Annotated in this window: 45 protein-coding genes, 29 tRNA genes, 3 rRNA genes and 1 other annotated feature (2 of these 78 only partly in view); of the genes, 7 read left to right on the top strand and 70 right to left on the bottom strand. The window is 37.3% G+C overall.

Going from position 1 to position 57,671, the window contains the following annotated elements:
- The 3 genes in view from ymfI to yfmF are tightly spaced (at most 1 nt apart) and all read right to left on the bottom strand, a layout consistent with a single transcriptional unit that may run on beyond the window.
- A protein-coding gene (ymfI, locus tag E4Z98_RS01640; protein WP_135254930.1) for an elongation factor P 5-aminopentanone reductase crosses the window boundary here: on the bottom strand, positions 1 to 209 show its start. The gene continues 520 nt to the left of window position 1, outside the view; only the first 209 of its 729 coding nucleotides appear in the window; it begins with the start codon at positions 207 to 209; its stop codon lies beyond the left edge, outside the window.
- Position 210: 1 nt separating this feature from the next.
- Entirely contained in the window at positions 211 to 1,512 is a 1,302-nt protein-coding gene (gene yfmH / locus E4Z98_RS01635) for an EF-P 5-aminopentanol modification-associated protein YfmH (protein WP_135254929.1), read from the bottom strand.
- On the bottom strand, positions 1,512 to 2,777 hold the full coding sequence (yfmF, locus tag E4Z98_RS01630; protein WP_135254928.1) for an EF-P 5-aminopentanol modification-associated protein YfmF: 1,266 nt from the start codon (positions 2,775 to 2,777) through the stop codon (positions 1,512 to 1,514). Before yfmF ends, yfmH begins: the two co-directional genes overlap by 1 nt.
- A gap of 209 nt (positions 2,778 to 2,986) precedes the next feature.
- Between yfmF and mscL the strand changes: the two genes are divergently transcribed.
- A complete protein-coding gene (mscL, locus tag E4Z98_RS01625; RefSeq protein ID WP_135254927.1) occupies positions 2,987 to 3,430 on the top strand; it encodes a large conductance mechanosensitive channel protein MscL in 444 nt (147 codons plus the stop codon).
- 38 nt (positions 3,431 to 3,468) lie between these two features.
- On the opposite strand, the gene E4Z98_RS01620 is transcribed toward mscL, so the two are convergent.
- The 7 genes from E4Z98_RS01620 to rny form a co-directional block, all read right to left on the bottom strand.
- Positions 3,469 to 3,975, bottom strand: coding sequence for a serine integrase family protein (locus E4Z98_RS01620; protein ID WP_135254926.1), 507 nt, complete (start codon positions 3,973 to 3,975; stop codon positions 3,469 to 3,471).
- 134 nt (positions 3,976 to 4,109) lie between these two features.
- A complete protein-coding gene (locus E4Z98_RS01615; RefSeq protein WP_135254925.1) occupies positions 4,110 to 5,081 on the bottom strand; it encodes a ribose-phosphate diphosphokinase in 972 nt (323 codons plus the stop codon).
- 105 nt (positions 5,082 to 5,186) lie between these two features.
- Positions 5,187 to 6,560 carry a bifunctional UDP-N-acetylglucosamine diphosphorylase/glucosamine-1-phosphate N-acetyltransferase GlmU gene (gene glmU / locus E4Z98_RS01610; protein WP_135254924.1) on the bottom strand — a complete coding sequence of 458 codons (1,374 nt, stop codon included), beginning with the start codon at positions 6,558 to 6,560 and terminating at the stop codon, positions 5,187 to 5,189.
- Between the two features lie 24 nt (positions 6,561 to 6,584).
- Positions 6,585 to 7,403 carry a pur operon repressor gene (gene purR, locus E4Z98_RS01605; protein ID WP_135254923.1) on the bottom strand — a complete coding sequence of 273 codons (819 nt, stop codon included), beginning with the start codon at positions 7,401 to 7,403 and terminating at the stop codon, positions 6,585 to 6,587.
- A gap of 143 nt (positions 7,404 to 7,546) precedes the next feature.
- The gene (locus tag E4Z98_RS01600; protein ID WP_135254922.1) at positions 7,547 to 8,365 is read right to left on the bottom strand and encodes a metal ABC transporter permease; all 819 of its coding nucleotides are present in this window, start codon (positions 8,363 to 8,365) and stop codon (positions 7,547 to 7,549) included.
- Entirely contained in the window at positions 8,338 to 9,018 is a 681-nt protein-coding gene (locus tag E4Z98_RS01595) for a metal ABC transporter ATP-binding protein (RefSeq protein WP_135254921.1), read from the bottom strand. Before E4Z98_RS01595 ends, E4Z98_RS01600 begins: the two co-directional genes overlap by 28 nt.
- 141 nt (positions 9,019 to 9,159) lie before the next feature.
- The gene (gene rny, locus E4Z98_RS01590) at positions 9,160 to 10,725 is read right to left on the bottom strand and encodes a ribonuclease Y (RefSeq protein WP_135254920.1); all 1,566 of its coding nucleotides are present in this window, start codon (positions 10,723 to 10,725) and stop codon (positions 9,160 to 9,162) included.
- 278 nt (positions 10,726 to 11,003) lie between these two features.
- On the opposite strand from rny, the gene E4Z98_RS01585 reads away from it, so the two are divergent.
- The gene (locus E4Z98_RS01585; protein ID WP_135254990.1) at positions 11,004 to 12,140 is read left to right on the top strand and encodes an ArgE/DapE family deacylase; all 1,137 of its coding nucleotides are present in this window, start codon (positions 11,004 to 11,006) and stop codon (positions 12,138 to 12,140) included.
- Between the two features lie 67 nt (positions 12,141 to 12,207).
- On the opposite strand, the gene E4Z98_RS01580 is transcribed toward E4Z98_RS01585, so the two are convergent.
- The 5 genes from E4Z98_RS01580 to radC form a co-directional block, all read right to left on the bottom strand.
- A complete protein-coding gene (locus tag E4Z98_RS01580) occupies positions 12,208 to 13,251 on the bottom strand; it encodes a PTS sugar transporter subunit IIC (RefSeq protein ID WP_135254919.1) in 1,044 nt (347 codons plus the stop codon).
- Between the two features lie 45 nt (positions 13,252 to 13,296).
- Entirely contained in the window at positions 13,297 to 14,235 is a 939-nt protein-coding gene (locus E4Z98_RS01575; RefSeq protein WP_135254918.1) for a 2-dehydropantoate 2-reductase, read from the bottom strand.
- Between the two features lie 502 nt (positions 14,236 to 14,737).
- Complete coding sequence (gene tnpA / locus E4Z98_RS01570; RefSeq protein ID WP_135961157.1) at positions 14,738 to 15,211, bottom strand: IS200/IS605 family transposase; 474 nt, start codon at positions 15,209 to 15,211, stop codon at positions 14,738 to 14,740.
- A gap of 183 nt (positions 15,212 to 15,394) precedes the next feature.
- Entirely contained in the window at positions 15,395 to 15,595 is a 201-nt protein-coding gene (locus E4Z98_RS01565) for a cold-shock protein (protein ID WP_135254426.1), read from the bottom strand.
- 128 nt (positions 15,596 to 15,723) lie between these two features.
- The gene (radC, locus tag E4Z98_RS01560; RefSeq protein ID WP_135254428.1) at positions 15,724 to 16,377 is read right to left on the bottom strand and encodes a RadC family protein; all 654 of its coding nucleotides are present in this window, start codon (positions 16,375 to 16,377) and stop codon (positions 15,724 to 15,726) included.
- A gap of 176 nt (positions 16,378 to 16,553) precedes the next feature.
- Here radC and E4Z98_RS01555 point away from each other — a divergent pair, with 176 nt between their 5' ends.
- Both E4Z98_RS01555 and E4Z98_RS01550 read left to right on the top strand, forming a co-directional pair.
- On the top strand, positions 16,554 to 16,913 hold the full coding sequence (locus E4Z98_RS01555; RefSeq protein ID WP_135254427.1) for a YxeA family protein: 360 nt from the start codon (positions 16,554 to 16,556) through the stop codon (positions 16,911 to 16,913).
- A gap of 145 nt (positions 16,914 to 17,058) precedes the next feature.
- The gene (locus E4Z98_RS01550; protein ID WP_135961156.1) at positions 17,059 to 18,363 is read left to right on the top strand and encodes an ISL3 family transposase; all 1,305 of its coding nucleotides are present in this window, start codon (positions 17,059 to 17,061) and stop codon (positions 18,361 to 18,363) included.
- 129 nt (positions 18,364 to 18,492) lie between these two features.
- On the opposite strand, the gene E4Z98_RS01545 is transcribed toward E4Z98_RS01550, so the two are convergent.
- The 17 genes from E4Z98_RS01545 to E4Z98_RS01465 all read right to left on the bottom strand — a co-directional run bounded on the left by E4Z98_RS01545 (position 18,493) and on the right by E4Z98_RS01465 (position 38,672).
- Positions 18,493 to 19,152, bottom strand: a complete 660-nt coding sequence (locus E4Z98_RS01545; RefSeq protein WP_135254181.1) for an HAD family hydrolase — start codon at positions 19,150 to 19,152, stop codon at positions 18,493 to 18,495.
- Positions 19,149 to 20,432: a bifunctional folylpolyglutamate synthase/dihydrofolate synthase gene (locus tag E4Z98_RS01540; protein WP_135254182.1), complete on the bottom strand. Its 1,284-nt coding sequence runs from the start codon at positions 20,430 to 20,432 to the stop codon at positions 19,149 to 19,151. The genes E4Z98_RS01545 and E4Z98_RS01540 overlap by 4 nt, the downstream gene beginning before the upstream one ends.
- 20 nt (positions 20,433 to 20,452) lie before the next feature.
- Positions 20,453 to 23,098 (bottom strand): valine--tRNA ligase, encoded by a 2,646-nt coding sequence (locus tag E4Z98_RS01535; RefSeq protein ID WP_135254183.1) that lies wholly within the window; start codon positions 23,096 to 23,098, stop codon positions 20,453 to 20,455.
- Between the two features lie 81 nt (positions 23,099 to 23,179).
- Positions 23,180 to 23,399: a binding site (T-box leader), on the bottom strand.
- Between the two features lie 33 nt (positions 23,400 to 23,432).
- Positions 23,433 to 23,927, bottom strand: coding sequence for a thiol peroxidase (gene tpx, locus E4Z98_RS01530; RefSeq protein ID WP_135254184.1), 495 nt, complete (start codon positions 23,925 to 23,927; stop codon positions 23,433 to 23,435).
- A gap of 70 nt (positions 23,928 to 23,997) precedes the next feature.
- On the bottom strand, positions 23,998 to 25,362 hold the full coding sequence (locus tag E4Z98_RS01525) for an FAD-binding oxidoreductase (RefSeq protein WP_167790893.1): 1,365 nt from the start codon (positions 25,360 to 25,362) through the stop codon (positions 23,998 to 24,000).
- A gap of 150 nt (positions 25,363 to 25,512) precedes the next feature.
- Positions 25,513 to 26,532, bottom strand: coding sequence for a DUF916 domain-containing protein (locus E4Z98_RS01520; protein ID WP_135254186.1), 1,020 nt, complete (start codon positions 26,530 to 26,532; stop codon positions 25,513 to 25,515).
- 14 nt (positions 26,533 to 26,546) lie between these two features.
- Positions 26,547 to 27,053: a hypothetical protein gene (locus E4Z98_RS01515; RefSeq protein ID WP_135254187.1), complete on the bottom strand. Its 507-nt coding sequence runs from the start codon at positions 27,051 to 27,053 to the stop codon at positions 26,547 to 26,549.
- Positions 27,043 to 27,330, bottom strand: a complete 288-nt coding sequence (locus E4Z98_RS01510) for an LPXTG cell wall anchor domain-containing protein (RefSeq protein WP_135254188.1) — start codon at positions 27,328 to 27,330, stop codon at positions 27,043 to 27,045. The genes E4Z98_RS01515 and E4Z98_RS01510 overlap by 11 nt, the downstream gene beginning before the upstream one ends.
- Positions 27,331 to 27,362: 32 nt before the next feature.
- Entirely contained in the window at positions 27,363 to 29,684 is a 2,322-nt protein-coding gene (locus E4Z98_RS01505; protein WP_135254189.1) for an L-type lectin-domain containing protein, read from the bottom strand.
- Between the two features lie 21 nt (positions 29,685 to 29,705).
- Positions 29,706 to 30,413, bottom strand: a complete 708-nt coding sequence (locus E4Z98_RS01500; RefSeq protein WP_135254190.1) for a WxL domain-containing protein — start codon at positions 30,411 to 30,413, stop codon at positions 29,706 to 29,708.
- 144 nt (positions 30,414 to 30,557) lie between these two features.
- Positions 30,558 to 31,979: a helix-turn-helix domain-containing protein gene (locus E4Z98_RS01495; RefSeq protein ID WP_135254191.1), complete on the bottom strand. Its 1,422-nt coding sequence runs from the start codon at positions 31,977 to 31,979 to the stop codon at positions 30,558 to 30,560.
- 137 nt (positions 31,980 to 32,116) lie between these two features.
- Entirely contained in the window at positions 32,117 to 32,779 is a 663-nt protein-coding gene (locus E4Z98_RS01490) for a redox-sensing transcriptional repressor Rex (protein ID WP_135254192.1), read from the bottom strand.
- Positions 32,780 to 32,899: 120 nt separating this feature from the next.
- Entirely contained in the window at positions 32,900 to 34,120 is a 1,221-nt protein-coding gene (gene thiI / locus E4Z98_RS01485; RefSeq protein WP_280529209.1) for a tRNA uracil 4-sulfurtransferase ThiI, read from the bottom strand.
- A 13-nt stretch (positions 34,121 to 34,133) separates the two neighbouring features.
- A complete protein-coding gene (locus E4Z98_RS01480) occupies positions 34,134 to 35,279 on the bottom strand; it encodes a cysteine desulfurase family protein (RefSeq protein ID WP_135254193.1) in 1,146 nt (381 codons plus the stop codon).
- A gap of 138 nt (positions 35,280 to 35,417) precedes the next feature.
- Entirely contained in the window at positions 35,418 to 37,145 is a 1,728-nt protein-coding gene (locus E4Z98_RS01475) for a septation ring formation regulator EzrA (RefSeq protein ID WP_135254194.1), read from the bottom strand.
- A gap of 157 nt (positions 37,146 to 37,302) precedes the next feature.
- Positions 37,303 to 37,818 (bottom strand): pyrophosphohydrolase domain-containing protein, encoded by a 516-nt coding sequence (locus tag E4Z98_RS01470; protein WP_135254195.1) that lies wholly within the window; start codon positions 37,816 to 37,818, stop codon positions 37,303 to 37,305.
- A gap of 20 nt (positions 37,819 to 37,838) precedes the next feature.
- The gene (locus E4Z98_RS01465) at positions 37,839 to 38,672 is read right to left on the bottom strand and encodes a DUF72 domain-containing protein (protein WP_135254196.1); all 834 of its coding nucleotides are present in this window, start codon (positions 38,670 to 38,672) and stop codon (positions 37,839 to 37,841) included.
- A 119-nt stretch (positions 38,673 to 38,791) separates the two neighbouring features.
- Between E4Z98_RS01465 and E4Z98_RS01460 the strand changes: the two genes are divergently transcribed.
- Positions 38,792 to 39,754: an asparaginase gene (locus E4Z98_RS01460; protein WP_135254197.1), complete on the top strand. Its 963-nt coding sequence runs from the start codon at positions 38,792 to 38,794 to the stop codon at positions 39,752 to 39,754.
- Between the two features lie 86 nt (positions 39,755 to 39,840).
- Positions 39,841 to 40,653: a VOC family protein gene (locus tag E4Z98_RS01455; protein ID WP_167790894.1), complete on the top strand. Its 813-nt coding sequence runs from the start codon at positions 39,841 to 39,843 to the stop codon at positions 40,651 to 40,653.
- A 50-nt stretch (positions 40,654 to 40,703) separates the two neighbouring features.
- Here the strand turns inward: E4Z98_RS01455 and E4Z98_RS01450 are convergent, their stop codons facing one another.
- Together E4Z98_RS01450 and E4Z98_RS01445 are read right to left on the bottom strand one after the other, a co-directional pair.
- The gene (locus E4Z98_RS01450; protein WP_135254199.1) at positions 40,704 to 40,937 is read right to left on the bottom strand and encodes a Veg family protein; all 234 of its coding nucleotides are present in this window, start codon (positions 40,935 to 40,937) and stop codon (positions 40,704 to 40,706) included.
- 93 nt (positions 40,938 to 41,030) lie between these two features.
- Positions 41,031 to 41,600, bottom strand: a complete 570-nt coding sequence (locus E4Z98_RS01445; RefSeq protein WP_167790895.1) for a sigma-70 family RNA polymerase sigma factor — start codon at positions 41,598 to 41,600, stop codon at positions 41,031 to 41,033.
- A 133-nt stretch (positions 41,601 to 41,733) separates the two neighbouring features.
- On the opposite strand from E4Z98_RS01445, the gene E4Z98_RS01440 reads away from it, so the two are divergent.
- Positions 41,734 to 42,117 (top strand): DUF1694 domain-containing protein, encoded by a 384-nt coding sequence (locus E4Z98_RS01440; protein WP_135254201.1) that lies wholly within the window; start codon positions 41,734 to 41,736, stop codon positions 42,115 to 42,117.
- 197 nt (positions 42,118 to 42,314) lie between these two features.
- Here E4Z98_RS01440 and E4Z98_RS01435 read toward each other — a convergent pair.
- The 36 genes from E4Z98_RS01435 to E4Z98_RS01255 form a co-directional block, all read right to left on the bottom strand.
- Positions 42,315 to 42,386 (bottom strand) — tRNA-Glu (locus E4Z98_RS01435).
- Between the two features lie 12 nt (positions 42,387 to 42,398).
- Positions 42,399 to 42,486 (bottom strand) — tRNA-Ser (locus E4Z98_RS01430).
- An 8-nt stretch (positions 42,487 to 42,494) separates the two neighbouring features.
- A tRNA-Ile gene (locus E4Z98_RS01425) sits at positions 42,495 to 42,568 on the bottom strand.
- A gap of 21 nt (positions 42,569 to 42,589) precedes the next feature.
- A tRNA-Gly gene (locus E4Z98_RS01420) sits at positions 42,590 to 42,660 on the bottom strand.
- Positions 42,661 to 42,671: 11 nt separating this feature from the next.
- Positions 42,672 to 42,744: transfer RNA gene (locus tag E4Z98_RS01415), tRNA-Phe, on the bottom strand.
- A gap of 5 nt (positions 42,745 to 42,749) precedes the next feature.
- Positions 42,750 to 42,822, bottom strand: a tRNA-Asp gene (locus E4Z98_RS01410).
- A gap of 3 nt (positions 42,823 to 42,825) precedes the next feature.
- Positions 42,826 to 42,898: transfer RNA gene (locus E4Z98_RS01405), tRNA-Met, on the bottom strand.
- 12 nt (positions 42,899 to 42,910) lie between these two features.
- A tRNA-Ser gene (locus tag E4Z98_RS01400) sits at positions 42,911 to 43,000 on the bottom strand.
- A gap of 9 nt (positions 43,001 to 43,009) precedes the next feature.
- A tRNA-Glu gene (locus E4Z98_RS01395) sits at positions 43,010 to 43,081 on the bottom strand.
- Between the two features lie 16 nt (positions 43,082 to 43,097).
- A tRNA-Ile gene (locus E4Z98_RS01390) sits at positions 43,098 to 43,171 on the bottom strand.
- Between the two features lie 20 nt (positions 43,172 to 43,191).
- Positions 43,192 to 43,262, bottom strand: a tRNA-Gly gene (locus tag E4Z98_RS01385).
- Positions 43,263 to 43,284: 22 nt separating this feature from the next.
- Positions 43,285 to 43,357, bottom strand: a tRNA-Asp gene (locus E4Z98_RS01380).
- 3 nt (positions 43,358 to 43,360) lie between these two features.
- Positions 43,361 to 43,433: transfer RNA gene (locus E4Z98_RS01375), tRNA-Met, on the bottom strand.
- A gap of 11 nt (positions 43,434 to 43,444) precedes the next feature.
- Positions 43,445 to 43,534 (bottom strand) — tRNA-Ser (locus E4Z98_RS01370).
- A gap of 9 nt (positions 43,535 to 43,543) precedes the next feature.
- Positions 43,544 to 43,617: transfer RNA gene (locus E4Z98_RS01365), tRNA-Ile, on the bottom strand.
- Positions 43,618 to 43,640: 23 nt separating this feature from the next.
- Positions 43,641 to 43,714 (bottom strand) — tRNA-Met (locus E4Z98_RS01360).
- A gap of 14 nt (positions 43,715 to 43,728) precedes the next feature.
- A tRNA-Pro gene (locus tag E4Z98_RS01355) sits at positions 43,729 to 43,802 on the bottom strand.
- Positions 43,803 to 43,809: 7 nt separating this feature from the next.
- Positions 43,810 to 43,883, bottom strand: a tRNA-Arg gene (locus E4Z98_RS01350).
- A 26-nt stretch (positions 43,884 to 43,909) separates the two neighbouring features.
- Positions 43,910 to 43,994: transfer RNA gene (locus tag E4Z98_RS01345), tRNA-Leu, on the bottom strand.
- 30 nt (positions 43,995 to 44,024) lie between these two features.
- Positions 44,025 to 44,096: transfer RNA gene (locus tag E4Z98_RS01340), tRNA-Gly, on the bottom strand.
- 19 nt (positions 44,097 to 44,115) lie between these two features.
- Positions 44,116 to 44,188, bottom strand: a tRNA-Thr gene (locus E4Z98_RS01335).
- Between the two features lie 11 nt (positions 44,189 to 44,199).
- A tRNA-Leu gene (locus E4Z98_RS01330) sits at positions 44,200 to 44,281 on the bottom strand.
- Between the two features lie 5 nt (positions 44,282 to 44,286).
- Positions 44,287 to 44,359: transfer RNA gene (locus tag E4Z98_RS01325), tRNA-Lys, on the bottom strand.
- Between the two features lie 15 nt (positions 44,360 to 44,374).
- Positions 44,375 to 44,447: transfer RNA gene (locus tag E4Z98_RS01320), tRNA-Val, on the bottom strand.
- A 9-nt stretch (positions 44,448 to 44,456) separates the two neighbouring features.
- Positions 44,457 to 44,572: ribosomal RNA gene (rrf, locus tag E4Z98_RS01315) — 5S ribosomal RNA — on the bottom strand.
- A gap of 75 nt (positions 44,573 to 44,647) precedes the next feature.
- Positions 44,648 to 47,564, bottom strand: a 23S ribosomal RNA gene (locus E4Z98_RS01310).
- Positions 47,565 to 47,752: 188 nt separating this feature from the next.
- Positions 47,753 to 47,825, bottom strand: a tRNA-Ala gene (locus tag E4Z98_RS01305).
- Positions 47,826 to 47,900: 75 nt separating this feature from the next.
- Positions 47,901 to 49,460: ribosomal RNA gene (locus E4Z98_RS01300) — 16S ribosomal RNA — on the bottom strand.
- The 16S, 23S and 5S rRNA genes sit together here with 25 tRNA genes alongside, the layout of an rRNA operon.
- Positions 49,461 to 49,956: 496 nt before the next feature.
- On the bottom strand, positions 49,957 to 50,385 hold the full coding sequence (locus E4Z98_RS01295; protein WP_135254998.1) for a Fur family transcriptional regulator: 429 nt from the start codon (positions 50,383 to 50,385) through the stop codon (positions 49,957 to 49,959).
- Between the two features lie 123 nt (positions 50,386 to 50,508).
- Entirely contained in the window at positions 50,509 to 51,807 is a 1,299-nt protein-coding gene (gene purB, locus E4Z98_RS01290) for an adenylosuccinate lyase (protein ID WP_135254997.1), read from the bottom strand.
- 27 nt (positions 51,808 to 51,834) lie between these two features.
- Complete coding sequence (locus E4Z98_RS01285; RefSeq protein WP_135254996.1) at positions 51,835 to 56,172, bottom strand: PolC-type DNA polymerase III; 4,338 nt, start codon at positions 56,170 to 56,172, stop codon at positions 51,835 to 51,837.
- A gap of 121 nt (positions 56,173 to 56,293) precedes the next feature.
- Positions 56,294 to 56,833: a biotin transporter BioY gene (locus E4Z98_RS01280; protein WP_135254995.1), complete on the bottom strand. Its 540-nt coding sequence runs from the start codon at positions 56,831 to 56,833 to the stop codon at positions 56,294 to 56,296.
- A gap of 510 nt (positions 56,834 to 57,343) precedes the next feature.
- Positions 57,344 to 57,427, bottom strand: a tRNA-Leu gene (locus E4Z98_RS01270).
- A 19-nt stretch (positions 57,428 to 57,446) separates the two neighbouring features.
- Positions 57,447 to 57,517 (bottom strand) — tRNA-Cys (locus tag E4Z98_RS01265).
- Positions 57,518 to 57,533: 16 nt separating this feature from the next.
- Positions 57,534 to 57,605 (bottom strand) — tRNA-Gln (locus E4Z98_RS01260).
- Between the two features lie 21 nt (positions 57,606 to 57,626).
- A tRNA-His gene (locus E4Z98_RS01255) sits at positions 57,627 to 57,671 on the bottom strand (it continues 28 nt past the right edge of the window).

The raw sequence follows: 57,671 nt of genomic DNA, 5'->3' as shown, positions 1-57,671 counted from the left end.
TCACTGGCATCTTCTTCACTCAAATCTGCCTGTATTAAATAAAAATCTTGTTTTGGATAAGTAGCTTTTAATTGTAATTGAATTTTTTTTATTTTATCTTCGTTACGAAAATAATGTAAATATAAGGACCAACCTTCTGCTGCTAAGGTTGTGGCACAAGCAGCTCCTATATCACCACTTGATCCCAGTATTAACGCATGTTTTGCCATCTTACGACTCCTTATTTTTAGGATAAACGTAAAGTGTGACCATGGTATCTTCTTTAATGAACGATTCTACTACATCATAAATATCTTTTAGTGTAATAGAATTGATCACATTCATCATATCAAACAACGTTGCCTCACCAAAACTATCTTTACTAAATTGGTTGGCAATGTATTCTAATGAATTTAGTGATTGTAAATAATTTCCCATCAGGCGTTTCTTCAATAAAGTTAAACGCTCTTCTGTTAATTCAGGACTATCCTGAGCTGTTAATAATATCTCTTTTAATCTCGTCACTAATGCTTCTGGTTGATCAGTATCTCCACCAAAATCAGCAAAGTAAAACCCTCGATCCATATTGAATTCAAAGCCAAAACTATCGTCGACTAATTCTTCATTGTACATAGTCAAGTAGTTATCAGAGGTTGTCCCTATTAACAATTGGAATAACAACGAAGTCGCTGTTCGTTTACGTAATAACTCATATCCATTAGTAGGTAATTCTTCCATTCCTTTAATTCCTACGTAAGCTTTTGGGCGTGTAACATCTAGATAGATTGTTGATTCTTTAACGATATCCTCAGATGTTTCAACCGGGAATTTGCGTTCAATTGGAGGCATGGCTTCAAATGCTTTACTTGCTTGATTATCTCTAATAAGCGTCATAATAGCTTCTGGATCCATTTTCCCTACTACAAAGAGGTTCATATTACTTGGATGATAAAATGTATGATAACACAAATATAAGTCTTCTGCCGTAATCTCGGCAATACTATCAATGGTCCCAGCAATATCAATATGTAGTGGATGTTTTGGATACATCGCTTGAAGAAGGCCAAAAAACGTACGCCAATTTGGGTCATCATCGTACATTTGAATTTCTTGTCCGATAATACCTTTTTCCTTTTCCACTGTCTCTTCAGTAAAGTAAGGCGCTTGAACAAAATCTAATAAGGTCGTTAAATTTTTCTCTACTTGATCCGTACTTGAGAATAAATAGCTTGTTTTAGTAAAACTTGTAAAAGCATTAGCCGATGCCCCTTGCTTTCCAAATAACTGAAAAACATCTCCATCTTCTTTTTCAAACATCTTATGTTCTAAGAAATGCGCAATCCCATCTGGTACTTTCACAAACTCGTCTTGCCCGATTGGCTTGAACTCTTCATCAATTGATCCATAATCAGTAGTAAATAGGGCATAAGTTTTATGAAATCCCTCTTTTGGTAATAACGTCACTTTCAAACCATTAGGAAGTGTTTCTGTATAAAGGGTTTCATTAATTAATTCATAGACTTTTTTCTCCATTAAGCGACACTCCCTTCCATGAAATAGACTGCTTGTAGTTCAACTTGTTTCGCCATTTGTTGAACGTCCTCTTTAGTCACAGCGTCTAAACGAGTCAACCATTCTTCATCATCAATAGCTGATTGAGGGAATTTTTTAGCTAAATAAAGGGACTCCATACTTGCACTTGGATTATCTTGTGACAAAATAAATTGATTACGTATCATCGCTTTTGTTTGCAACATCTCTTCATCGCTTATTTCACCTTGTCGCATAGCTTCTAATTGTTCACTCACTAACGTTAGGACTTTTTCTTTATTTTGACTATCAATTCCTGTTTGCACCGTCATCATTCCTCTAAAGGTATCGAGTGAACTTGATGCGTAGTATGCCATACTTTCTTTTTCACGAACATTCATAAATAACTTAGAATGGGCAAAGCCGCCAAATATTCCGTTAAACACTTGTAAAGTAAAATAATGCTCATCATGAAAATAACTATCTGTTTGATATGCTAGATTCAATTTACCTTGTTGAACAGGTAACGTCTCTACTTTATCAGTAATCGTCAATTGTCGTTCACGACTATACATCGGATTAACTGAAATTGGCTCACGATCTTCAAATTTGTAAGAAGTTAATAACGATGCAATTTCCTCTTCTTGTACGTCACCTAATACAACAATATCAACTTCGTCTTCTGTTAGTAACTGTTGATAATAGTTATAAAGTTGAGTATTGCCAATCGTTTCTACATCTTCTGCACGTCCAAATCCAGGTGTTTTTTGGGCATCATCTTCTGAAAAATAGAGTGACTGTAAATTAAGTGCTGCTAAGCTCTGTTTGTCATCATAAATTGACTGAATATAAGCTATCAAGTTTTTCTTTTCACGATGAAACGTTTCTTCATCAAACTGACCCTCTTTAGCGTTAGGGTTGAATAAAATATCACGCATAAAAGTAAAACCTTCTGCTAATAACGTATCTTCATTAGGTAAGTATTTAGGATTTACCATTGAAAAGACGGCATTCATGTAATGACGGTTACCCTTTTTACTTGTACCTACCCCCATTTTTGCTCCGTACATATCCGATAATTTCTTACTAATGTCTGTTTGTTGTGGATAATTCAAACTATTTGTTTCTAATAAACTACTTAATAAAGTTCTTAAACTAGCTTTTTCACGTGTTAATTCTGTAGAAAAACGAATCAAGACATGAATAGTTTTATATTTTTTAGTAGGAATTACGTGTAGATTAACATTCTTAGCTAATTCTTTACTCATAAACCATGCCTACCTTTCCGATTAATTATCATACATTCATCTCACAATACTAATGTATTATCTTATTAATCATATCATAAATTAACGCGTTTCTGAATTATTAGCACGGCAAATTAATACATTATTTAAAGATTATTAGGCAAAATTCAAGACTAGTTTAATAATAACGGTTATAATTTATTTGAAATACTTTTTGGGAGGAATTATTTATGATTAAAGAGTTTAAAGATTTTATTACTAAGGGAAATGCGTTTGATTTAGCTATTGGTGTTTTAGTTGGGGGGGCGTTTAATAATATCGTTAAAGCGTTAACGGATAGCGTCTTAACACCACTTGTTTCTTTCTTCATTCGCTTCATTACGGGCAGCAACAGCAACAGCACAAAAATCGAAGGTCTTGCTGTCCCACTTGGTGAAACAGGTTTACGTATTGATTTTGGCGTGTTTATCGGTGCAATTATTCAATTCTTAATTACAATGGTTGTATTATTCTTTATTGTTAAAACAATTAATAAACTACGTGATTTAGGAACAACCGTTCTACCTATCGAAAATGAAACAGAAGAAGAACCTGAACCAACACAAGAAGAATTACTACAAGAAATTGTACAATTACTAAAAAAAGATCATGAGTCAACACCTCATAATGATTAATAAAAAGGGAGACGATAATTATCGCCTCCCTTTTTATTTTATTGTGTAGCTTTTAATAATTTTGAATACTTGTGAACTGTTCCAATCGATACATTACATTGAGCAGCAATTTCACGATAAGTCAATTTTTTCTCGAAATATAAGTGTTTTACTTTTTCAATGACTTCTTCATTCACTCGTGGACGTCCACCAAAATTACCTTTTTCTCTTGCCTTCTTCAATCCACGTTTAGTACGGCTTGCTAAATAATTTTTTTCACGTTCACAAATATCAATTAAATATTCCATAAAATGTTCTTTTTCATTAATAAAGTGTAACGCAATATTTTCTTCAGCTAAACTATCTAACAAACGCTTAAATGCTAAAATATTTAAATCTAGCATATTATAGTCCCAAATATAAATATCTTTTTCATCACCTAGCTTAGACAATAGCTCAATAAAATTTTTCTTTTGATTCAATGGACCTAATACAATTATTTCATAATCCTTAACCAAATCTGAGGATACTTCTTGTTTAAATTCTTCATTTACATATAATTTCATGTTTTTTTCTTCCTTTATTTGAACTTTTATTTAAAAAATATACCAAGTCCAAACGCCCCTCACAACAAAAGGTGACTTAGGGATGCTTAAAACTACTTAAGCATTCCTATAGTCAACTAATATTCAAACATTAATTACATACGTTTTGATTCAAACAATGGACTAACTGGTTTGTTTTCATGGATACGTTTAATCGCATCCCCAATTAATTCACCAACACTTACTTTTTCGATTTTTTCAATCATTTTATCTTCTGGTAAATAGATTGAATCTGTCACAATTACTTTTTCAATAACTGATTGTTCTAATCTTTCTAAAGCTGGTCCTGATAAAACTGGATGTGTACAACAAGCAATAACTTCTGTTGCGCCTTCATCTTTTAATGCTTGAGCAGCTAAAGTAATTGTACCGGCTGTATCAATCATATCATCGATAATGATACATTTTTTACCTTCCACTTTACCAATAATGTTCATTACTTCTGCAACATTGGCTTTTGGTCTTCTTTTATCAATAATCGCAATTGGCGCTTTTAAGAAATCAGCTAATTTACGTGCACGAGTGACACCTCCATGGTCTGGTGATACAACTACGATATCATCGCCTTCGTATCCTTTATCCATAAAATAATCAGCTAATAATGGTGCTGCCATTAAATGATCCACTGGGATATTAAAGAACCCTTGAATTTGAGCAGCGTGTAAATCTAGTGTTAACACACGGTCTGCACCGGCTGCTGTCAACATATCTGCAACTAATTTCGCTGTGATTGGTTCACGAGAACGTGCTTTACGTTCTTGACGAGCATAGCCATAGTAAGGTAGTACAACGTTGATTGTCTTAGCACTTGCACGTTTCAACGCATCCATCATAATCAATAATTCCATTAAATTATCATTTACTGGGAAACTTGTTGATTGAATTAAATAAACATGGTCACCACGAATACTTTCTTCAATATTGATTTGAATTTCTCCATCACTAAATTGTTTCACTGATGATTTACCTAATTCGACACCGATAGCACTTGCGATTTTTTGAGCCAAAGGTTGATTGGAATTCAAAGAAAAGATTTTTAACTTTGGATCAAAGTAATGATTTGTCATGAGGACCTCCGCTTTCTTTTTTAAACTTTATTCATTCTTCTTATTATAGTAGTCATTTTCTATCATAAAATCAAGTGTTTCACAACTATTTTCAACTATTTTTCATTATTTTGAAAAGGGTAATTTATCCGCATAACCAGGTTTGTTGACTTGATGCGCACGAGCGATTGCCATATTTTTACTTGGAACATCTTCAGTAATAGTTGATCCAGCAGCGATATAAGCATTTTTACCCACTTTGACTGGTGCAATCAAGTTAGCGTTACAACCAATAAAGACATCGTCTTCTATGACTGAACGGAATTTATTTTTACCATCGTAATTAACAAATACTGTGCCACAACCAATATTGATGTTTTTTCCTAAATCAGCATCTCCAACATACGTTAGGTGCCCAACTTTTGTTCCTTGATCAATTTTAGCGTTTTTCACTTCTACGAAATTACCGATATGAACATTTTCACCAATTTTTGAATTTGGACGAACATGAGCGTATGGTCCTACATCTGCGCCAGAATAGATAACCGCATTTTTAATCGTTGATGATTGAACCACTACATCATCATGTAATACGCTATCAATAATTTCACTGTTAGCTCCAATGACACATTGAGAACCAATTGTTGTATGTCCTTTTAAGGACACGCCTGCTTCGATTAATGTATCATTACCAATTTCAACATCAACATCAATATAAGTTGCTTCAGGGTTAACAAACGTTACCCCGTTCACCATATGTTGCTCATTGATACGGCGACGCATTGCTGCTGTTGCTACTGCTAAAGCTTTACGATCATTAACACCGATTGATTCAGCAAACTCAGACATTTGGTAAGCGGCTACGATTTCATCTTGAGCTTGTAAAATACCAATGACATCTGGTAGGTAATATTCTTGTTGCTCGTTGTCGTTACCAACTTTTTCTAATGAGTCAAATAACGCTTTATTATCAAAACAGAATGTGCCGGTATTAATTTCTTGAACTAGGCGTTCTTCTTCAGAAGCGTCTTTTTCTTCTACAATTTTCAACACAGCGCCTTGTTCATCACGAATAATACGACCATAAGCAAATGGGTTATCTGCATGTGCAGTTAAGACAGTAGCTTTAGCGCCACTTTTTTCATGTGTTTCAAACAATTCTTGTAATGTCTCAGCACGTAATAAAGGTGTATCACCACAAATAACTAAAGTGGTACCTTCTTTATCTGCTAAAATCTCTTTTGCTTGGATAACAGCATGTCCAGTTCCTAATTGTTCAGATTGTAATGCATATTTGGTACGTTCACCTAAGGTTTCTTTTACCATTTCTGCACCAAATCCAACAATCGTCACCACTTCTTCTGGTGCCAATGTTTCAACTTGTGTTAATACATGATCAACCATTGATTTACCAGCAATCTCATGTAGTACTTTATATTTTTTTGATTTCATACGAGAACCTTGTCCCGCCGCTAAAATAATCGCATAGCGCTTGTTCATTTGTTAATTCCTCCCAAAAGACTATTATTTATCAAAGTAAGTGCCTGGCGTCACACTAATTGTACGCTCGGCAGTATTTACACTATCAACTGATAGCAATGAAATGTAATCTTCCACTACTCTAGGACCTGAATGACGTGTTTCAGCAAAAACTGCTGTACCAGCTAATTCTGCTTCAAATTCTTCAATCAGCCCTTTCATACCATTAACAGTTCCCCCGCCCTTCATGAAATCATCCACGATTAACACGCGAGCCCCACGTTTTAAACTACGCTTTGATAGCTCCATTTTTTCAATACGCTCTGATGAACCTGAAACGTAATTCACACTAACAGTTGAGCCTTCTGTAATTTTAGAATCTCGACGAACAATAACAAATGGCACATTTAAGTTATACGCAACAGCTTGAGCAATAGGCACTCCTTTTGTAGCAACTGTCATCACCGCATCTACTTGTTTATCATAAAATTTTGATGCAATCATCAATCCGACTTTTCTTAAAATATCAGGTGTTCCTAACATATCTGATAAATAGACATAGCCTCCTGGTAGTAATCGATTACTCTCAGACAATTGCTCGCATAATGCTTCAACAATTGTTAATGCATCTGTTTCGGGCATTTTTGGAATAAATCGAACTCCACCTGCTGCGCCTGGTAATGTTTCTAAAATACCAATTCCGCGCTCACTAAATGTTCGCTTGACGATTGTTAGATCTTCACTAATAGAAGATTTTGCTGCACCATATTTTTTTGAAAATGAGGTTAGCGTCACTAACGTATGTGGATGCTCCATTAGATAATACGTCATATCGATCAACCGTTCACTTCTACGAACTTTCATATTTTTACCTCTCCCTTATTTACAAATCAATCGCCCAATCATCAGCCATTAATTTCAATTATCTATCTCATTATACCTTTTTTATATAAAAAAAGGAAAAGAAAGTTCGTCTTTTCCTTGATAAGTATCATTTTTTATTTTCTCTACTTTTTATTAAATTTAGTTGTTAAAAACTTCATCACATTGACTACCATAAAAATAACAATAAACAGCATAGTAATTGTCGCTCCAGCTGGTGTATCCAGTTGATAAGAAGTGACCAAACCACTAAGCATCCCAACTAAACCGACCACTACACTAACGACAATCACTTGTTGAAAACTTCTACCAATTCTCATTGCAATAGCTGCTGGCAACACCATAATAGCTGAAATCAATAAAGCGCCGGCAATTGGAATCATCACAGAAATGGCAATACCTGTTAATACATTAAATAAAACAGACATCAACGTAACAGGCAATCCATCCACATGAGCAGTGTCTTCATCAAACGTCAACACATACATTGGACGTCTAAATAAACTATAGGCTACTATCAATACAACAGCTAAAACCGCTAGTATTACCAACTGTGATTGATTGATTGTCACGATTGAACCAAATAAATATTCATTAATTTTAACACCAGAGCTTCCTTCGCTAAAGCTCATAATAATTAATGCTAAGGCTAAACCACCTGACATTAATATAGCTGTGCTTACCTCAGAATACGTCTGATACATCATTCGCAAGTATTCTAGTAAACAAGCTGCTACTACAACGACCAAAAACGTTGTTAATGTTGGATTAACATTAATCAAGAAACCTAACGCTACACCTGCTAGTGAAACGTGTGATAACGTATCAGCAAGTAATGACTGACGACGAATAACCAAGAATACACCCAACATTGGGGCAATAATCGCCATCAATACTGTTGCCATTAAGGCCATTCTCATGAACGGATATGAAAACATCTCCATCGTGAATCCTCCTTTCGAATTAGTCGGATATGTCGATCAGCGTATTGTTTAATATCCTCGTGATCATGTGTAATCATTAAAATAGCTTTATTATGAACATGCGCATTATGTTGTAATAATTCATAAAAATCACCACGTGACGTTTCATCCATCCCTGTTGTAGGCTCATCTAGTATAAATAAATCTGGATCCGTTGCAAAAACACGTGCTAATGAAATCCGTTGCTTTTGTCCACCTGATAACTCCCCTACTTTTTTGTACCGCATATCCCACATATTAACCGCCATTAACGCACGCTCAACATGTTCATGGTCTTTTTTAGTTAATGGTTTGAACCAACGACCTCTTTGGAACCGACCAGATTGCACCAACTCTAGTACCGTACTTGGAAACCCCGCATTATATGATGCAATTTGTTGTGGAATGTAGCCAATACTTAACGGCTCTCCGTCCACATTCACTTTTGAAATTGTAATTTCTCCAGAAGCTGGCTTTAATAAGCCCAATGTATTTTTTAATAAGGTTGATTTAGCTGCGCCATTTTCACCGGTTAAAATCACAAATTCACCGGAATCAACATGATAAGAAACATTCTCAAGAACAGGTTCCTTACCATAATAGAAGGTTAAATCTTTAACTGTAATATATCTCATCGTGTGCCTCCTTTATCAGCTCGCTTAAAACCGTAATGATTACGTTTTAACCTTAAAATCTTATCATTTTATCGGTTAATCGTCAATCTTTAACACTCAAAAAAAGCAACTTGTAAAAACAAGTTGCTTTTATTATCACTTTTATTTAGCGTAATCGACTGCTCGGGTTTCACGTACAACCGTTACTTTGATATGACCCGGATATTCCAGTTCATCTTCAATACGTTTACGAATTTCACGAACTAATAATGTTGCTTGATCGTCTGAAATTTGATCTGGTTTAACCATGATTCTCACTTCACGACCTGCTTGAACAGCAAAGCTGTAATCAACTCCTTCAAATTCATTAGCGATACCTTCTAAACGTTCTAAACGTTTGATGTAATTCTCTAATGATTCGCTACGAGCACCCGGACGAGCAGCTGATAAAGCATCTGCTGCTGCAACTAATACTGCAATAACTGATGTTGCTTCTGTGTCACCATGATGAGAGGCAATCGCATTAATTACAATTTCAGGCTCTTTGTATTTCTTAGCAAGTTCTACTCCAACTTCAACATGTGAGCCTTCTACTTCACGGTCAATGGCTTTCCCAATATCATGTAAGAAGCCTGCACGTTTAGCCATTTCAACATCTTCACCTAATTCACCAGCTAATACACCCGTTAATTTAGCTACTTCAATTGAATGGTTTAATACATTTTGACCATAACTTGTTCTAAAACGCATACGTCCCATGATTTTAATTAAATCAGGATGCAATGTATGGATACCTACTTCAAATGCTGCATTTTCACCATATTCTCGAATACGTTCATCCATTTCTTTACGCGCTTTATCGACCATTTCTTCGATTCTAGCTGGGTGAATACGTCCATCTTGAATTAATTTTTCAAGTGCCATACGTGCAATTTCACGACGAATTGGATCAAATCCTGATAAAACTACTGCTTCTGGCGTGTCATCAATAATCAAATCAATTCCTGTTAATGTTTCTAAGGTACGAATGTTTCGGCCTTCTCGTCCAATAATACGACCTTTCATCTCATCATTAGGTAACGTTACAACTGACACCGTTGATTCTGATACTTGGTCAGCAGCACATCGTTGCATTGCTAAAGACAGCATATTCTTTGCAATACGATCTGAGTCTTCTTTAACTTTACGCTCATTTTCTTTAACTCTAACAGCTAATTCATGTTCTAATTCTTCTTGTGTTTGCGTCATAATAATATCTTTTGCTTCATTTTTGCTTAATGAGGCAACTTTTTCAAGCTCTAACGCTTTTTGGTTAATTAACTCCTGAACTTCTTGCTCTCGTTCACCTATCAATTGTGTTTTCGAATCTAGTTTCTGTTCTTTTTCTGCCAGTGAATTTTCACGTTGAACTAACGCCTGATCCTTACGATCAATGTTAGCTTCACGTTGTAACAAACGGTTTTCTTGTTCTTTAACTTCGCTTCGGCTTTGTTTCAACTCACTTTCAATTTCTAAACGATACTTTTGATTCTCTTCTTTAGCCTCGATTAACGTTTCTTTCTTCAAAGTTTCAGCTTGACGTTTAGCATTTTCTAAAATACTCTCTGCCGTCACACTGGCATTTTGAATTGCTTTTTGATGATTGTTCTTTGCAATAATCGAACCGATAAGTAGACCAACAATTAACGCGATGATACCGAGAACAATGATTAAAATAAGTGAATTCATTATTCTTTGGCACCTCCGGAAATTTATAGTTGTAACGCAGGTGTACGACCACCTACTAGGTAAGTCTAAAAACTAATAGACTTATACTCTTAATTCTAATATTTATCACAATCAGTGTCAATCAAGAGTAAGTCCTTGACAGCCTTTATTTACAAGTATTTCTAGCAAAAAAGATTATATTTTTTGTAAATTATCTTTTCTAGTACCTTTCACGCACATTTAGTTCGTTAAAGGTATATAATATATTTAGATACTTTAAGAAAGAAGGTTTTTATATGATTAGTAACGACGAAAAGATTAAATGGCTACAGGATATTGTCAAGATTCCCTCAGTAAATGGTAACGAAGAAGCTGTAGCACACTATATTCAGTCGCTACTTGCCTCTCATGGAATCCAATCTGAATTAATCCCTTATGCACCGGGAAGAAGCAGCTTAGTCGCTACTCTTGGTAATGGACAAGGAAAGGTACTGGGACTTACTGGACACATGGATGTTGTTTCTGAAGGAGACCCTGATTTATGGAACTTTCCACCATTTGATGGCATCATAAATGATGGGAAGTTATATGGACGCGGAACCACCGATATGAAGAGTGGGCTTATGGCAATGGTCATTGCCATGATCGAATTAAAAGAACAAAAACACCCATTTAACGGCACAGTAAAACTCCTTGCCACTGTAGGAGAAGAAATAGGTGAATTAGGTTCTGAGCAATTAACTAACCTTGGCTATGCAAATGACTTAGATGGTTTAATTATCGGAGAACCAAGTGGCTATACACTCGTATATGCACATATGGGATCTTTGAACTATTCTGTCACCTCTACAGGAAAAGAAGCGCATAGTTCTATGCCACAACTTGGAAACAATGCTATTAATCATTTATTAACCTTTATGACTAAAGTCAATCAAGAAATGGCTGCTATTACGAAACAATATGTTGACGAAGAACTTGGTCGAACTATTCATAATATTACAGTAATTGAAGGAGGCTCCCAAGTTAATAGTATTCCAGCCTATGCTAAGCTACAAGGTAATATCCGCTCATTACCTGCCTTTGACAATGAGAACATTACTACTTTATTGCGCAATATCATTACAGATTTAAACAAACAATCCGATTTTCATTTAGCTCTTAACATTGATTTCAGTAAAAATCCTGTTAAAGCTAATAAGAACTCGTCCTTAATCAAGGTGATCCAACAACAGTTTAAAGAACCGCTTCCTGTATTAACCCTTGCTGGTACAACTGATGCCGCTGAGTTCACAAAAGCCAATAAAGCATTTGATTTTGTTGTTTTTGGCCCCGGCGTATCAAAAAAAGCCCATCAAGTGGACGAATATGTTGAAATTGATAATTACTTAGACGTGATTGACAAGTACCAAGCTATCATCAAAGATTACCTAAAATAAATAAATAGGCAACGATTGAATAAATCGTTGCCTATTTTAGCATGTAAAGCATCATCAAACCGTTATCTTATCCTTTAAATTCAAATACGTCTTGACGATCATATAGTTTTAATACTTTTTCAAATAGAAATTGACCTAATAAAGCAGCCGCAATTGGAACGACTAACCAACAAATGGCTACTAAAACAATAGATAAGCCATTATCTAAAGAAGCAAGTGGTCCTACCAACCCCACTAAACCAAAACCAGCGGAAGCAGGTGTTCCTGAAATTGAGAATAATGCGACGGGAATAGCTGAAATAATAGCGGTAAACAGACAAGGTAATAAAATAATTGGTTTTCTAAATAAGTTAGGCATCATCATTTTCATTGCACCTAATGCTACGGCAATTGTAACACCTGATTTATTTACTTTCCAAGAATTAACGACTAATACAATAGTGGTTGCCGCAACACCCATAGCAGCGGCACCTGCTGAGACACCACCTAATTGAATCGCCATACCAATCGCTACGGTTGAGATTGGAGAAATAATTAAGAAGGCAAATGAACAAGCAATTAAAATACTCATTAAGATTGGTTGTAACGTCGTAAACGTATTAATTAGGTTACCGATTGCTGTGGTTAACTTTGTTACATAAGGTAGTAACCACACACCAATTATCCCTGCACCACAACCAACTACAATAGGTGTAGCGACAATTGAAACAGAACCAAATTTATTTCCAATTAATAAAATCAACCCTACTGCCAATGCTGCTGTGATCATCGTATTAATAATATCACCTGTACCTGCACCAATATAAGCACCTGCATCTGGATTAAATTTCACAACGCCCGAACCTACAAACGATGCACCACCCGTTACCATCATTTGCATTGGGTTCAAACCAAATTGCATGGCCACCAATGCGCCAATAATTAACGGCGTACCAATTTGGAAAATCACAGCAACTTGTGTCAACGTAACCGCAAACACATTGTCTCCAAAGAATTTTAAAATGGCTGCTAATACAGCGTTTGGAATCAACCCTACGATAATCCCTGTTGCTGTACCAGCTAAAACTTTATTCAAATAAACTTTTGGACTTAATTCTTCATTATTATTCATCACTATTTCCCCCATCTACCAACAATACTATTTTTTAACTAATTATTATTTTGCTCCTAAAATTTGTTCCTTAACATGAACTAGTTGTGTTAAGAAAGTACAATATGGTGTTGCAATATCATATTTCAACCCTTTACGAGCCACTGCACCATTAATATAATCAATTTCCGTCAAACGATTATTTGTAATTAAATCTTGATGCATTGAAGGAAAGTGCTCTCCAATTGTTTCACGGTTATAACATCCTTTAATTTGTGCTAAGACTTCTGGTACATCTAGGACTACACCTTCTACTTTAGCAACAGCTGCAAATTCACTTACAATAGCTTCTACAATAGCATCGGCTTCTTGTGTTTCACCAAAACCAGCCATGTTTACATCTAAAATAGTACACAGACCGTTCATTGTGCCATTCACACAAGCTTTTTTATAAATGGAATAAAGAATATTATCTGCATATTTAGCGTTTAATCCTGCTTCTGTTAAAACTTCAGCGACTTCTTTAGCAATTCCTTCTTGTCCAGGTGCTAAATTTTGTAAATCCACACTACCATTACCAAATAATTTCACTTCACCAGGACCTACCATACCAGCCGTCCACATAGTGTTCCCTAATAAGATGTTATTTAGCGGTACATATTTCTCAATCACTTCTTCATGTCCGATACCATTTAACAAACATAACACTTTAGTTTCATTATGTAATAAAGATTTAATGGATTGCATCATACCATCTAATTGCATCGCTTTAGTGAAAACGATCACTAAATCAGCATCGAAATTCACATCTAAATGATCTTTATGAAAAGCTTTTAACTCAGCAACAACTTCTTCCCCGTTAAAATTAGCTTTTAAACCATTTTCATTGATTGCTTTAATATGGTCTTCCCAGCCGTCGACTAGTATTACTTCATTACCTGATTGGTGTAGCATTAAACCAAAACGGCTTCCCATTGCTCCTGCACCTGCAATAATAATTTTCATTTATATTCCTCCATAACGTTTGTGATTCCTTTAACAATTAATATTGTAATATACTTCACAAAGTTTTTCTTTGTATATTAGATTTTTCTAATCATTTAACCTATATAACGTTTGTTTTATAAAATATCCGTATCAAAAAATACATTTCTTTAAACTTACACTCTTGTTTTCACAATAAGTGTACAACACTCTTCTACTTAGTTACTTTCAACTTAAATGAGAGTTTTCTCATTTTTTTGTTCAACTAATATGCCACAATAATCATTTCACTCAAATAACCACCCCTTTCTTTGAACTATTAAGTAAAATTTTACTATAACAAAACCTTGATGCTATCTCAATAATGATAATCAAATAATCCATGTATACAATCAAAACCTCCAGTGTGAACTGGAGGTTTGCTCTGCGGCTGAAAGCCTCTTTTACCGGCCTGGGCCTAAAAGGCCTACCGATTGGTCTCCCTTTTGCACCACACTTACTCACTGATTCTTAAAGAATCACTTTATTTTCTCTTATTTTTTTGTCCTGTAAACGGATCGTATTCTTCGAATAAGGTTAATTGATCCGCTACATAATCTTCCGTTATTTGATTTCTAATATATTCTTCTATCTGTTTTTTATTTCGACCTACCGTATCTACATAATATCCTCTACACCAAAATTTTCTATTCCCATAACGATATTTCAACTCGGCATGTCTATCGAATATCATTAAACTACTTTTTCCTTTTAAATATCCTATAAATTCCGAGACACTCGTTTTTGGTGGAATACTTACCAACATATGGATATGATCTTTACATGCGTTAGCTTCAATAATTTCTACACCTTTTCTGTCACATAATGCTCTTAATATTTCTCCGATACTTTTTTTATACTTCCCATATATGATTTGGCGTCGATATTTCGGTGCAAATACTATATGATACTTACATTTCCAGGTTCTATGTGATAAACTTTGATTGTCTTTTCTCATAAAAGACACCTCCTAAATGATTTGATGTTGTGGTCGGGAAACCAACTTTATCTTATCATTTTAGGAGTTTTTTTTTGTTACCACGCTGGAAGCTCCCTGAACCACCCGCATAGCAGGTGGTTTTCAAAACATATAAAAAAAAACAGGACAGAAAAAATTCTGTCCTGTAAGTCGTTTTAAATTTTATTGTTTAACAACATTAGTTGCTTGTGGGCCACGATCTGATGACTCAACGTCAAATGTTACTGCTTGACCTTCTTCTAATGATTTGAACCCTTCACCTTGAATAGCTGAAAAATGTACAAATACATCTTCTCCGCCTTCGCGAGTAATAAAACCAAAACCTTTTTCTGCGTTAAACCATTTCACTGTTCCTGTTTCCATAATTCTGTTGTTCCTCCTGTAAATTACATCCTTGTAATTCATATGTATTTTAGCCTAACTAATACTAATCAAGCTATAATTATATATTAAATGAAACCGTTATCAATTGCAAGTAATAAACTCAATAATTAATCAATAATGCCTTCTTCTCTCATACTCAAGTAGCGAATATCACCTATAACCAGATGGTCAAGCAATTCAATTCCCATTATTTTACCACATTCGATGATTCGTTTAGTAAAATCAACATCTTGTTGTGACACATTAGGATTGCCTGATGGATGATTGTGCGCCAGTATAAATCTTGCCGCTGCACATTTTACCGCTACACGATAGATTTCTCTTGGATGGGCAATACTTTGATTAAGTGTCCCTTTAAATATAACTTCTTTTTTTATCATTTGATTTTTTGTATTTAGGTAAATAACTATCAAATGTTCTTGACGCCAATCTTTCATTTCATCAATTAATTCATGACCTAACGCATGACTAGAAACCACTTGCCCTAATTTTATTTGATTAGATTTTGCAATACGATATCCTAATTCTATTGCCGCTTGTATCTCCATCGCTTTGACTTTCCCCACGCCAGAAATCAATTGTAATTCTTCTATACTCGCTTCTTTTAAATCAAATAAGGTCTTAAAATGATTGATTACTTCCTCTGAAAGTTCTAAAACACTTTGTTTTTTTGTCCCTGTTCTCAATAAAATCGCTAATAACTCTTTGATAGTCAGATTTTCAACACCTACCTCTAGGCAACGTTCTCTAGGTAACCCCATTAATTCATTTTCAGTAATTAACACACATCATGCCCCCTTTCATATATATTACGCAAAAAAATGTTTTTTCAGTTTATAGTCCCATAAAAAATCCCACTTTAGTATGATGTCATATCACAGGTGTTGGATGATAATAAAGAAAGCAAGAAAACATAAAGAACAGGGGTGGCACGATAATGAAAAAAGGCATGATGATTTTTGTTGGAGTATTGGTAATAGCAGGCGGTGCAATAGGAGGATATTATAAAAAAAATTATACAGGAGAACCCTATTATGCACTAATCAATAAAGAACCTATCCAAGTAGAAAATGTCTATGATACAGAAGGCGTTCTTCAAGATAAAGAATATCGTTATGAATTAGAGGCAGTTAATGATAAAGGGGAAGAAAAAAACATCCCCTTCAGTTCATTCGGACGTTCATTGACGCAAAATAAATATTTACTACTAGAATATAATGAGCAAAAAGGTGTATTAAGATGGCATGAAGTCATGAAAAAAGATCTCCCTACTGAAGTTGAAAAACAATTACATTAAAACGAAAAAACGGCTCTATAATAAATAGGACTGATGAAGGTTTATTCCTTCTTCAGCCCTATTTTTGTATTTAATCTTAAAAAAACATATCGCCTTTTGTTAAAATTAAGTTACCACACAAAACAAACAAAAGGAGCGATATGCTATGATTAATGATATCAAAAAAATTTATGGAATTGAAGACTCTAATCTAACAATTTCTAGTGTTTCCGAAGGAACCTATCGTAATAAGCCTGCGAAAATTATAAAAGCTAGCTATAAACCTAAAACGATAGCTTGCCCTAATTGTGACTCTTCTCCAAGAGAATGCGACGGCAAGTACGTTATTGTTAAGAATGGTTCTAAAGAAGTAGAGATTCTATTAACACATGAGAACACAGGAATTGTCTCTATGAAGCTATCTAAGCAACGCTATCGTTGTCGCAACTGTAATAAGCACTGGACTGCTCAAATTGATTTAGTTAAACCTTGTCACAATGTTTCAAGGATAATTGAAGGCAAAATTATTGAGTTATTAGGTGAAAGAATATCTCTAAAACTAATTGCTAAATTATGTAGTGTTTCAATAAGTAAAGTGATTCAGGTATTAAAATCGTTAGAAATTTACCTTCCTAGTCCAAAAAACCGTTGGTTGCCTGAGGTTTTAATGGTTGATGAATTCCGTTCGCATACAGCCATAGAAGACTCTATGAGTTTTATTTGTGCTGATGGCAATTCAGGGCGATTAGTAGAAATATTGGAAAGTAGACGATTAAATTATCTCATGCCTCACTTTAATGGTTATCCAGATGAAGAACGTTTTAAAGTAAAATACCTTGTGACAGATATGAATGCAGCTTATTTCCAATTAGTGAAGGATATCTTTCCAAATGCTGAATTAATCATTGATCGTTTTCATATTGTTAAACATTTGAATGAAGCCTTTAATAGTTTCAGAGTACGGGAAATGAAAAAACTCAAGGCATCGGGACATAAAGTAGAAGCAAGTAAACTTAAGAAAAATTGGCGCTTCCTACTTAAAAATAGATTAGACATTAATATCTCTGAATACAAAAGATGGCCGAGCTTTCGGTCAAATAAGTATCCTTATTTGACCGAACAGATGATGATTGATCGGTTATTAGATTTTTCCGAACCTCTAAAATTAGCCTATGGCTACTTCCATGATTTATTAGATTCATTTAGAAGAAAAGAATATGAACGATTCTTTGAATTATTGAATACTTTACCAGAAGAATTAGATGAAGAGTTTAAAGGACAAGTACAAAACCTAATACGTCATCAAGAAGGAATTACCAATGCTTTAATACATCCCTATTCAAATGGGAAGATTGAAGCAAAGAATACACACATCAAAACATTAAAACGAGTTTCTTATGGATTCAAATCTTTCAGCAATATGAGGATTAGAATCTTTTTAACCGAAGGTTTGATAGAAGTTAATCATTAAATAACAAAAAACCATGAAATCAGAGAATATTTTCCCCAATTTCATGGTTGGCTAAAATTACTCATCAGTCCAATTTGACAAAGAGCCGAAAAAACGTTTAGAAAGATCACTCTTTCTAAACGTTTTATTTTATTCAAAATAAGTTATCATCTCCATTAAATGACTCGAAATGACCATCGCTTTTTCTTCCATCTCTTCATTAGGTTGAATCAAATCAGGAATAACTACCACATCTACTCCCGCTGCATAAGCAGCACGTACGCCATTTAAAGAATCTTCCAACATCAAACATTGGCTAGGAGCAAGTTCTAACATTAACACTGCCTTTTCCACAATTTCAGGATCTGGCTTGGCACGTTTCACATCTTCGGCACAGACAATTCCTTTAAAAAAATGGCTAATCCCAGCTTTTTCTGTTAATAAGTTAATAAACTTACGTAAATTACTCGAACCCACCACACATGGAACCTTTTGTTCAGCTAAAAATGTTAACAACTCACGGGCACCTGGTTTTAGAGGAACTTTTCCACTAGCAAATATTTTTTCCACTTGCTCATGTCCTTCTTTAATAAACGCCTCCATCTGTTGATTATCCACCTGTGGAAAATCACGACGATACGTCGCATAGCATTCTTCATCTGATAAGCCGACTACTGACATCAAATAATCATGCGTCATCCCATTAATACCATAATTGGGTGCTATCTTAACATTCACATCCATATAAACCTTTTCTGTATCAAACAATAAACCATCCATATCGAAAATAACACCTTGATATTTTTTCATTCCTCATCCTCCGTTATATACGCTCTTACTTGCGAAATAAAATAAAGTGAACCTGTTACTAATAAGACATCATCTGGTGATAATTCTTTTTTTAATTGTGTAAAGGCTAATTTCCAATCAACATGTCGTTGACTTATTGGAAACTTATCCACATAAGCAGTCATTGGTACCGCTGTTGGATAATCAAATGTCGTCACATGCAACCGCTCCTCAACTACTTCTTCAAGCATCTCTAACATACTCGAAATATCTTTTGTATTAATTGCAGCAAATAAAATCGTCACTTGTTTATTACTAAAATCTTGACGAATATTGTCTACTAGCGTCCGCACCGCTGGCTCATTATGAGCCCCATCGATTACGATTAAAGGATTATTTGACATAATTTCCATTCGTCCTGGCCACGTCACTTGATGAAAGCCCTCTTGTATAGCCTCTTTCTCAACAGATACCTCTAACTTAGAAGCAATGGTTAAATACGTCATTAACGCCACCGCAGCATTATGAAATTGATGGTGTCCCATTAAAGGCTGTTTGAGAACATATTGATGCGTTTTATACGTAAATTCAAAGATATTATTACCTAATTCATTGTAGGTATAATCTTTTCCTAACACATATAAAGGAGAATTTTTTATTTGAGCAGTCCGCTCCATCACTGCTTGCGCTTCTTCAGGTAGCTGACCCACAATAGCCGGGGCAGCTGACTTTATGATTCCTGCTTTTTGAGTGGCGATTGCTTCTAAACTATTCCCCAAAATATCCATATGGTCAAAACCAATCGTCGTAATCGCTGTCGCTAATGGTTCTACAATGACATTGGTTGAGTCGAGTAAACCACCTAAGCCAACTTCGACTAACGCGACATCAACTTCTTGCTCTTTAAAATATAAAAACATCAAGACCGTAATCAATTCAAATTCGGTAATCCCGGCAATTTCCAGTTCTTTGTCCATCTCCTCAACCACAGGCTTCACTTGTTCAACCAACGCTACCAACATTTCATTGCTAATCGGATGTTGATTAATACTCATACGCTCGTTAAAGGCAGTAATAAATGGAGACGTAAAGGTCCCTACTTTCAACCCTTGTGCTTCTAATAGCCCTCTTAAAAAAGCGACTGTCGAACCTTTCCCGTTTGTTCCTCCTATATGAACAATAGGGAGTCCAACATGTGGATTCCCTATTCGTTCTAATAAAGTTTCAACGCGGATAAGTCCCGGACGTGAGCCGAATTTCAAACGATGGTGAATCCACTCTAAAGTTTCTTCATACGTCATGACTTTCCCTACTTTCTACTTTACGCTTTCTTTAATTGATTAATACGCTCTTGAACGCTTGCTTGGCGTTCTTTGTATTCGACTTCTTTTTGACGTTCTGCTTCAACCACTTGTTCTGGCGCACTTGAAACGAAACGTTCATTGTTAAGTTTGCCTTGAACACGTGCGACTTCTTTGTTCCATTTATCTAATTCTTTTTCTAAACGTTTGATTTCGTCTTCGATATTGATTAAATCTGCTAATGGTAAGAAGATTTCTGCTCCTTTAATTACTGCACTCATCGCCAATTCTGGTGCGTTAATTTCAGGTGAAATTTCTAAGCTTTCTGGGTTACAGAAACGTTCAATGTAGCTAGTATTTTCTGTTAAGAACGTTTGGCTCGCGTCATCACTTGTTTTAATTAAAAGCGTAATAGGTTTAGACATTGGGCTACCTACTTCTGCACGAATATTACGTACTGCTCTAATTAATTCTTTCAAGACTTCCATACCTGCCGCCGCTGTTTCATCATTTAATGCTTCATTAACTTTAGGATATGGTGCTGTGACTAATGTTTCGCCTTGGTGTGGCACATGTTCCCAAATTTCTTCAGAAACAAATGGCATAATTGGGTGAATTAATTTTAGAATATTATCTAAAACGTAAGCTAAAATGCTACGAGTCACATGTTTTTGCTCCTCATCGTCACCGTAAAGAACTTCTTTACTCATTTCGATATACCAGTCACAGAAATCATCCCAGATGAAGTTATATAAATGACGACCCGCTTCACCAAATTCAAAACCATCAAACAAACGATTTACTTCTGAAATGGTTTCATTCAAACGGGTTAAAATCCAACGATCCGCTACTGATTTGTTACCATCTAATGATATATCTTCTACTTTTAATCCGTCTAAATTCATGATAACAAAACGACTTGCATTCCAAATTTTATTAATGAAGTTCCAAGAAGCATCCATCTTATCATAACTGAAACGAACATCTTGACCTGGTGATGAACCGGTTGTTAAGAACCAACGTAATGCATCTGCTCCGTATTGTTCGATAACATCCATTGGATCAATCCCGTTACCTAATGATTTACTCATCTTACGACCATCTTCCGCACGAATTAAACCGTGGATTAAAACGTTATTAAACGGACGACGATCAGTAAATTCTAAACTTTGGAAAATCATACGACTTACCCAGAAGAAAATAATATCATAACCAGTTACTAACGTTGATGTTGGGAAGTAACGGTTAAAATCAGGTGCTTCTTCATCTGGCCAACCCATTGTTGAAAATGGCCATAAAGCTGAACTGAACCATGTATCTAATACGTCTTCATCTTGTGTCCAATTTTCTGGATCTTCAGGCGCTGATTCACCTACATACATTTCACCTGTTTCTTTATGGTACCAAGCAGGGATTTGATGTCCCCACCATAATTGACGTGAAATTACCCAGTCATGAACGTTTTCCATCCATTGAATAAAGGTATTATTGAAACGTGGTGGGTAAAATTCAACTTTGTCTTCGCCTTCTTGGTTTTCAATCGCACGCTTAGCCAATTCTTCCATTTTAACGAACCATTGCGTTGATAAACGAGGCTCCACTACAACACCTGTTCGTTCTGAATGTCCTACACTATGTGTCATTTTTTCAATTTTTACTAAACGACCAGCTGCTTCTAAATCTTTCACGATTTGTTTACGAGCAGCAAAACGATCCATTCCTTCATATGCTGGATAAAAACCATTCATTGTACCGTCGTCGTTCATTACGTTAATACGTGGCAAGTCATGACGATTACCAACTTCAAAGTCATTAGGGTCATGGGCTGGTGTAATTTTAACCACACCTGTTCCAAAATCCATCTCTACGTATTCATCAGCGATTACTGGGATTTCTTTGCCTACTAATGGTAAGATCACTTTTTTACCGATTAAATGTTGGTAACGTTCATCTTCTGGGTGAACGGCTACCGCTGTATCCCCTAATAATGTTTCCGGACGTGTTGTCGCAATTTCAACTGTTTCGCCATTACTTCCGGCTACTTCGTATGTCATGTGGTAGAAGGCACCTTCAACGTCTTTATGAATAACTTCGATATCAGATAATGCTGTTTTTGCTTGTGGATCCCAGTTAATAATATATTCACCACGGTAAATTAAGCCTTTGTTATAAAGTTGTACAAATACTTTTTTTACCGCATCTGATAAACCATCATCTAGCGTGAAACGTTCACGTTCGTAATTTAACGATAGCCCTAGTTTTGACCATTGTTCACGGATATGGCTAGCGTATTCATCTTTCCATTCCCATGTTTTTTCTAAGAATTTTTCACGTCCTAAATCATAACGAGAAATTCCTTCTGCACGTAATTTTTCTTCTACTTTTGCTTGTGTGGCAATACCGGCATGGTCCATCCCTGGCAACCATAAGGTATCATAACCTTGCATACGTTTATGACGAATAATAATATCTTGTAACGTTGTATCCCACGCATGACCTAAGTGTAATTTACCTGTTACGTTTGGTGGTGGAATAACGATTGAATAGGGTTTAGCCTCCGCATCTCCACTTGGGCGGAAATAATTCCCTGCTAACCATTTTTCGTAACGACCTGCTTCAACATTTTTTGGTTCAAACTTTGTTGACATGTTTAATTCTTCTGTCATTTCTCAACTTCCTTTCAGCTCTTCTTTATTGTTTATTTCATAATAATTAACAAAAATAAAAAAGCCCTAAAACACCATGTGTTTTAGGGCGAATAATCGTCGCGGTACCACCTAAATTTATTATCTTCTAATAGACAATATCTCTATGGCGCGATAACGTGCGCAAAGCGAAATAACCTACTAAGGTTCAGCTATTTAACTTGCAAGCTACCTTCATAAAGGATCCTTAAAAACCTCTCAGCTAATGGTTTTCTCTCTAAAAAGTCTCTTCTTTATTACTCCTCTTGCGCCTAGTCTTTGTTCTAGTTTACAAGATATTTAAGCTAACGTCAAATTACTTTACTAAAGCTTTTACTGTATCTAAAGCAGCAGTGTAATCTGGCTCATTTACCATTTCTGGCACGATTTCTTGATAGACTAATGTTCCGTCTGTATCAATGACAAAAATTGAACGTGCTAAAACGCCTAAATCAGCCATTTTTATGCCATATAATTCACCAAAAGCTAATGCTTCGTCATGCAACATTTCCATTGAAACACCTTCAGCTGCACACCAATTGGCTAACTCTTCTTTAGTGTTTTTTGCAATTGTTACTAATTGAATGCCTTCAACACTACCTGCTTGTTGATTAAATTGTTTGGTCTGAATACTACAAACACTCGTATCAATATCTGGTACTACGCTAATTAATAGTGGTTTAGCTAATAAATCAGTTAAGCTGACCGCTTTGTCTTCTAAATTATTTAACGTAAAAGTAGGTGCTTGATGACCCACTTCTACACTTGTTCCTGATAATTCATATGGTTCGCCTTTTCTTGTTACGATCATGATGACTCCTCCTTTAATTGCTTCTCCATTCATTATAGCGATTTTTCGAAGAACTCACCAATAATACGTTCTATAATTGAAGCCCAGTATTAAATAGATGATTAGGGTCTACTTGCTCCTTTAAAGCTTTTAGGCGTTCACCTGTTGCGTCTGGCCATGAAAGAGCGGCTACTTCTGGAGAGATTATAGAAGAATACGCACCATACATACCTGTTGCTAATTGAGTAACGGGCTCCATTTCTTTTGTTAAGGCTGCGTCACTTTTTGGTGACATCCATACTGATAAGAATCCATCTTGATGTCTAGCAGCCCAGGCTGTTGCGTCTTGGGCCACTTCATGAACCTGACCATCTAAAGGACGTAATTCCACAACATGAGCCGTTTCAAGTACCTCTTTAATAGCTTTCCCAAGTGATGCATCGACTTTATCCACAATGGCATTAGCAATTTTAATTTTTTGTTGGCCAATGTGAATAGATTGTGGATAAGGGATTAAGCTGGCGTAAGACATCATACTCTCAGAGTGATCGTATATTTTGTCAATTGCTAATGCTTTTTCTAATTCAGGAACCGCACGTTCTGTATCTGTTCCAGCCCATACATTACGAGTATCTACGGCATAGACATGTTGCGGAGTTTTTTGAATCATCAAGAAACTCGTCATTTCTTTAGGGGCTGCTTTCATCCAACGTCCCCAATTTGCAACAAACTGTTCCAAATCTTCTGTCACATAGGTAATGTGTTGATGAATAAGTGACGCATCATGCGTATTAGAATTCATTTTCTGTGCTTTAAAGGTAAAATCAACTGCCACACCTAATTGTGTACCACCACCACGAAGGCCCCAAAATAGTTCTGGCTCACTCGTTTCACTTAACTCATGAATCACTCCGTCTGCTGTTATTAATGTTGCGCCAATCACATGGTCAATGGTTAACCCTTGGCTACGAGTGAAATAACCACTACCACCAGATGTTGCAATACCACCGACTCCCACATCACCAAAGTTACCACTTGTAATAATGAAATCATGTGGTGCTAGTGTACCGGCTACTTGTCCCCATTGTGCACCTGCTTGAATCTTAACAATCCCTTCTTCTTTATCCATAAATTCTATTGCATTCATCTTAGATAGATCTAATATCACACCACCAACATTTGTTGAAGAGCCTGACATACCATGACCACCACTACGAATTGAGAATGGCATCTCTGGATATTCTTTTCTTAATTCACTAACATAATTAATCGTTTCAACAACGTCTTCATTAGTTTGGGCCATTACCACTACTTCTGGACGACCCACCCCCATATAAGAAGAGCGAACATAGTGATACTCACTATCTTCCGGTGTAATAATTTTTGTTTTTAATTGTTCAGGTAATTCTCTTTCAAATACTTCATGTTCAATTGTTTGGTTTGATTGTTTTTCCATTATAACATCACCTTTTTTACTTTCATTTTGTAAGTATAACTCCATTATATATAACCATCGTTTTTAACACAAATAAAACGCCTTAATTAAAAAACCGTCCAGCTTCAAGAGGTGGACGGTTTGGTTCAACAGCAATTACTAGGCTTGTTGTTATTTTCTTTTTTTACTAATAGCTATCACAACAACTATAACGATTAAAATAGCAATAATCCCATATAATACTGCGTTAGTTTCATACCAGGCAGGTGTGTCGATACTTTCTTTCATCACTTCTTGACGCTTTTTGGCATCTATCTTAAAATCTGAAGACAATTGCCAGTCATTTTTCTTATCTTTGGTACTAACAGTCAATTTCAACTGATACTTACCTGGCTTAAACGTTTGAGCATCTACTTGAACAGGCAAGTTATAAATACTTTGAGGAGCCATTGAAAAGGATGAAGCATCTATCGTTTGAATCACTTCTTTTTTATCGTTCAAAATACTTCCGTCTAATTGATAATCAGACATAATTCTCGCTACTTCATTAACTAAAGGTATATTCAGACTAAAATATCCGCCATAATTATCCACTGTCACTGGTTGTAAGCTAAACGCTTGTTCCACTGCTTGATCTGAATTTTTCAACACACAACCGATAATAATAGCAAAGCGATTTTCAATTTGTAAACCGTCTTTTTTGCTTTCATTGTTTGATTCTTTTAACACTTCTTGCGCATAAAAACCGCCTAAAATAACTCCTGAAAACTCTTTATCAGGGACTTGAATCTCAAAACCAACTTTCTTTTTTTCGTTAGCTTTTAATGTCACGATTTGTGCTTGAGAGGTAATATCAGAAAAACTAGCAATCAAATCATCTGTATGAGGTAATGATTTACCACTATAATCAATGGTACCAGATGTCGTAGTACCTGATGTTGTAGGCGTAATCTTAATTTTTTTCTCCTCTTTACTACTGTTACTAACTTCCACCATCACTTGTTGTTTACTACCTGGTTGAACTAGTAAATCAAAGTATCCTAGCGTCTTATCTGTTTGATTTTCTGGAAAAATCGGTGTTACCGTATATTCAAATGCTGGTTGTTCTTCCGCATTGACCGGTGTAACAATAAGACCTCCTATCATACTTATAAAAAAAATACTGACGATGATTGCTAATTGCTTCCTCATATTACGTTCCTCCGTTACTTATTGGTTTCTTCACTAGGGGTATTCGCCAAGACCCATTCCAAACGAGACTGATAATGACCCACTGATACCTCTGGGTCGACTGCTAAATAAATTTTTATAGGGATTGTTTGACTTGGTCGATTATTGTTTGATGTTTGTCTAAAAACTTTTTGACTTGTTGATGTTAATAATCGGTTTGGTTCATTAATTGCCAAGTTTAATCCGTCATACCAGTTAGTGGCTTGTTGACTCACCCATAATTCCCAGCCTGAAAATACTTCACGAGTATCTTCAATCGTGACTTCTGAATTAATTGAATAAGTCGTTCTATGGAGAGGTTGTTCAATTTCACCAAAATCGACTTGGTAATTAATATTATGAATCGCTAACCGTCCTTTAGTTAACGTGACTTGTCCGTTAGATGTGACACTACTCGCTAACTTATTATCAGGACGTCCTACAACAGTCAACATTGGTACGATTAACGATACAAGAAGAAACAGTCCACGATTATTTTTCATGCGTATCACCTAATTTTTGCGACTTATAATGCCACCATCTCATTGCAACCAAAATAACTAAAATAACACCCACGATAGACACGACTTTTGTGGTATTCTCACCCGTTTTTGGAAAACTAGTGAGTGAGTGTTGGATGGTTTCTTTAAGTGTTGCAGGTGGTCTTTGGGTAATTTCTACTACTATTTCGGTGGAAGGATTACTTGTCGCTTCAACCACCGGCAGCTTATATAGATAGTTACTAAGCAATCCTAACACTAATACAATAGCTTTTTTCATCTAATTTTCCTCCTTAATTTTTATCCGACTCATTAAGGAGCTGCCGTCAGTGTCCAAATGAGTGTCGCTTGGTAACTACCTGAAACTAAGCTACTATCCGCATGGAAATAAAAACCATTCTGTCCCTCTTGATTAACAGAAACCTCACGACCAGTACTTGCTTGTTGATGTGTTATAAGGGTAACTGGCGACTCAACACCAATAGTTGATGATTGTCCATCCTGTTGATAGTAGAAAAAATTATCAGACGTTTGATAAATTTGCTCGTCTTTTTTCATAGTAAATGGTTGAGCTAGTGATAAAGAAAGACTCCAGTCTCCATGATTCATTCGATCATCTATTATAGAAATCTCACCCACTGTTGCTTTTACTGGCGCACCGCCAATCGTAATATTAGCGGTTGAGAATTCCGTTGGTAATTGATTAAATTGTAGTTCACCTTCAACTACAAATTCAGCTAACGTTACTTCTTCAGATTTATTCTGATCACCATCTTCAAAATAAAAACTCGCTTGATACTTGCCATGCTCAAAATCTGTCGTATCAATACTTGCCTCTAACTCCGTCCCTACTTTCGCCTCTAGCTCATTAAACTCAGCTAATTTAGTCATCTTGTTATCATTCAAAGACATCCATAATGACCCAGACGTACTATCTTTATCGGTTAAAGAAAATTGAATAGGGATTTTATCTCCCGGATGATAATTCGTTTGTTCTAATTCATGTAGCGTTAGTTGTGGACGATTTTGTTTAAACAATGTTACCGAATCAGTTGCCGATTCTTGCAATCCATTAGTAACTTGATAGGTAAGCGCAAACTCGCCATAAGCTAATTGATTAAATTCAGTTAACCAATTTTTACTCACAAGTCCTTCACCAGCTGCGCTACTGATAGGTTCTGATAAAATCGGAATCGTTTGATCTGCCTGTGTTAGGGTAATCACTTGCTCAATCGTCCCTAAACTTAAGTCTTTCCAGCCAACCTCTACCAGTAATTCTGTTAATGAGTCATCTAATATTTTTTGATTATTCGTTGGTTGATTAATCGTCGCTAAAACGGTTTGCTTTTCAGTACTAAACGTAATACTTTGTGTATCGTAAATCGCATTTCTACCAGTTAATCGGCTCGTGATTACTTGATTGGTACTATCCTGGTTTTTAACGGTTGCCTTGAAGCTTAACTTAGCCGTTTGCTTATCGTTGTTTGAAATGAGACCCAACTTAGGAAATATTCCTTTTTCAGTGGTTAAGTTAGCGCCTTGCCAACTACTGTCAGCTATTTGGGTTTCATCCATCATCGTCGTATTAGGGAGTACGCTTAAAGCGTCTGGTAGTGTCAGATTGGCCACAACATCTTCCCAGTTCTGCTTCCCTGCTAACCATTCAGGGGCTACTTCCACTGTAACTTCTTGACCACCTTTAAGTATGGCGCCATCCGAGATCAGCTGGTGCTTGTTGTCATACAAATTAAGAGGAACTTCAGCTTCAACAAGCCCGGGCACTTGTTCAAAGACTACTTGTTGTTTTGCTGTAGATGAAGGGCCAGTTGCGCCTGTAAATCCCCAATAAGCAGTCGAAACGGTGCCATTTTGAAATACGTTTGAGTTTAATCTTCCCTTATCAATCGTTACTAAATTACCATTATTGACAGTATACGTTAATGCTCCTTCTGTCCATGCGCCATTTTCAGGAACTCTCCAGTTCAATTCCAAACGATTCCATTGGTTTTTGTGCAGATCAATAGAAGTGTTTGTATTAAAATGGGTCAATTTTCTAGATTTTTCAAATAAAAGTTGAACATTCTCATAGGTTAAAGCATCTCCTGGGAAAACTGTCGCAATGTGTGGTGCATTAATCCCTCGATCAAACATTCCCGATTCACCTGTACTATTATTTATATATAAATCAAACTCAATAGCCATAGAATTGGGTATGCCAACTTTTCCATCCGCTTTTGTCTCTCCTAATATTCCCAATGCTCCGCCATTACTGGTAAACCAAGTAGGTGCACTATTATAGGATTGTATAACAAATGCCATCCCGTCCGCATGACTGCCAGCTGCTAATCCGCTTAAATTTTGATTCACATAAGCGACCATGGTGAAATCTGTTGTGAAATCCAACAAGTTTTTTTCTGTACTCCAGACAGAACCTACTCTACTTTTGGTGCCATCTGTAACTGTCACAACCCCATCAACTGCGCTAGCATTATTATCTGTGACACCTGCTAACTCCACTGTGAAAATCTCGTCTAGTGAAACATGAGGAGGTACCTCTGATGCCTTAACGATTACAGAGGGGACACATAAGATAAGAAAAGCTAGAAATACAGCTATAATTCTTTTTCTTTTCATTATCTACTACCTCCTCAATTATTATTTTGTATTTCCTGTATCCGTTGGTAAAGCGGCTAATGACCAAGTAAAGGTACTTGTGTATGTCCCTGCAATATTACCATCTGCAATCGTTAATTTAGCGTCTGCGATTTTACCCAACCATGTACCCGCACCTGTTCCTTGATCTGCTTTTAATAAATCCACTTGTGTTAGACCATCTGTCTGATGAATCACTTTATTCTCTATACTTATTTCTGTAATATCTTTTTCAGAAATATTATTACTGCCTTTTTCAGCAACAATCGGTAAACTTAACTTCGCCCCTTTAAGCGTTACTTCATCACTCTTAAACGGTGTAATGTCTAATCCTAATGACCAACCTGCTTCAGTCCCGCGACGGTCAGATACTTGGACATTTTTCACATATCCTGCTTCAGTTTGAGCTGGTGTTAGTGTATCAACGAAGTCACCAGATAACCCTGTTCCTTGAAAATCAAATTTTGGCACATTATCGATAGTTAATAACCCTGTTTGACCAGTGGGTCCACCTTCTCCTGGATTCTCTGGTTCGGGATTTACAATCTCAGGGTCAACTGCTCCTGCTTCTCCTTCATTTAATGCAGTCAAAGTCGCTGTTCCTATTGACGTAGCAGTTTGACCTCCTTCTGTCACTTCAGCATTTACTGCTAAACCTCCCATTGATACAACACCCACTGATAATAACGATAATAATACAACTTTTTTCATAATTAATTCCCTCCAATTAATAAATGTTTTGTTCACAAAAACATCTTATCATGTAAAACCTCACGACTTTTTTCTTTTCACAAACACATTTTTTTTAATTTTGGGAAAACAAAAAGACTGCTAACGTTATGCAGTCTTCTATCTTTATAAATTAATTTTTCGATAAATCCGTTCTAATTCTTTCACTAGACTAATGATCTCACTATCATTAGGCAGTGGTGACAAGAAAAACGTTGGAATATCGTAATCATCTGGTGTATAACTATCCGTAATTAACACATCTGGGCGTTCGTTCAAATGTTTCACAAAGACAATCGGAATTCTTGAGATAGCATTGATTCGTTGAGAAATATTAGCAATATTGCCATCTCCAAAACGATTATTCACTAACATCTTTAAGTCATGGAAAACTTTATTAATAAACGGGAAAATTAATATATACAATTGCCTAATTGGAAAACTTTCTTCATATTGATAGCCATCGTACGTCAACTTAAACTTATCAAAATCCGGTAACTCTTCTATGTTTAGTCCAAACTGTAATACTTTCCCAAAAAGTTGTTGTCTTCTTAGCATCATATACCCATTCACAACTAAATAAAAATACTCTTCTGGTGTAATTTTTATATTAAATAGCATATGTAATTCAAATATAATTTTATTCAATAATTTAAAGTTTTCGTCTTCCGTGAGTGTTGGCGCAAAGTAAGAACCTTTACTAATAATCGTCTTTATATCATAGGTATTTTCAACACTAATAAAGTAATAAAGAAAACTCAGTTCTTGCTCAATAACCTCGGAAGACAAAGGATATTTCTTAAATAACTCTCGGTAATGCTCTTTAAACATCACATTACTATGTAATCTACTTGTGATGATTAAGTTTTTATCACTATGTGTCAACATACTATGTGTTTTAGCTCGTTTTAATGAAATCACTAACATTAATTCAAAATTATTGATCGTATTATGGTGGACATCAGCAGGAAGCTTGTCAAAATAACGTCTCACACTATTTTTCTTACTATCATCTAATACCATTGAATGATTCACTTTGTATAATAATCCGTAGTAAAAATGTCTAATGACCGCTTCATCTGCTTTAAGCTCAAAATAATTATGTTTAATTTTACGAACTTGGATATCATATTGTGACAAAAAACGCTTCATTTCGTTCCACTTACGATAAATTGTTGACGTACTCATGTTTTTTTTAATGGCCCACCATTCGAGACTGATTTCTTTCTCATGGTACATTGCCATTACCCATTCATAATTCAAACTTGTCATTAAATAATATTTAATAAAACTATAGCTATTAAAACGTATGTTTTTGACTAGTTTACCATCGAGCGAAATGCTTAAACTTTCTGATAACCCTTCTTCTTTCGAAAGCTCTTTCATATCAAACATAATTGTCTCTAATAATTCATAGGTTTTCTTATGTGATTTCCCCAATTCATACGCTAAAAGAGATAGGTCAATTTCATTTTCAGGATACTGTTGGATAATAGTTACTAATTCATATTTTTCTTGATCTTCTTTATCAATAAATTTTTCAATCATCTAGACCACCTCACCTAACTTTATTTTATCATAAACCCTCTTTTTTTATCATTTTATCAAAAAAAAATAGTCGTTTTTGATAAAAACTTAATAATGAGGTAAAAAAATAGACTGCTTTGTCATAGAAACAAAGTAGTCTATTTATCAACCATTATATGCTTGGCGTTAGTAAAGTTTTCATCCAAATATATCAACGTTTGCAACTCAGTCGTTAGGTCTATGTATTGTACTTTTACATAATCTGGTACTTTAATTCGGCCAGGAGCAAAATTCAAAATAGCTGTAACCCCTGCATTAACGACTTTATCCACAACTTCCTGAGAATTCACACTAGGAACTGTTAAAATAGCTGTTGTAATAGCTTCTTTTTTGATTACATGTTCAAGTTTATCCATTGATTGAATCTTCACATCATTGATAGTGGTCCCAATCACCGTTTCATTATTATCAAAAGCACTCACGATATTCAAGTTTTCGTTTTTCTTGAAATTGTATTGAGCCAATGCTCGACCAAGGTTACCTACTCCAACAAGCGCAATTCTTTTTTCAACCTTTGTGTTTAAAATATCACCAAATACTTCCAACAAATACCCTACATCATAGCCATAACCACTTCTACCCAACTCACCAAAATGAGAAAAATCACGACGAATTGTCGCAGATGGTACTTGAATTAATTTACTAAACTCTTTTGATTTAATTCGTCCTACACCGGATTCTTCCAACATTTTGAGGTAACGATAATATAATGGAATCCTTTTAGCTGTTGCGTTTGGTATAACTCCCTCTTTTTTTTCCATTTTCTCACACCCATCCATGTTCATGATTTCACATACAATTCTATCATCATATGAAGAATTTTACAAATGTAATCTAAAAAAAGACACGTTGAGTATACACATCAACGTGTCTTTTCCCTATTATAGTAAGTCTTCAAACTCATTTGAGTGTGCAGATAAAAAACTATCCGTTGAACGAATACCTTGGATAACGATTGCATCAAATGCTCGTTGTACTAAACCATCCACATCCAATCGTTTTTCATACTCTTCTACTTTATCTAGACGAGGTTTTGTTTTTGGTGCTGGTGGGGCAAAAATAGTGCAACAATCTTCAAATGGCATCACAGCTAAATCAAACGTATCAATACGTTCTGCAATTTCAATGATCTCATTTTTATCCATGGTAACGACAGGACGAATAACAGGGGTGTGCGTTACCGCATTAATAGCGGTCATACTTTCTAGTGTTTGTGAAGCGACTTGGCCAAGAGACTCACCATTGATAATGGCTAATCCTTTACGTTCTTCACGAATCTTATCGGTTAATCGCATCATGAAACGACGGGTAATCGTCATCAAATATCCACTAGGCACCTGTGCTTTAATTTCTTCTTGAATTTCAGTGAATGGTACCATAATAAATTGAATATTCCCAACATATGGTGTTAATTTAACAGTTAAATCTTTCGCCTTATTTAACGCTTGTTCACTAGTATAAGGCGGACTATGGAAATGAACAGCTTCAATTTCCACACCACGTTTCATTGCTAAGTAGCCTGCAACTGGCGAGTCAATTCCACCAGATAACATCAGCATACCGCGACCACTTGTTCCAACAGGTAAGCCACCTGCCCCTTTAATCGTTTCAACTGATAAATAAGCAGCATCTCTACGCACTTCAACGCGTAATTCAACATCGGGTTGCTTCATTTTCACGATAATATCTGGTATTGCTTGAATGACGTGGTAGCCAATTTCACGATTCAAAGCAAACGTATCTAATTCAAAATCATGATCTGAGCGACGGGCATTTACTTTAAACGTTTGACCTTCTTGATAAACTTTTTGAACTAAGGCCACCGATTGTGCATAAATTGTTTCTAGTTCTTTTTCAACTTTTATCGCTGGAGAAAAACTTTGGATACCAAATACATATTGTAATTTATCCACAATTTCTTCGCCATTTTCACCATTTAAAATCAAGTGCATTCTATCTCTCATTGCACTTACTTTTACATTTGGATAAGCTTGTAGTGCTGCTCGAACATTTCGTGCTAATTGTTGAATAAATTGTTTACGGTTTTTTCCTTTTGTTGAGAGCTCACCGTAGCGAACCATGATTTCTGAATACTCTAACATTTAATTTCTCCTACTAATTAATCTTTGAAAATTTTTCATTCAAATGTTTCAAAGTGGTTAAAAATTTCTCTACTTCCATCATTGTGGATTGGTCACTAAAACTAACACGTACTGCTGTAATCGCCTTGTCATTAGGCACATTCATCGCACCTAGCGTACTTCCTGCTGTATGAGCTCGACTTGAACACGCACTTGTGGTAGATATAATAATATCTTTTTCTTCAAAGGCATGAACTAATACTTCACCCTTAATCCCTTTAATGCCAAAACAAACAATATGTGGGGCAAATTCATCATTTGCTTCACTAAATAACGTAACTTTATCAAATTGTTGAAGCGATTCGATTAAATAGTCTCTTAAACGAGTTTGATGGTTAATTTTCAATGCTTCATCTTCTAAATGTAAACGAACGGCACGTGACATGGCAACAATGCCTGGTACATTTTCAGTCCCACTACGTTTCCCTTTTTCTTGACCTCCACCATTTAAAAGTGGCGCAAGTTTACGACCAAGTTTCCAATAAATAAAACCAGTTCCTTTAGGTCCGTGGAATTTATGAGAAGAAAACGTTGCAAAGTCCACACGTTCTGTTAACCAACTCTTCACAGGAACTTTCCCTAATCCTTGAACAGCATCCACATGATAGTGAATAGTTGGATAGTCTGCTAACACTTCACTAATTTTATCAATCGGTTGGATGGCGCCGATTTCATTATTCACTAACATAGTTGATACTAAAATAGTATCTGGTCGAATAAGCTCTTTTAATCGAGCAACGTCAATAAATCCCCTTGTATCTACTGGCGCAATATCAATTTCAAAGCCCAATTTTTCTAACTGTTTAGCTGATGATGACACCGCAGAATGTTCAATTGAGGAAACAATCAGATGTTTACCAAACGAGTGCTTCTCAATAGCAGTACCTTTAATTACCCAATTATCACCTTCAGTTCCGCCACTTGTAAAGTAAATTTCTGGCTCTTCTACGCCTAATAACTCTGCAATTTGAAAACGCGCTTGCTGAATTAAACGACTAGCTTGTGTCCCTAAAAAGTGTAAACTTGACGGGTTCCCCATAATACGTTCGCTTGTCTTAACATAGGTATCTAAAACTGTTTTATTAATTGGAGTTGTCGCGCTATTATCAAAATATATCATGAATCTTCACATCACTTTCTACTGGCATATAGTTAAGTCTTACCTATTATAGAACGATTTTTACCGTTTAGCAAACAAAGAACAAGAAAAGCCAGAACTCAAAAGTTCTGGCTTTTTATTTGTTTAAAGAAGAAAAAATTAGATTATTTCTTCTGATTGATTTTTGTAGAAATATGATTCAATGCGTTGGAATGCGCCTGGTTCAACTTGCTCTAAGGCAACACCAATTTCATCTAAAGCTTCTTGGTATTTAAATTCTTGAGAGAATAACATTAAGCTACGTTCCATGGCATCTGCCACATTCTTATGTGAGTGACGATAACGATTAGCATATTGTAACATTTGTTCAGTTAATGCTGCACTATTAATCAATTCATCTGTTTTTGTTTCTAATGCTTCTAAATCAGCCTCTACTAAAGCCACTAACTTATTAATATATGTCATATCAATTCTTAATCGATTTAATTCGGTTGTTAATTCTTCTAAACGGTCAGATGCGACAAAGAAATAATCCAAGTATGTTTGAGGAACACCAGGCAGACGTTGCTTGTCTACACGACGCTTTAATGTTTTTAGCGTGAATTCATAACCATCAATTTTACTTGCTGCTGCTTTTTCATCTTTGCGTAAATCTTTTAGTGATGAACTGATTTCTACTTGTTGGCCTTCAACTTCTTTAAGAATACTAAAGCTATCTTTTAAATTTTTCTCAGCATGACTATAAACAACTTCTTTATTTTTAACAGCTTCGTTTAAATTAGTCATTTCTTGGCCTAGTTCCTCAACTTTTGTTTGGAAACCACGAGCTCTTCCTAATTCATTGTTGTTAAGTGCGTAGCTTTGAGACGTATGATCTAATTCAATCATTAATTGACGATTATTCTTCTCGACATGTGTGACATAGTCGCTTACCGTTGTTAAGTTAGTCTTCACATAGTCACGGCCTTTAATTTCGGTTTCTAATACATCATATAAGTAATCAATTTGTTCCTCAATTACGTTATTCATACTAGCAACTTCTGTTAATTCACCTTTACCTAACACGTCATTTGCTTCTGATAATTTTTCTTTTACTTTTGCAATTTCTTGATCAATATCAATTTCTGGGAATTGGTAGTGATCTTGTTTCATTTGTTTATAACCAGTTTCGATTTCTTTAATTTGCGCTGGATATTCTGTATGAAGCTTCTCAAATAATGGTGGTATTTCTTCGACAATCGTTGCTAATTCTTTGGTGTGCTTTTCTGCTTCTTCTAATACACCACGAGCTTCCATTGGGTCACCTGCAGTATTTAATGACACAAATTGTGTGAATTCATTTTCAATACTAACCACACGTTGCTTAATATTTTCTGTTGCTGGACCAAATTGATTTTCAGCGTTTTTAACACTTTCTTTAATCATTTCATATTTATCTAGTGCTTCTTGAACTGCTTCTGAATTACGCTCTTCACTAGTTTTCAACTCTTTTAAGCCCGCACGAATCATAGATACTTCTTGTTCCATACTATCCATTTTATTAAAGGCCACTTCAAGAGAATCTTTTACTTTTATAAAACGGAAGGTATCATTTAAACTTTCTACCTCAAAAATTTTACTTTCTAATTCTGCGAAAGCAGCGGTTGAAATATCCGCCCATCTCTGATTCCATTCACGAAAAGTATTTTGACTTTGTCCTACTAAGTGCATTCGTTTTACCTCTTGAACTTCTTCAAAAACAGGTAAATCAAATAATGCTACTTTTCTTTCTTCTAGTTCATCCAATTTTTCTTCATTCTTACGTTTCATCAAGACTGCAACTACATACAAAATTGCAATAATGATAATAATCGTCAAGAATACAAAAAGGATCGTCGATGTTTTCATTCATTTTCCTCCGTTTGTCCTTATTTATTATTCATCTATACGCCAACTCAGCATTTGCCAAATCAGCCGCAAACTGCAAGTTAATCCATTTTTCATTGTACCATATTTCTAGCAATCATTCACTAGCTTTTTTGTTCAACAACAACCTCTATATCACCTATTTCTTCTTAAGTTGTTTCAATAGCTCAGCTTTTATTTTTTCTTCAGGCGCAAAATCTTTCTCCCAATTAGAGGGTTTCAATACCTTGCCTGTTACTGCATCGTAATGTGGTTTCCCGTCTGGAAATAATTTCCCCATGTTAGCTTGATGAACAATTTTCGATAATGGACGCGGATCTACACCCATTCTAACAAATGTACCATTCACAAAATAAAGTAAATCTAACATAGCATCTACTTGTCCCACTAAGACATCTGGCACTTCCATTCTTTCTTCTACATGTTTGACCATGATTTTTTCTTTTGCTTGTTTAACACTTTTAGACAACTCCTCAACCAATTGTTCGAAACACTCTTTGTCACCTGCTGCACTTGCATACAAAAACTCAACTATTTCTTCTATTTTAAATCCCATTCGAAAACCTGCTTCTTCATTCGTCAACACATGCGGTCGATTATTTTCTATTTCATCAAATACTTGATGAAATTCTCGGGCTTGTTCAAAGTTATCCAATCTATTATTCCCACCTTCATTTAAAATAATTGTGTCTGTTCAGGATTTAATCCTTCATATTCAATGCTTAATAATTCCTTTAATTGCAAACAATTTTTGGCAGCATGTCCACCTGAATTATTATTAAAAATAACCATCACTTGCTCAGTATTACGTCCCAAGCGATACAACTCTTGGCCAATGCCCACTAGCTCCGAATCAGAATAATCATACAGTGTTCTTTTTTTACGCCAGTCTTCTGATTTATCTAGCCATCCTGCTTGATTTCTTCCATGTAAACGAACTAATACGAAGCGATTATTAGTTACCGCTGGAACCCATGGGACAGAGGCACTTTTTACTTGTGGCTCATCCACTACCACTAAGCTAAAAAAATGTTCTTCCATAAAGCGAATGGTTTGTGGTAATAAACGCTCTTCAAACCAAGAGTCATGACGAAATTCAACAGCTAGTGGCAGCCCGTCAAAAATTTTACGCAGACGCTTCAAGTAGACAATATGTTCACTTGTACAATCAAAAAAAGGAGGAAACTGTAATAACAAGCAGCCTAATTTTCCAGCATTGATCATTGGGGCTAAACTTGTTAAAAATCTATCATATAATTCTTTTTCATTCTCAAAAAAATCTTGCCAGTTTCTATGTTGCGTCATACATTGGTGCGTTTTAACAACAAACTTAAAGCCATCTGGCGTGCTCTTCACCCAACTTTCAACAGTGCTTGCTTCTTTTAATCCATAAAAAAATGTATCAATTTCAACTACAGGTAACTTCGACGCGTAATCATTCAACGTTAATTGACGCTTGGTTGGGTCCAATGCCTGATGTTCGCTCCAACTGGTCATTCCAAGTAACATTTCAACACCTCATTATTTTAAATCTTCTAATAAACAGACCAAAAGAATAGTTCTATGATATCATAAATTTAAAGAAAATAATTTGATTAATTACCAATTAATCAAGGAGGAATAACATCATGAAAAAAATTTTAATATTACATACTGGTGGCACAATCGCGATGTCACAAGATGAATCAGGTGGCGTTTCTACAACATCAACTAACCCGTTAATGAATTTGCACGTTTCTGCTACTGATGAAGTAGAGCTAATTGTTGAAGATATTTTAAACGTCCCTTCTCCTCATATTACACCACAACATATGTTATTAATAAAAAACCGTATAGAAAAAGCTGTCAAAGAACAATTCAATGCCGTAGTAGTTACTCATGGAACAGACACCTTAGAAGAGACCGCTTACTTTTTAGACATTACAGTAGGGGATTTACTGCCTATCGTCTTAACGGGCGCTATGCGTTCAAGTAACGAAATTGGGGCAGATGGCCTATATAATTTTCAATCAGCTATTAAAGTAGCCATGTCTGACGAAGCTATAGGTAAAGGCACACTCGTTGTAATGAACGATGAAATACATACGGCACGTTTTGTGACAAAAACCCATACAACCAACGTGGCAACCTTCAGAACGCCAACTTTTGGACCCATTGGACTAATAGCTAAAGATAGCGTCCGTTTTTATCAAGAATTGATTCGACACGAAACACTACCTGTTAACCAAGTAGACGGACTTATTCCAATTATTAAAGCCTACGCGGGAATGGGCGATACCTTAACCTTATTTACTCAAACGAAAATTGATGGCATCGTAATTGAAGCTCTAGGTGCAGGTAATTTACCTCCAAAAACTATGCCTTCAATTAACAAATTACTAGAAAATAATATTCCTATTGTTCTAGTTTCTCGTTGCTTTAACGGTGTGACCTCTGGCGTTTATGATTACGAAGGTGGCGGACGTCAGTTACAACGTAAAGGTGTTATGTTCTGCGATGGCATTAACAGTCAAAAAGCCCGCTTAAAATTATTAGTCGCTCTTAACGCTTCTCTTAAAGATGATGAACTATATCAATTTATTACTCAATAATTAATATAACGAATTATCAACACTTATTATTTGTAAGCAAAACTCTTTTTATGTATACTTTAATTACATCAAGGAGGAGTTATTTTATGTTTAATGAGTTTAAAATAGAAACAGTTTATCTGAATGTAAAAAATCTAGACAATATGGCAACTTTTTATGAGAAAGCAATCGGTCTTTCTATTATTAGTAAAACAGACAGTCAAATATCTCTTGGTATCCAAGCAGATCAAACAACTTTAATTGTATTAGAACAAATAGACGGTGGTCTGCGTAGTCAAACTGAGGCAGGTCTTTACCATACAGCTTTTTTACTGCCTACTCGAAGTGACTTAGCTAATTATTTAATCTTTGCCAGTCAACACAATATCCCTTTAGAAGGTGCTGCTGACCACGGTTATAGCGAAGCCCTATACTTAACTGATCCAGAAGGCAATGGAGTAGAAATTTATGTAGACAAGCCTAAAAGTGATTGGACAATTTTACCATCTGGAGAAATTGTTGGAGTAACGGAACCTCTAGATATTGAAGATTTAATTGGTACAGCAACAAAGCCTGCTGAAAAATTTCCTAGTCAAACATTTATCGGGCACGTACATTTAAGTGTCATAGATTTGAAACTAGGTGAACAATTTTTAACTAAAGAATTAGCAATGAATGTAACTTACCGATTTGGACAACAAGCTCTTTTCTTTGGATCTGAAGGTTATCATCACCAGTTAGCGATGAATACATGGTCACAACCTAGCCAAGCTAAACAACATGAAACCACAGGATTGAAAAGAATTGACATTAAAACGTCCTCTGCCTTTATTCAACAATTACCTATCAATGAATCTAAACAAGCATCTGTTACACTTATTGATTCAAATAATAATATAAGCTACTTTTTACACCAATAGCAACTATAGCAAAAAAGCTTCGGTAATAAGATTATTACCGAAGCTTTTTATTAGACAAATTCAATTGCTACTGTTTCAGTTAAGATATCTGCATAGCTATATGATACACGATCATAAGCATTATCATCAGATTCTAAATCTACAATAAAAATAGATGGATAAGTTTCTGATAGAACACCGGAATGTTCAGTATGACGTTTACGCCCTGTTTGAGCAGTCAATACTAATTTTTTCCCTATATTCTGTTCCATTTCCTTTTTAATTGTTGATAATGTCATTGGCATTATACTCACCCCTTAGCTATTCAATTGTACCAAAATTCACATAAAAAGTCAAATTTTACCACAACAGGGCAATTAATGCAATATTTTTATAAATTATATTAATTGTATTTTCAGTTTTTTCTTAATTCTATCCAATGCATTATTAACCCTATCCACATTGCATACTAAATTAGTTGCGATATCTTTGGCTTCTGATCCTTCCACATACTCTTTAAACACTTCCCTTTCAAATTTTGACAATCTGATAACAAATGTTTCTAATCTATCCTTTACATGAACAAAATCTGTTGCATTTACAATCATACTATCGTCTTTCATTAAACAATAATCCCCTTGTTCTGCTAGTGTAGCTTCTAAAGAAACAGAATTGAAATCAATCGTTCTTTTTAATGCGTTTTGATGTCTAATTAAACTAATAATGTGTCTTTTAAAATTCATTTTGAAAAAAGAGCCAAAAGAATTCCCTTTAGAAAGATCAAATGAAGATAACGAATTATAACAAACAATCTGTCCTTCCTGAAGCCAATCTTCTAATTCAAAGCCTTGAATATAATACTCGGCATATAACTTATAAACAACAGGCCGATACTTAATAAATAACTTTTCAAATGCATCTACCTTTCCTTGTTTCGCATCAATTATCAATTGTCTTTCTTCTACCACAATGGTTCCCCCAATCACTATCTAGTTTAATATTATCTTTATTAATCCTACAAAAATAAATACGAGATTCATTGAAAATAAAATTTTATGATATAATATTTTTAATACAATATATAAAGGAGTCCCCACTATAATGAATAGTAGAGATATAAATGAATACCTACAAAAAGAATTTTCCGGTAAAAATACGTTTAAACAAGACCAAAATAAACAGTATCTTGGTATATTAGCTGAAAGAGTAAAAGTTTTTATCACAAAACAACAAGCTAATAATAAAGATTATCAACTCACATTAAATACCATTATCCAAAATAATCCAGGTGGCCAAATTAAAATAAATGCAAATTTAGATATGAAATTAAGACTGACTTATATGAAAATCGCACAAAAAAATAACATACCATTTACTATTATTGATCATGAAAGTGAATTGGCTAATTCAAATCAAATTTCTGTTATTTATCATTTTAATGAGATCGTCACCCAATCTATACAAGATATTAGTAATCTAACTTAACATTTTATTTATACAGTATATTAATACATTTATTCTACTTACTCAATAGCAAATTATAAACAAAACATATTCATAACAAACGCTATTAATAACACGTTTAATAATTATCAAATTGCTTAGTTATCATGTATTAAATGATTGAAAAAAATTTATAAAATAACAAAAAAACATGAAGTCAATGACTTCATGTTTTTTTATGACCCGTACGGGACTCGAACCCGTGTTACCGCCGTGAAAGGGCGGTGTCTTAACCGCTTGACCAACGGGCCTTACAAATATTACGGAGAAGGAGGGATTTGAACCCTCGCGCCGCTTTCGCGACCTACACCCTTAGCAGGGGCGCCTCTTCAGCCTCTTGAGTACTTCCCCAAAAAAAATGGGCCTAAATGGACTCGAACCATCGACCTCACGCTTATCAGGCGTGCGCTCTAACCAGCTGAGCTATAGGCCCTAATTAAATAAATCAGGTAAAAGCGGGTGACGAGAATCGAACTCGCGACAACAGCTTGGAAGGCTGTAGTTTTACCACTAAACTACACCCGCATAGTGGTTAATGGCTCGGGACAGAATCGAACTGCCGACACACGGAGCTTCAATCCGTTGCTCTACCAACTGAGCTACCGAGCCAGGTACGGTCCCGACGGGAATCGAACCCGCGATCTCCTGCGTGACAGGCAGGCATGTTAACCCCTACACCACGGAACCTAATTGCGGGAGTAGGACTTGAACCTACGACCTTCGGGTTATGAGCCCGACGAGCTGCCAACTGCTCCATCCCGCGATATTATTAAAAAGGAGGATAAGGGATTCGAACCCTTGCACGCTTTTACACGCCTGACGGTTTTCAAGACCGTTCCCTTAAGCCGGACTTGGGTAATCCTCCATATAAAAATGACCCGTACGGGACTCGAACCCGTGTTACCGCCGTGAAAGGGCGGTGTCTTAACCGCTTGACCAACGGGCCTTTATTTCAAAATTAATGGGCCTAAATGGACTCGAACCATCGACCTCACGCTTATCAGGCGTGCGCTCTAACCAGCTGAGCTATAGGCCCTAATAAATAAATCAGGTAAAAGCGGGTGACGAGAATCGAACTCGCGACAACAGCTTGGAAGGCTGTAGTTTTACCACTAAACTACACCCGCATAGTTTAATAATTTAATGCAACGGTCCCGACGGGAATCGAACCCGCGATCTCCTGCGTGACAGGCAGGCATGTTAACCCCTACACCACGGAACCTAATTGCGGGAGTAGGACTTGAACCTACGACCTTCGGGTTATGAGCCCGACGAGCTGCCAACTGCTCCATCCCGCGATATTATTAAAAGGAGGATAAGGGATTCGAACCCTTGCACGCTTTTACACGCCTGACGGTTTTCAAGACCGTTCCCTTAAGCCGGACTTGGGTAATCCTCCATATTGAAATGGACCTTGTAGGACTCGAACCTACGACCGAACGGTTATGAGCCGTTTGCTCTAACCAACTGAGCTAAAGGTCCAAGCTCAAAACAAAATCTCTTAATCGCGGCGGAGGGAGTCGAACCCACGACCTCCCGGGTATGAACCGGACGCTCTAGCCAGCTGAGCTACACCGCGTATTTTAATACTAATCGGGAAGACAGGATTCGAACCTGCGACCCCTTGGTCCCAAACCAAGTGCTCTACCAAGCTGAGCTACTTCCCGTATTAAACGCACCCAAGAGGAGTCGAACCCCTAACCTTCTGATCCGTAGTCAGACACTCTATCCAGTTGAGCTATGGGTGCATTATACAACTATTATTCAGTTGTTATGCCGAGGACCGGAATCGAACCGGTACGGTGTTAACCACCGCAGGATTTTAAGTCCTGTGCGTCTGCCAGTTCCGCCACCCCGGCAACTTATGCTATAAGTTGCTTATAACCTAAAGCGGAAAACGGGGTTCGAACCCGCGACCCCCACCTTGGCAAGGTGGTGTTCTACCACTGAACTATTTCCGCAAATCTATTCGATTTAAAATGCCGGCTAAAGGATTTGAACCCTCGACCCTCTGATTACAAATCAGATGCTCTACCAACTGAGCTAAGCCGGCTAGTGCTATAGTGCGGGTGAAGGGACTTGAACCCCCACGCCGTTAGGCGCTAGATCCTAAATCTAGTGCGTCTGCCAATTCCGCCACACCCGCAAGTATGACCCGTACTGGGCTCGAACCAGTGACCCTCTGATTAAAAGTCAGATGCTCTACCAACTGAGCTAACGAGTCTATTTTTGACACTAATGGAGGTTAACGGGATCGAACCGCTGACCCCCTGCTTGTAAGGCAGGTGCTCTCCCAGCTGAGCTAAACCTCCAAATAAATTGCGTGGCAACGTCCTACTCTCACAGGGGGAAACCCCCAACTACCATCGGCGCTAAGAAGCTTAACTTCTGTGTTCGACATGGGAACAGGTGTATCCTTCTCGCTATCGCCACCACACTTTTTTATATTCGAATGAATTCCTTCACTCAAAACTGGATTGAAACAAAACTTGACGCTCCGAAATACAATTTTTTGGTTAAGTCCTCGACCGATTAGTATTGGTCCGCTGAATGCATCGCTGCACTTACACTTCCAACCTATCTACCTGATCGTCTCTCAGGGGTCTTACTTTCTTAAAGAAATGGGAAATCTCATCTTGAGGGGGGCTTCACGCTTAGATGCTTTCAGCGTTTATCCCTTCCACACGTAGCTACCCAGCTATGCCCTTGGCAGAACAACTGGTACACCAGCGGTGTGTCCATCCCGGTCCTCTCGTACTAAGGACAGCTCCTCTCAAATTTCCAACGCCCGCGACGGATAGGGACCGAACTGTCTCACGACGTTCTGAACCCAGCTCGCGTGCCGCTTTAATGGGCGAACAGCCCAACCCTTGGGACCGACTACAGCCCCAGGATGCGACGAGCCGACATCGAGGTGCCAAACCTCCCCGTCGATGTGGACTCTTGGGGGAGATAAGCCTGTTATCCCCAGGGTAGCTTTTATCCGTTGAGCGATGGCCCTTCCATGCGGAACCACCGGATCACTAAGCCCGACTTTCGTCCCTGCTCGACTTGTAGGTCTCGCAGTCAAGCTCCCTTCTGCCTTTGCACTCTTCGAATGATTTCCAACCATTCTGAGGGAACCTTTGGGCGCCTCCGTTACCTTTTAGGAGGCGACCGCCCCAGTCAAACTGCCCATCTGACTCTGTCTCCCGCCACGATTAGTGGCGCGGGTTAGAATGGTCATAACACAAGGGTAGTATCCCACCATTGCCTCCTTCGATACTGGCGTACCGAGCTCTACGGCTCCTACCTATCCTGTACATGTGGTACAAACATTCAAAATCAAACTACAGTAAAGCTCCATGGGGTCTTTCCGTCCTGTCGCGGGTAACCTGCATCTTCACAGGTACTAAAATTTCACCGAGTCTCTCGTTGAGACAGTGCCCAAATCGTTACGCCTTTCGTGCGGGTCGGAACTTACCCGACAAGGAATTTCGCTACCTTAGGACCGTTATAGTTACGGCCGCCGTTTACTGGGGCTTCAATTCTGAGCTTCGCTATTGCTAACCCATCCTCTTAACCTTCCAGCACCGGGCAGGCGTCAGCCCCTATACGTCATCTTTCGATTTTGCAGAGACCTGTGTTTTTGATAAACAGTCGCTTGGGCCTATTCACTGCGGCTGAACTTGCGTTCAGCACCCCTTCTCCCGAAGTTACGGGGTCATTTTGCCGAGTTCCTTAACGAGAGTTCACTCGCTCACCTTAGGATACTCTCCTCGACTACCTGTGTCGGTTTGCGGTACGGGCAGTTAGTCTCTCACTAGAAGTTTTTCTTGGCAGTGTGATATCAGTGACTTCGGTACTATTACTTCCCTCCCCATCACAGCTTGTCCTTATAGTGATAAGCATTTAACTCATCTCAAGACTCACTGCTTGGCCAGACTCTTCCAATCGTCTGGTTCACCTAACCTCCTGCGTCACTCCCTTGCTCAAACAATTCTAACTGGTACAGGAATATCAACCTGTTGTCCATCGCCTACGCCTGTCGGCCTCGGCTTAGGTCCCGACTAACCCTGGGAGGACGAGCCTTCCCCAGGAAACCTTAGTCATACGGTGGACGGGATTCTCACCCGTCTTTCGCTACTCATACCGGCATTCTCACTTCTAAGCGCTCCAGTAGTCCTCACGATCTACCTTCAACGCCCTTAGAACGCTCTCCTACCACTACACCCTAAGGTGTAATCCACAGCTTCGGTAGTATGTTTAGCCCCGGTAAATTTTCGGCGCAGGGTCACTCGACTAGTGAGCTATTACGCACTCTTTAAATGGTGGCTGCTTCTAAGCCAACATCCTAGTTGTTTATGCAACCCCACATCCTTTTCCACTTAACATACATTTTGGGACCTTAGCTGGTGGTCTGGGCTGTTTCCCTTTCGACTACGGATCTTATCACTCGCAGTCTGACTCCCGGATATGAATGAATGGCATTCGGAGTTTATCTGAATTCGGTAACCCGGGATGGGCCCCTAGTCCAAACAGTGCTCTACCTCCATCATTCTTAAGTCCGAGGCTAGCCCTAAAGCTATTTCGGAGAGAACCAGCTATCTCCAAGTTCGATTGGAATTTCTCCGCTACCCACACCTCATCCCCGCACTTTTCAACGTGCGTGGGTTCGGTCCTCCAGTGCGTTTTACCGCACCTTCAACCTGGACATGGGTAGATCACATGGTTTCGGGTCTACGACTACATACTATGACGCCCTATTCAGACTCGCTTTCGCTACGGCTCCGACTCTTCATCTTAACCTCGCATGCAATCGTAACTCGCCGGTTCATTCTACAAAAGGCACGCTATCACCCATTAACGGGCTCTAACTTGTTGTAGGCACACGGTTTCAGGTTCTATTTCACTCCCCTCCCGGGGTGCTTTTCACCTTTCCCTCACGGTACTGGTTCACTATCGGTCACTAGAGAGTATTTAGCCTTGGGAGATGGTCCTCCCGGATTCCGACGGAATTTCACGTGTTCCGCCGTACTCAGGATACTCATAGGTGTGTGACTAGTTTCGTTTACGGGGCTTTCACCCTCTTTGGCTGACCTTTCCAAGTCAATTCAACTACTACTCACAGCTACCACAGCTGAGTCCTACAACCCCAACAAGCAAGCTTGTTGGTTTGGGCTGTTTCCGTTTCGCTCGCCGCTACTAAGGAAATCGATTTTTCTTTCTCTTCCTGCAGGTACTTAGATGTTTCAGTTCTCTGCGTCTCACCCTCGCTAACCTATGTATTCAGTTAGGAGTAACAGCCTATTAAAGCTGCTGGGTTGCCCCATTCGGAAATCTCTGGATCATAGCTTACGTACAGCTCCCCAAAGCTTATCGGAGTTAGTCCCGTCCTTCATCGTCTTCTAGTGCCAAGGCATCCACCGTGCGCCCTTATTCACTTAACCTTATTTGCTACCACTTACGTGCTAGACTCTTGATTTCTACCAACTAGCGATAGTTAGCTCCATCAATCCTATGTTTTAGCTATTGAACTTTGTTTATTAACTCGTTTCAACGCGGTGTTTTCGGTTTGTTTACATTTTGTTTCAATATCCAGTTTTCAATGAACAAATCATGGTAACTACGTTACCAATGGAGCCTAGCGGGATCGAACCGCTGACCTCCTGCGTGCAAGGCAGGCGCTCTCCCAGCTGAGCTAAGGCCCCTCTTTAGTTTGAGAGTAAACCTCTCAAAACTGAGCAATGAATAAGTCAACCTGTGTATTCCGTAATATTCCTTAGAAAGGAGGTGATCCAGCCGCACCTTCCGATACGGCTACCTTGTTACGACTTCACCCCAGTTATCTATCCCACCTTAGGCGGCTGGCTCCCGAAGGTTACCTCACCGACTTTGGGTGTTACAAACTCCCGTGGTGTGACGGGCGGTGTGTACAAGGCCCGGGAACGTATTCACCGCGGCGTTCTGATCCGCGATTACTAGCGATTCCGGCTTCATGTAGGCGAGTTGCAGCCTACAATCCGAACTGAGAACAGCTTTAAGAGATTAGCTTGACCTCGCGGTCTCGCGACTCGTTGTACTGTCCATTGTAGCACGTGTGTAGCCCAGGTCATAAGGGGCATGATGATTTGACGTCATCCCCACCTTCCTCCGGTTTGTCACCGGCAGTCTTGCTAGAGTGCCCAACTTAATGATGGCAACTAACAATAAGGGTTGCGCTCGTTGCGGGACTTAACCCAACATCTCACGACACGAGCTGACGACAACCATGCACCACCTGTCACTTTGTCCCCGAAGGGAAAGTTCTATCTCTAGAATGGTCAAAGGATGTCAAGACCTGGTAAGGTTCTTCGCGTTGCTTCGAATTAAACCACATGCTCCACCGCTTGTGCGGGCCCCCGTCAATTCCTTTGAGTTTCAGTCTTGCGACCGTACTCCCCAGGCGGAGTGCTTAATGCGTTAGCTGCAGCACTGAAGGGCGGAAACCCTCCAACACTTAGCACTCATCGTTTACGGCGTGGACTACCAGGGTATCTAATCCTGTTTGCTCCCCACGCTTTCGAGCCTCAGCGTCAGTTACAGACCAGAGAGTCGCCTTCGCCACTGGTGTTCCTCCATATATCTACGCATTTCACCGCTACACATGGAATTCCACTCTCCTCTTCTGCACTCAAGTTCCCCAGTTTCCAATGACCTTCCTCGGTTGAGCCGAGGGCTTTCACATCAGACTTAAAGAACCGCCTGCGCTCGCTTTACGCCCAATAAATCCGGACAACGCTTGCCACCTACGTATTACCGCGGCTGCTGGCACGTAGTTAGCCGTGGCTTTCTGGTTAGATACCGTCAAGGCGTGAACAGTTACTCTCACGCTTGTTCTTCTCTAACAACAGAGTTTTACGATCCGAAAACCTTCTTCACTCACGCGGCGTTGCTCGGTCAGACTTTCGTCCATTGCCGAAGATTCCCTACTGCTGCCTCCCGTAGGAGTCTGGGCCGTGTCTCAGTCCCAGTGTGGCCGATCACCCTCTCAGGTCGGCTATGCATCACGGTCTTGGTGAGCCATTACCTCACCAACTAACTAATGCAGCGCGGGTCTATCCATCAGCGACACCCGAAAGCGTCTTTCATCATTCGATCATGCGATCAAAAGAGATATGCGGTATTAGCACCTGTTTCCAAGTGTTATCCCCCACTGATAGGCAAGTTACCCACGTGTTACTCACCCGTCCGCCACTCTTTTCCTTTCGGTGGAGCAAGCTCCGGTGAAAGGAAAAGCGTTCGACTTGCATGTATTAGGCACGCCGCCAGCGTTCGTCCTGAGCCAGGATCAAACTCTCAATAAAAGTTTTGATAACATCCGAAGATGTCGCTCATTTATGTTTGCTAGCGAATTACTTCACTAAAATTTAAAAATTGTTGGTTTTGTTTTACACTTTGTAAAACACCCTACACATTTGGTTTGTCTTATTCATTGTTCAGTTTTCAAAGGTCTACATAAAAGTTTTTTAACTTGTCGTTGTCTTTTATGACAACTTCTAAAGTTTATCATGTTTAGTTGACGTTGTCAACAATTTTTTTAAACTTTTTTATTTTGTTTTTTCAAGAACTTTCGTTCCTGACAACTTCTAAATATTATCATGAATAGTTGAATTGGTCAACTACTTTTTTAAAATATTTTTTAAAGTTGTTTGTTACCTTTCAGCAACTTAATTAGAATATCACAGACAGTTGAATGAGTCAACTATTTTCCAAAAATATCTTTATTAAGTTATTGAGCTGATGACTTAAAATAATATATCAATTAATTTTATAAAAAGCAACAAAAATTTATTGATTTCCCTATTTTTTTTGACAATCTGGACAAATACCATAAAGTTCTAAGCGATGACTATTTATTTGATAGCCAGTTAAGCGTTCGACTGCCATTTCAACATCTTCTAATCCAGGATAAACAGTATCAACAATTTTGCCACAAGATTTGCAAATTGCATGGTAATGTTTTTTTGATGTAAAATCAAACCGACTAGATGAGTCTCCGTATGGCATCTCTTGTACAAAACCAATTTTGGTAAATAATCTCAAATTATTATAGACTGTTGCGACACTCATATTAGGAAAACGAGGGACTAATGCTTGATAAATTTCATCCGCTGTTGGATGTTCATGACTTTCAATCAAGTATTCTAATACCGCATGTCGTTGTGGGGTAATACGAATATTGGACTTTTTCAACTCTTCGATAGCAAACGCTACTTCTTCACGTGACATTTAACTCGCCTCCTTTTATAATATCTCCCCTTATCATACTATATTTTCATCGTTTATTTCAAGTTATTCCCTATATAGAAAAAAGTAACAGCAACTTCGATTGCTGTTACTTTTATTTAATGATTATCTTCCTAGACCGACACGCTCAAATAAATCATCTACATATTTCATATGCCAATTATAATCAAAGGCATCATTTAGATCTTCCATACTTAGAGCAGCCATAATTTTTTCGTCTGCTTCTAATAACGGACGAAATTGCGTTTGATTATCCCATGCATAAGCTGTTTTAGGTTGTACTAAATCATAGGCCTCTTCACGTGTCATGCCGTGATCAATCAATTTCAATAATACGCGTTGACTGTAAATCAAGCCATACGTTGCATCCATATTGCGTTTCATATTCTCTGGAAAGACTGTTAAATGCTCCACAATATTAGAAAAACGGTTCAACATGTAATTTAGTAAGATGGTAGTATCTGGGATAATGATACGTTCAGCTGAACTGTGAGAGATATCTCTTTCATGCCATAAAGTTACATTTTCCAAAGCAGTTACTACATGACCACGAATAACACGTGCTAAGCCTGTCATATTTTCTGAACCAATTGGGTTACGTTTGTGAGGCATCGCCGAAGAACCTTTTTGACCTTTTGCAAAAAACTCTTCCACTTCACGTGTTTCAGATTTTTGTAAACCGCGGATCTCTGTTGCAAATTTTTCGATACTTGTAGCAATTAATGCCATTGTTGAAATATATTCCGCATGCAAATCACGTGGTAATACTTGTGTAGAAATATCTTGCGCGCGAATACCTAACTTATCACAAACAAAGGCTTCTACTGTTGGAGGGGTATTGGCGAAGGTTCCAACCGCTCCACTAATTTTTCCTGCTTCTACTCCCTTAGCTGCATGTTCAAAACGTTCGATGTTACGTTTCATCTCTGAATACCATAGCGCCAATTTCAATCCAAATGTTGTTGGTTCGGCATGTACACCGTGGGTACGGCCCATCATAACTGTATACTTATGTTCTTTGGCTTTATTACCAATCACCTCTAAGAAATGGTTTAAATCTTTTTTCAAAATCTCATTTGCTTGTTTTAATAAATAACCATAAGCAGTGTCTACTACATCCGTACTTGTTAAGCCATAATGAATCCATTTACTTTCATCACCTAAACTTTCTGAAACTGTACGCGTGAAAGCGACGACATCATGTCTTGTTTGTTGTTCAATTTCTAAAATACGTTCTACATCAAATGAAGCATCACGACGAATTTTGTCGACATCTGCTTGAGGAATTTCTCCCATTTGCGCCCAAGCTTCTGCCGCTAAGATTTCAACCTCTAGCCAAGCCTTATACTTGTTCTCCTCCGTCCAAATTGCCTTCATCTCTGGTCTTGTATATCTTTCTAACATATTTTAGTCCTCTCTATCCTTTATTTTTTAAAACATATCAAATAATGATAACTGATTTTCGTCTGGCATGCCATCCAATACACCATTTTCACTCAAATATTCAATAATTGTTTTTGATACTTTTCCTCGATTAGCTAAATCTTCTTTTGATAAAAACTCTTGTTCTTCCCTAGCGACCATAATTTGCTTCGCTACGTTTTCACCTAAACTTGGAACGGCTCTAAACGGTGCAATCAAACTATTCCCTTCAATCACAAAATCTTTGGCATCTGATTTATACAAATCTACCATTTTAAATTCAAAGCCACGTTCTAACATTTCATTAGCTAGTTCTAAAACGGTTAATAGATTCTTCTCTTTAGTAGAAGCTTCCATCCCTTTATCGTTGATTTCTTTCATACGATCTTTTACCGCTTCTTTGCCTTTTGACATAGCGACTAAATCAAAATCAGACGCACGCACAGAGAAGTAAGCTGCATAATATAGAATAGGATGATGTACTTTAAAGTAAGCGACACGAAGGGCCATCAACACATACGCCGCAGCATGGGCTTTAGGGAACATGTACTTGATTTTTAAACAAGATTCAATGTACCAATCAGGAATTCCTTCTTCTTTCATACTCGCTTGCCAATCATCTGGAATCCCTTTACCTTTACGCACACTTTCCATAATTTTAAATGCTAACCCATCTTCTAGGCCATTATGTATCAAATACACCATAATATCATCACGACATCCAATAACTTCTGCAAGTGAAGCCCGACCTTGACGAATCAATTCTTCCGCATTTCCTAACCATACATCTGTCCCATGTGATAGACCCGAAATTTGTAGCAATTCAGCAAACGTTGTGGGATGTGTTTGTTCTAACATTCCTCTAACAAACTTCGTTCCAAATTCAGGGATACCTAGCGTACCTGTTTTAGAAAAAATTTGTTCTGATGTCACACCTAAGACATCCGGTCCTGAGAAAATTTTCATAGTCTCTTTATCATCAGGTGGAATCGTCTTAGGATCTATCCCTGATAAGTCTTGCAACATTCTAATCACGGTCGGATCATCGTGTCCAAGGATATCAAGTTTCAATACGTTATCATGAATCGAGTGGAAATCAAAGTGGGTCGTTTTCCATTCTGAGTCTTGGTCATCAGCTGGGTATTGGATTGGGGTGAAATCATACACATCCATATAATCAGGAATAACAATAATCCCCCCCGGATGCTGTCCAGTTGTTCGTTTTACACCAGTTGCCCCTTTTGCTAAACGATCAATTTCAGCACTGCGTAGAGTTAAATTATGATCACGCTCATACCCTTTAGCAAAACCATAGGCTGTTTTATCTGCAACCGTTCCGATTGTTCCTGCTCGGTACACATACTCTTCACCAAATAAATCTTTAGTATAGTCATGTGCCCTTGCTTGATAATCCCCCGAAAAGTTCAAATCAATATCGGGTACTTTATCCCCATGGAAACCTAAGAATGTTTCAAACGGAATATCATGCCCATCTTTTTTCAGATTAGTTCCACATTTAGGACAGGCTTTATCTGGTAAATCAAATCCTGAACCGTAACTACCATCTTCAAAAAATTCTGAATATTGGCATTCGTCACAACGATAGTGAGGGGCCAACGGGTTTACTTCCGTAATTCCTGTCATTGTGGCTACAAAACTAGAACCAACCGAACCACGTGAACCAACCAAGTAACCATCAGCTACAGATTTATGTACCAGTTTTTGAGAAATCAAGTAAATAACAGAGAAACCATTTCCGATAATACTATTTAGTTCCTTTTCAATTCGTTTTTCAACAATCTCTGGTAACTCTTCACCGTACAAACGACGGGCTTCGTTATAGCTTAGGTCGGTGATTTCTTGTTCGGCTCCTTCAATTTTTGGCGTATATAAGTCCGTTTTAACCGGTGTCACTTCTTCAAATTGATCGGCCATCTCACGAGAGTTCGTCACGACTACTTCAAAAGCTTTTTCTTTCCCTAAAAAGACAAATTCTTGCAACATCTCATCCGTCGTACGGAAATGAACCTCTGGTAATTTTGTACGATTTAACATACTTGCGCCACCTAATGAGCTGACTAACACTTCACGATAAATTTTATCGGTAGGTTGTAAGTAATGAACATTGCCTGTTGCAATAACTGGTTTCCCTAGCTCTTCACCAATTTTACACAAATTACCAATAATTTCTTCTAAGTCTTTTTCGTTCTTAATCATTTCATTTTCTAATAACGGCGCATATACAGGTTTAGGCATAATTTCAATAAAATCATAAAATTTGGCACGATTACGGGCTTCTTCATAGCCTTTTTGCATCATGGCTTCAAATATTTCACCATTACTACAAGCAGAACCTACAATCAATCCTTCACGTAAACTCGTTAATAATGAACGTGGGACACGTGGGACACGGTAAAAGTAATCCACATTAGAGGCTGAAATTATTTTGAACAAATTCTTTAAGCCCGATTGTGTCTGTGCATAAATCGTCGCATGGAACGGACGTGCTCGTTTATAAGCATCCCCTTCACCCACATGCTGATTAAATTCATCATGACGAGTAATTCCATGTTCTTCTTGCGCTTTTTTGACAAAAATCCAACATAAATGTCCCGTTGACTCTGAATCATAAATAGCGCGGTGATGTTGTTCTAAATTAACATTGTACTTTTTAGCTAGTGTATTCAAGCGATGGCTTTTCCATTGTGGATGTAAGAAACGAGATAATTCCAAGGTATCAATGACAGGATTTGGTGCTTCACCCATATCATACTTTTCATAACTCGTATTTAAAAAGCCCATATCAAAGCTAGCATTATGTGCAACTAAGATATCATCACCACAAAATACTTTAAATAACTCTAAAACTTCTCGTTCTGATTTTGAACCACGGACCATATCATCAGTAATTCCCGTTAAATTAATAGTTGTTTGAGATAATGGATGCCCAGGATCAATAAACTCTTCAAACGTCTCGATGATATTTCCTTTATGCATCTTAACTGCAGCTAATTCGATTATCGTATCGTAAACAGCCGATAAGCCGGTAGTTTCAACATCAAATACGACATAGGTTGCATCGGATAGATTAATAGGTGCTTCGTTGTAAGCAATCGGCACCCCATCATCAATAACATTAGCTTCAATCCCGTACATTACCTTCACACCATTGGCTTTACCCGAATGATGGGCATCTGGAAAAGCTTGCGCCCCTGCATGATCGGTAATTGCAATGGCGGGCATTCCCCAATCCCCAGCTTGTTTAACCAAATCTTTTGCACTCGGTAACGCATCCATAGTACTCATATTAGTATGCGCATGAAATTCCACACGTTTTTGATCATCTGCGACCTTATCTTGTCTTTTAGCTTTTTTAACTTCGATTAAATCTTGAGCATTCATGACTAAGTCACGCATAAACGTATCTTCCTGAACACTACCACGAACTTTTAGCCACAAACCTTTTTTTATATTCGCAAATACTGCCTCATCTTTTTCACCGTTAGAAAACTTTTTCACAATAAAAGAAGACGTATAATCTGTCATTTTAATAATTAAAATTTTACGACCTGAACGTAAATCACGGACTTCAGTATCGAATACATAACCTTCAATCGTCACACGACGTTCTTCTTCTAAGATATCTTTCATCGGCACGATAAGTTCATCGTCTTGAATATTACGTCCCAATTGAATAGGACCTTCCAAAACTGGTACTTCGTTTTTACGTTTCTCTTTAAGTTGTTCATTTTTAGCAACCGCTTCAGCCGCCGCTGCCATCATTTTCTCTTGTTGCTCACGTTGACGTTGTTCAAATTCCAAGCGTCTTGTCTCAGCTAAATCTTGATTCAATCTGGCCTGAATTTTAAACTTAGGAAAACCTGAGCGCTCATAAATAGCAGCCACACTTGGGAAAAATTGCGTATCTAAATAAGAGACAATTCCTTCCTTTTCAATCATTACCACTATTTTTTTTTCAATTATTTGCGGCATCACTCCGGTTAAAGAACCGTTTATTAAAGATGGATTACCATCTGCATGTTGTAAACAATATTGCCAATATTCTTGCAATTTAACTTCATCATACTGTGCATTTTCTGCAGAAATCATCACATCAACTGTCGCAATTTCTGAAAAACTATGTTTTAATGCTAAAACTAATTGATGTAACCACTCCACTGGTAAAATTTCTTGAAAAGATAAATGAAACTCCCAAATTTTACTTTGTTTCTTTACGATAACTTTTTCAATCTTACCCTTTTGAAACAATTCTTCTTGTACCAACTGTTTCTCAGGATCAATTTGTTCCAATAATTTTTCATACAATTCATAAGGATTTAAAGTCATTTTTTCCCCTCCTCAAATCCACTTTTCAAAATAAAAAGACACTCAACAAAAAGGTTTTGTTGGATGCCTCTTTTCTGCTTTATTATACTATGTTTTTTATGCTATTGCCAATTCGATTCTATTAACGACTGAACAACGGTAACTTTAATAAACGACTAGCGATTGTCACAACGAAGATAACTTTTAATGTATCTCCTGGTAAAAAAGCTAAATTAGATATTAACGCTGTTGTCACATTCATATTAGTTACTATCATCAGACCAATCGAACCTAATATATCAACAAATAGTACTCCTGGTAGCCAGATAATTAAACACCTAAATATAGGATTTTTAGTCTCTATAAATAAATGTTTTGCATAACCTATAATAAACGTAGATACTAACCATCCCATTAGATAACCCGAGGTAGGGCCTACAAAAACAGAAATACCCCCACTACCACCACTTAATAAAGGCATACCAATTGCAACAAGTATAAGAAATAATACTACCGCAAAGCCTCCACGTTTAGCACCTAATATTATTCCTGCTAACATAATACCAATATTTTGAAATACTATTGGTACAGGAATAAAGCCTAGCGGAACAGGGGGAATTAATCCTAACATTATAATAATTGCAATCATCATAGCAATTACTGTCATATCTTTCACTTTCATATCTGACCACCTTTTATTTTTTTGCTCATTATAATATAATTAGCTATCACTGTATAGAAAGGATGTTATTTATGCAACTATATGGTCTAGAACTAGACGAACAAGGTCGATGTCTTCATTACCATCAATCCAATGATGTAGTAGCTCTTTTATGCAAAAAATGTCAACGCTATTACGCCTGTTTTAAGTGCCATAATCAATTAGAACATCATCTTTTTTCCCCAATAAAAAAGACACATCCCCATCCTGTCATGTGTGGCAACTGTCGTTGTTTATTAAACTACTCCGACTACCAACAAGAAAAATGTGCACATTGTAATCATCCATTTAATCCAAAATGTGCCCTTCACACAGACATCTACTTCGAATAATTTTTTATTTGTTTAAAAATAACACCTTAGCTGCATAATATTTGGTGTTATTTTTTTATTTTGCAAGGATTAATCTTCCATACTATCACACAAAAAAAGAAAAGCACCAACGTAATTTATACGTTGGTGCTTTAACTAGTACCGGCGGCCGGGGTCGAACCGGCACGATCGTGAGATCACTGGATTTTGAGTCCAGCGCGTCTGCCAATTCCGCCACGCCGGCAAAAGTAACACATTGTGAAAGGCGGTAACCGGATTTGAACCGATGATAAAGGTTTTGCAGACCTCTGCCTTACCACTTGGCTATACCGCCTTATAAAAAAAAAGAACTGGGCTAGCTGGATTCGAACCAACGAGTGACGGAGTCAAAGTCCGTTGCCTTACCGCTTGGCTATAGCCCAATATTAATATTTTGAAACAAAGGCGGATGAAGGGAATCGAACCCTCGAATGCCGGAGCCACAATCC

It is taken from the genome of Vagococcus xieshaowenii, from assembly GCF_004792515.1.
Classification (GTDB): Bacteria; Bacillota; Bacilli; order Lactobacillales; family Vagococcaceae; genus Vagococcus_A; species Vagococcus_A xieshaowenii.
The sequence above is the reverse complement of the archived record's forward strand: the minus strand, read 5'-3'. Positions and strand labels throughout refer to the sequence as shown.

What these genes read in the sequence shown, in the direction of transcription:
- E4Z98_RS01510 (WP_135254188.1), bottom strand. Translation starts at nt 27,330, where the DNA reads ATGAAAAAAGCTATTGTATTAGTGTTAGGATTGCTTAGTAACTATCTA.
- E4Z98_RS01495 (WP_135254191.1), bottom strand. Translation starts at nt 31,979, where the DNA reads ATGATTGAAAAATTTATTGATAAAGAAGATCAAGAAAAATATGAATTA.
- purB (WP_135254997.1), bottom strand. Translation starts at nt 51,807, where the DNA reads ATGTTAGAAAGATATACAAGACCAGAGATGAAGGCAATTTGGACGGAG.
- yfmH (WP_135254929.1), bottom strand. Translation starts at nt 1,512, where the DNA reads ATGGAGAAAAAAGTCTATGAATTAATTAATGAAACCCTTTATACAGAA.
- yfmF (WP_135254928.1), bottom strand. Translation starts at nt 2,777, where the DNA reads ATGAGTAAAGAATTAGCTAAGAATGTTAATCTACACGTAATTCCTACT.
- E4Z98_RS01440 (WP_135254201.1), top strand. Translation starts at nt 41,734, where the DNA reads ATGAATAGTAGAGATATAAATGAATACCTACAAAAAGAATTTTCCGGT.
- mscL (WP_135254927.1), top strand. Translation starts at nt 2,987, where the DNA reads ATGATTAAAGAGTTTAAAGATTTTATTACTAAGGGAAATGCGTTTGAT.
- E4Z98_RS01620 (WP_135254926.1), bottom strand. Translation starts at nt 3,975, where the DNA reads ATGAAATTATATGTAAATGAAGAATTTAAACAAGAAGTATCCTCAGAT.
- E4Z98_RS01280 (WP_135254995.1), bottom strand. Translation starts at nt 56,833, where the DNA reads ATGAAAGTGAAAGATATGACAGTAATTGCTATGATGATTGCAATTATT.
- E4Z98_RS01565 (WP_135254426.1), bottom strand. Translation starts at nt 15,595, where the DNA reads ATGGAAACAGGAACAGTGAAATGGTTTAACGCAGAAAAAGGTTTTGGT.
- E4Z98_RS01505 (WP_135254189.1), bottom strand. Translation starts at nt 29,684, where the DNA reads ATGAAAAGAAAAAGAATTATAGCTGTATTTCTAGCTTTTCTTATCTTA.
- E4Z98_RS01460 (WP_135254197.1), top strand. Translation starts at nt 38,792, where the DNA reads ATGAAAAAAATTTTAATATTACATACTGGTGGCACAATCGCGATGTCA.
- E4Z98_RS01580 (WP_135254919.1), bottom strand. Translation starts at nt 13,251, where the DNA reads ATGAATAATAATGAAGAATTAAGTCCAAAAGTTTATTTGAATAAAGTT.
- E4Z98_RS01295 (WP_135254998.1), bottom strand. Translation starts at nt 50,385, where the DNA reads ATGTCACGTGAAGAAGTAGCGTTTGCTATCGAAGAGTTGAAAAAGTCC.
- E4Z98_RS01595 (WP_135254921.1), bottom strand. Translation starts at nt 9,018, where the DNA reads ATGAGATATATTACAGTTAAAGATTTAACCTTCTATTATGGTAAGGAA.
- E4Z98_RS01525 (WP_167790893.1), bottom strand. Translation starts at nt 25,362, where the DNA reads ATGGAAAAACAATCAAACCAAACAATTGAACATGAAGTATTTGAAAGA.
- radC (WP_135254428.1), bottom strand. Translation starts at nt 16,377, where the DNA reads ATGGGGTTACCTAGAGAACGTTGCCTAGAGGTAGGTGTTGAAAATCTG.
- E4Z98_RS01520 (WP_135254186.1), bottom strand. Translation starts at nt 26,532, where the DNA reads ATGAGGAAGCAATTAGCAATCATCGTCAGTATTTTTTTTATAAGTATG.
- E4Z98_RS01490 (WP_135254192.1), bottom strand. Translation starts at nt 32,779, where the DNA reads ATGGAAAAAAAAGAGGGAGTTATACCAAACGCAACAGCTAAAAGGATT.
- E4Z98_RS01480 (WP_135254193.1), bottom strand. Translation starts at nt 35,279, where the DNA reads ATGATATATTTTGATAATAGCGCGACAACTCCAATTAATAAAACAGTT.
- E4Z98_RS01285 (WP_135254996.1), bottom strand. Translation starts at nt 56,172, where the DNA reads ATGACTTTAAATCCTTATGAATTGTATGAAAAATTATTGGAACAAATT.
- E4Z98_RS01555 (WP_135254427.1), top strand. Translation starts at nt 16,554, where the DNA reads ATGAAAAAAGGCATGATGATTTTTGTTGGAGTATTGGTAATAGCAGGC.
- E4Z98_RS01540 (WP_135254182.1), bottom strand. Translation starts at nt 20,432, where the DNA reads ATGACGTATGAAGAAACTTTAGAGTGGATTCACCATCGTTTGAAATTC.
- E4Z98_RS01600 (WP_135254922.1), bottom strand. Translation starts at nt 8,365, where the DNA reads ATGGAGATGTTTTCATATCCGTTCATGAGAATGGCCTTAATGGCAACA.
- E4Z98_RS01475 (WP_135254194.1), bottom strand. Translation starts at nt 37,145, where the DNA reads ATGAAAACATCGACGATCCTTTTTGTATTCTTGACGATTATTATCATT.
- rny (WP_135254920.1), bottom strand. Translation starts at nt 10,725, where the DNA reads ATGAATTCACTTATTTTAATCATTGTTCTCGGTATCATCGCGTTAATT.
- E4Z98_RS01515 (WP_135254187.1), bottom strand. Translation starts at nt 27,053, where the DNA reads ATGAAAAATAATCGTGGACTGTTTCTTCTTGTATCGTTAATCGTACCA.
- tpx (WP_135254184.1), bottom strand. Translation starts at nt 23,927, where the DNA reads ATGATCGTAACAAGAAAAGGCGAACCATATGAATTATCAGGAACAAGT.
- E4Z98_RS01615 (WP_135254925.1), bottom strand. Translation starts at nt 5,081, where the DNA reads ATGACAAATCATTACTTTGATCCAAAGTTAAAAATCTTTTCTTTGAAT.
- E4Z98_RS01575 (WP_135254918.1), bottom strand. Translation starts at nt 14,235, where the DNA reads ATGAAAATTATTATTGCAGGTGCAGGAGCAATGGGAAGCCGTTTTGGT.
- tnpA (WP_135961157.1), bottom strand. Translation starts at nt 15,211, where the DNA reads ATGAGAAAAGACAATCAAAGTTTATCACATAGAACCTGGAAATGTAAG.
- E4Z98_RS01450 (WP_135254199.1), bottom strand. Translation starts at nt 40,937, where the DNA reads ATGCCAATGACATTATCAACAATTAAAAAGGAAATGGAACAGAATATA.
- E4Z98_RS01465 (WP_135254196.1), bottom strand. Translation starts at nt 38,672, where the DNA reads ATGTTACTTGGAATGACCAGTTGGAGCGAACATCAGGCATTGGACCCA.
- E4Z98_RS01500 (WP_135254190.1), bottom strand. Translation starts at nt 30,413, where the DNA reads ATGAAAAAAGTTGTATTATTATCGTTATTATCAGTGGGTGTTGTATCA.
- purR (WP_135254923.1), bottom strand. Translation starts at nt 7,403, where the DNA reads ATGAAAGTTCGTAGAAGTGAACGGTTGATCGATATGACGTATTATCTA.
- E4Z98_RS01545 (WP_135254181.1), bottom strand. Translation starts at nt 19,152, where the DNA reads ATGAAAAAATATCAAGGTGTTATTTTCGATATGGATGGTTTATTGTTT.
- E4Z98_RS01455 (WP_167790894.1), top strand. Translation starts at nt 39,841, where the DNA reads ATGTTTAATGAGTTTAAAATAGAAACAGTTTATCTGAATGTAAAAAAT.
- E4Z98_RS01535 (WP_135254183.1), bottom strand. Translation starts at nt 23,098, where the DNA reads ATGACAGAAGAATTAAACATGTCAACAAAGTTTGAACCAAAAAATGTT.
- glmU (WP_135254924.1), bottom strand. Translation starts at nt 6,560, where the DNA reads ATGAACAAGCGCTATGCGATTATTTTAGCGGCGGGACAAGGTTCTCGT.
- thiI (WP_280529209.1), bottom strand. Translation starts at nt 34,120, where the DNA reads ATGTTAGAGTATTCAGAAATCATGGTTCGCTACGGTGAGCTCTCAACA.
- E4Z98_RS01550 (WP_135961156.1), top strand. Translation starts at nt 17,059, where the DNA reads ATGATTAATGATATCAAAAAAATTTATGGAATTGAAGACTCTAATCTA.